The 57,671-nt window shown below is 70.0% G+C and carries 53 protein-coding genes (1 of these 53 running past the window's edge); 42 read left to right on the top strand and 11 right to left on the bottom strand.

The features are described 5' to 3' along the window. Positions 1-658 carry the final stretch of a MinD/ParA family ATP-binding protein gene (locus AC3ENQ_RS09430; protein WP_431803963.1) on the top strand. It extends 668 nt beyond the left edge of the window, so the window shows 658 of its 1,326 coding nt (coding positions 669-1,326); its start codon lies off the left edge, out of view; it ends in the stop codon at positions 656-658. Then, complete coding sequence (gene def / locus AC3ENQ_RS09425; protein ID WP_431803961.1) at positions 658-1,149, top strand: peptide deformylase; 492 nt, start codon at positions 658-660, stop codon at positions 1,147-1,149. Before AC3ENQ_RS09430 ends, def begins: the two co-directional genes overlap by 1 nt. 142 nt (positions 1,150-1,291) lie before the next feature. Here def and AC3ENQ_RS09420 read toward each other — a convergent pair whose 3' ends face one another. Beyond that, on the bottom strand, positions 1,292-3,127 hold the full coding sequence (locus AC3ENQ_RS09420) for an AMP-dependent synthetase/ligase (protein WP_431803959.1): 1,836 nt from the start codon (positions 3,125-3,127) through the stop codon (positions 1,292-1,294). A 222-nt stretch (positions 3,128-3,349) separates the two neighbouring features. On the opposite strand from AC3ENQ_RS09420, the gene AC3ENQ_RS09415 reads away from it, so the two are divergent. From AC3ENQ_RS09415 to AC3ENQ_RS09400, 4 genes are all read left to right on the top strand, one after another. Beyond that, on the top strand, positions 3,350-4,288 hold the full coding sequence (locus tag AC3ENQ_RS09415) for an ROK family glucokinase (protein ID WP_431803958.1): 939 nt from the start codon (positions 3,350-3,352) through the stop codon (positions 4,286-4,288). Positions 4,289-4,297: 9 nt separating this feature from the next. Beyond that, on the top strand, positions 4,298-5,029 hold the full coding sequence (locus tag AC3ENQ_RS09410) for a lysophospholipid acyltransferase family protein (RefSeq protein ID WP_431803956.1): 732 nt from the start codon (positions 4,298-4,300) through the stop codon (positions 5,027-5,029). Between the two features lie 50 nt (positions 5,030-5,079). Beyond that, positions 5,080-6,441: a class II 3-deoxy-7-phosphoheptulonate synthase gene (locus AC3ENQ_RS09405; RefSeq protein WP_431803954.1), complete on the top strand. Its 1,362-nt coding sequence runs from the start codon at positions 5,080-5,082 to the stop codon at positions 6,439-6,441. A gap of 134 nt (positions 6,442-6,575) precedes the next feature. After that, entirely contained in the window at positions 6,576-7,526 is a 951-nt protein-coding gene (locus AC3ENQ_RS09400; RefSeq protein ID WP_431803952.1) for a hypothetical protein, read from the top strand. A 138-nt stretch (positions 7,527-7,664) separates the two neighbouring features. On the opposite strand, the gene pknB is transcribed toward AC3ENQ_RS09400, so the two are convergent. Together pknB and AC3ENQ_RS09390 are read right to left on the bottom strand one after the other, a co-directional pair. Next, complete coding sequence (gene pknB, locus AC3ENQ_RS09395; protein ID WP_431803950.1) at positions 7,665-9,605, bottom strand: Stk1 family PASTA domain-containing Ser/Thr kinase; 1,941 nt, start codon at positions 9,603-9,605, stop codon at positions 7,665-7,667. 71 nt (positions 9,606-9,676) lie between these two features. Continuing rightward, a complete protein-coding gene (locus tag AC3ENQ_RS09390) occupies positions 9,677-10,636 on the bottom strand; it encodes a LysM peptidoglycan-binding domain-containing protein (RefSeq protein WP_431803948.1) in 960 nt (319 codons plus the stop codon). 199 nt (positions 10,637-10,835) lie between these two features. On the opposite strand from AC3ENQ_RS09390, the gene AC3ENQ_RS09385 reads away from it, so the two are divergent. Continuing rightward, complete coding sequence (locus AC3ENQ_RS09385) at positions 10,836-11,186, top strand: Rv2175c family DNA-binding protein (protein WP_431803946.1); 351 nt, start codon at positions 10,836-10,838, stop codon at positions 11,184-11,186. Between the two features lie 69 nt (positions 11,187-11,255). Here the strand turns inward: AC3ENQ_RS09385 and AC3ENQ_RS09380 are convergent, their stop codons facing one another. Beyond that, positions 11,256-12,380 (bottom strand): polyprenyl synthetase family protein, encoded by a 1,125-nt coding sequence (locus AC3ENQ_RS09380; protein ID WP_431803944.1) that lies wholly within the window; start codon positions 12,378-12,380, stop codon positions 11,256-11,258. A gap of 151 nt (positions 12,381-12,531) precedes the next feature. Between AC3ENQ_RS09380 and AC3ENQ_RS09375 the strand changes: the two genes are divergently transcribed. The 26 genes from AC3ENQ_RS09375 (at position 12,532) to AC3ENQ_RS09250 (ending at position 42,016) form a co-directional block, all read left to right on the top strand. Then, the gene (locus AC3ENQ_RS09375) at positions 12,532-12,912 is read left to right on the top strand and encodes a DUF3040 domain-containing protein (RefSeq protein WP_431803942.1); all 381 of its coding nucleotides are present in this window, start codon (positions 12,532-12,534) and stop codon (positions 12,910-12,912) included. 202 nt (positions 12,913-13,114) lie between these two features. Beyond that, on the top strand, positions 13,115-13,546 hold the full coding sequence (mraZ, locus tag AC3ENQ_RS09370; RefSeq protein WP_431803940.1) for a division/cell wall cluster transcriptional repressor MraZ: 432 nt from the start codon (positions 13,115-13,117) through the stop codon (positions 13,544-13,546). Positions 13,547-13,693: 147 nt separating this feature from the next. Further along, positions 13,694-14,653 carry a 16S rRNA (cytosine(1402)-N(4))-methyltransferase RsmH gene (rsmH, locus tag AC3ENQ_RS09365; protein WP_431803938.1) on the top strand — a complete coding sequence of 320 codons (960 nt, stop codon included), beginning with the start codon at positions 13,694-13,696 and terminating at the stop codon, positions 14,651-14,653. Then, positions 14,650-15,258, top strand: a complete 609-nt coding sequence (gene ftsL, locus AC3ENQ_RS09360; RefSeq protein ID WP_431803936.1) for a cell division protein FtsL — start codon at positions 14,650-14,652, stop codon at positions 15,256-15,258. Before rsmH ends, ftsL begins: the two co-directional genes overlap by 4 nt. 4 nt (positions 15,259-15,262) lie before the next feature. Further along, the gene (locus AC3ENQ_RS09355) at positions 15,263-17,080 is read left to right on the top strand and encodes a peptidoglycan D,D-transpeptidase FtsI family protein (protein WP_431803934.1); all 1,818 of its coding nucleotides are present in this window, start codon (positions 15,263-15,265) and stop codon (positions 17,078-17,080) included. 75 nt (positions 17,081-17,155) lie between these two features. Further along, entirely contained in the window at positions 17,156-18,568 is a 1,413-nt protein-coding gene (locus tag AC3ENQ_RS09350; protein WP_431803932.1) for a UDP-N-acetylmuramoyl-tripeptide--D-alanyl-D-alanine ligase, read from the top strand. Continuing rightward, on the top strand, positions 18,565-19,674 hold the full coding sequence (mraY, locus tag AC3ENQ_RS09345; protein ID WP_431803930.1) for a phospho-N-acetylmuramoyl-pentapeptide-transferase: 1,110 nt from the start codon (positions 18,565-18,567) through the stop codon (positions 19,672-19,674). The genes AC3ENQ_RS09350 and mraY overlap by 4 nt, the downstream gene beginning before the upstream one ends. Continuing rightward, positions 19,671-21,200, top strand: a complete 1,530-nt coding sequence (murD, locus tag AC3ENQ_RS09340) for a UDP-N-acetylmuramoyl-L-alanine--D-glutamate ligase (protein WP_431803928.1) — start codon at positions 19,671-19,673, stop codon at positions 21,198-21,200. Before mraY ends, murD begins: the two co-directional genes overlap by 4 nt. A 56-nt stretch (positions 21,201-21,256) precedes the next feature. Then, positions 21,257-22,537, top strand: a complete 1,281-nt coding sequence (ftsW, locus tag AC3ENQ_RS09335; RefSeq protein ID WP_431804293.1) for a putative lipid II flippase FtsW — start codon at positions 21,257-21,259, stop codon at positions 22,535-22,537. Positions 22,538-22,547: 10 nt separating this feature from the next. Continuing rightward, a complete protein-coding gene (locus tag AC3ENQ_RS09330) occupies positions 22,548-23,660 on the top strand; it encodes a UDP-N-acetylglucosamine--N-acetylmuramyl-(pentapeptide) pyrophosphoryl-undecaprenol N-acetylglucosamine transferase (protein WP_431803926.1) in 1,113 nt (370 codons plus the stop codon). 191 nt (positions 23,661-23,851) lie between these two features. Beyond that, a complete protein-coding gene (gene murC, locus AC3ENQ_RS09325) occupies positions 23,852-25,309 on the top strand; it encodes a UDP-N-acetylmuramate--L-alanine ligase (protein ID WP_431803924.1) in 1,458 nt (485 codons plus the stop codon). 3 nt (positions 25,310-25,312) lie between these two features. Further along, positions 25,313-26,308: a cell division protein FtsQ/DivIB gene (locus AC3ENQ_RS09320; RefSeq protein ID WP_431803922.1), complete on the top strand. Its 996-nt coding sequence runs from the start codon at positions 25,313-25,315 to the stop codon at positions 26,306-26,308. 212 nt (positions 26,309-26,520) lie between these two features. Further along, complete coding sequence (ftsZ, locus tag AC3ENQ_RS09315) at positions 26,521-27,672, top strand: cell division protein FtsZ (RefSeq protein WP_431803920.1); 1,152 nt, start codon at positions 26,521-26,523, stop codon at positions 27,670-27,672. Next, positions 27,669-28,358, top strand: coding sequence for a YggS family pyridoxal phosphate-dependent enzyme (locus tag AC3ENQ_RS09310; RefSeq protein WP_431803918.1), 690 nt, complete (start codon positions 27,669-27,671; stop codon positions 28,356-28,358). The genes ftsZ and AC3ENQ_RS09310 overlap by 4 nt, the downstream gene beginning before the upstream one ends. A 32-nt stretch (positions 28,359-28,390) precedes the next feature. Further along, positions 28,391-28,873, top strand: a complete 483-nt coding sequence (locus tag AC3ENQ_RS09305) for a cell division protein SepF (RefSeq protein ID WP_431803916.1) — start codon at positions 28,391-28,393, stop codon at positions 28,871-28,873. Positions 28,874-28,875: 2 nt separating this feature from the next. After that, entirely contained in the window at positions 28,876-29,178 is a 303-nt protein-coding gene (locus AC3ENQ_RS09300; protein WP_431803914.1) for a YggT family protein, read from the top strand. A gap of 108 nt (positions 29,179-29,286) precedes the next feature. After that, positions 29,287-29,907 carry a DivIVA domain-containing protein gene (locus AC3ENQ_RS09295; RefSeq protein WP_431803912.1) on the top strand — a complete coding sequence of 207 codons (621 nt, stop codon included), beginning with the start codon at positions 29,287-29,289 and terminating at the stop codon, positions 29,905-29,907. 8 nt (positions 29,908-29,915) lie between these two features. Next, complete coding sequence (gene lspA / locus AC3ENQ_RS09290) at positions 29,916-30,536, top strand: signal peptidase II (RefSeq protein WP_431803910.1); 621 nt, start codon at positions 29,916-29,918, stop codon at positions 30,534-30,536. Between the two features lies 1 nt (position 30,537). Beyond that, positions 30,538-31,455 (top strand): RluA family pseudouridine synthase, encoded by a 918-nt coding sequence (locus tag AC3ENQ_RS09285; RefSeq protein ID WP_431803908.1) that lies wholly within the window; start codon positions 30,538-30,540, stop codon positions 31,453-31,455. A 72-nt stretch (positions 31,456-31,527) separates the two neighbouring features. After that, positions 31,528-33,228 (top strand): long-chain-fatty-acid--CoA ligase, encoded by a 1,701-nt coding sequence (locus AC3ENQ_RS09280; RefSeq protein WP_431803906.1) that lies wholly within the window; start codon positions 31,528-31,530, stop codon positions 33,226-33,228. A gap of 2 nt (positions 33,229-33,230) precedes the next feature. Continuing rightward, positions 33,231-34,127 (top strand): polysaccharide deacetylase family protein, encoded by an 897-nt coding sequence (locus tag AC3ENQ_RS09275; protein ID WP_431803905.1) that lies wholly within the window; start codon positions 33,231-33,233, stop codon positions 34,125-34,127. A 106-nt stretch (positions 34,128-34,233) separates the two neighbouring features. Further along, complete coding sequence (gene dnaE / locus AC3ENQ_RS09270; RefSeq protein ID WP_431804291.1) at positions 34,234-37,704, top strand: DNA polymerase III subunit alpha; 3,471 nt, start codon at positions 34,234-34,236, stop codon at positions 37,702-37,704. 67 nt (positions 37,705-37,771) lie between these two features. After that, positions 37,772-39,121 (top strand): hypothetical protein, encoded by a 1,350-nt coding sequence (locus AC3ENQ_RS09265; RefSeq protein ID WP_431803903.1) that lies wholly within the window; start codon positions 37,772-37,774, stop codon positions 39,119-39,121. Positions 39,122-39,151: 30 nt separating this feature from the next. Continuing rightward, positions 39,152-40,510: a histidinol dehydrogenase gene (gene hisD, locus AC3ENQ_RS09260; RefSeq protein ID WP_431803901.1), complete on the top strand. Its 1,359-nt coding sequence runs from the start codon at positions 39,152-39,154 to the stop codon at positions 40,508-40,510. A 4-nt stretch (positions 40,511-40,514) separates the two neighbouring features. After that, positions 40,515-40,979, top strand: coding sequence for a transcriptional regulator NrdR (gene nrdR, locus AC3ENQ_RS09255; RefSeq protein ID WP_431803899.1), 465 nt, complete (start codon positions 40,515-40,517; stop codon positions 40,977-40,979). Then, a complete protein-coding gene (locus tag AC3ENQ_RS09250; protein ID WP_431803897.1) occupies positions 40,979-42,016 on the top strand; it encodes a quinone-dependent dihydroorotate dehydrogenase in 1,038 nt (345 codons plus the stop codon). The genes nrdR and AC3ENQ_RS09250 overlap by 1 nt, the downstream gene beginning before the upstream one ends. Before the next feature lie 217 nt (positions 42,017-42,233). Here the strand turns inward: AC3ENQ_RS09250 and AC3ENQ_RS09245 are convergent, their stop codons facing one another. After that, complete coding sequence (locus AC3ENQ_RS09245; protein ID WP_431803895.1) at positions 42,234-42,794, bottom strand: DUF3043 domain-containing protein; 561 nt, start codon at positions 42,792-42,794, stop codon at positions 42,234-42,236. A gap of 86 nt (positions 42,795-42,880) precedes the next feature. Between AC3ENQ_RS09245 and AC3ENQ_RS09240 the strand changes: the two genes are divergently transcribed. The 6 genes from AC3ENQ_RS09240 to AC3ENQ_RS09215 all read left to right on the top strand — a co-directional run bounded on the left by AC3ENQ_RS09240 (position 42,881) and on the right by AC3ENQ_RS09215 (position 48,829). Then, on the top strand, positions 42,881-44,272 hold the full coding sequence (locus AC3ENQ_RS09240) for a dipeptidase (protein WP_431803893.1): 1,392 nt from the start codon (positions 42,881-42,883) through the stop codon (positions 44,270-44,272). Between the two features lie 131 nt (positions 44,273-44,403). Next, entirely contained in the window at positions 44,404-44,781 is a 378-nt protein-coding gene (locus AC3ENQ_RS09235) for a HesB/IscA family protein (protein WP_431803891.1), read from the top strand. 135 nt (positions 44,782-44,916) lie between these two features. Continuing rightward, entirely contained in the window at positions 44,917-45,813 is an 897-nt protein-coding gene (gene ctaC, locus AC3ENQ_RS09230) for an aa3-type cytochrome oxidase subunit II (RefSeq protein WP_431803889.1), read from the top strand. Further along, positions 45,813-47,576 carry an aa3-type cytochrome oxidase subunit I gene (gene ctaD, locus AC3ENQ_RS09225; RefSeq protein WP_431803887.1) on the top strand — a complete coding sequence of 588 codons (1,764 nt, stop codon included), beginning with the start codon at positions 45,813-45,815 and terminating at the stop codon, positions 47,574-47,576. Before ctaC ends, ctaD begins: the two co-directional genes overlap by 1 nt. Continuing rightward, a complete protein-coding gene (locus AC3ENQ_RS09220) occupies positions 47,577-48,014 on the top strand; it encodes a cytochrome c oxidase subunit 4 (protein ID WP_431803885.1) in 438 nt (145 codons plus the stop codon). It begins immediately after the preceding gene. A 23-nt stretch (positions 48,015-48,037) separates the two neighbouring features. Further along, on the top strand, positions 48,038-48,829 hold the full coding sequence (locus AC3ENQ_RS09215) for a PP2C family protein-serine/threonine phosphatase (RefSeq protein WP_431803883.1): 792 nt from the start codon (positions 48,038-48,040) through the stop codon (positions 48,827-48,829). Between the two features lie 41 nt (positions 48,830-48,870). Here AC3ENQ_RS09215 and AC3ENQ_RS09210 read toward each other — a convergent pair whose 3' ends face one another. The 5 genes from AC3ENQ_RS09210 to ctaE form a co-directional block, all read right to left on the bottom strand. After that, the gene (locus tag AC3ENQ_RS09210; RefSeq protein WP_431803881.1) at positions 48,871-49,335 is read right to left on the bottom strand and encodes a rhodanese-like domain-containing protein; all 465 of its coding nucleotides are present in this window, start codon (positions 49,333-49,335) and stop codon (positions 48,871-48,873) included. Positions 49,336-49,413: 78 nt separating this feature from the next. After that, positions 49,414-51,159: a cytochrome bc1 complex cytochrome b subunit gene (gene qcrB / locus AC3ENQ_RS09205; RefSeq protein WP_431803879.1), complete on the bottom strand. Its 1,746-nt coding sequence runs from the start codon at positions 51,157-51,159 to the stop codon at positions 49,414-49,416. After that, positions 51,156-52,235: a cytochrome bc1 complex Rieske iron-sulfur subunit gene (qcrA, locus tag AC3ENQ_RS09200; RefSeq protein WP_431803877.1), complete on the bottom strand. Its 1,080-nt coding sequence runs from the start codon at positions 52,233-52,235 to the stop codon at positions 51,156-51,158. The genes qcrB and qcrA overlap by 4 nt, the downstream gene beginning before the upstream one ends. Positions 52,236-52,287: 52 nt before the next feature. Continuing rightward, positions 52,288-53,088 carry a cytochrome bc1 complex diheme cytochrome c subunit gene (qcrC, locus tag AC3ENQ_RS09195; RefSeq protein ID WP_431803875.1) on the bottom strand — a complete coding sequence of 267 codons (801 nt, stop codon included), beginning with the start codon at positions 53,086-53,088 and terminating at the stop codon, positions 52,288-52,290. A 20-nt stretch (positions 53,089-53,108) separates the two neighbouring features. Further along, positions 53,109-53,753 carry an aa3-type cytochrome oxidase subunit III gene (gene ctaE / locus AC3ENQ_RS09190; protein ID WP_431803873.1) on the bottom strand — a complete coding sequence of 215 codons (645 nt, stop codon included), beginning with the start codon at positions 53,751-53,753 and terminating at the stop codon, positions 53,109-53,111. A gap of 133 nt (positions 53,754-53,886) precedes the next feature. On the opposite strand from ctaE, the gene trpD reads away from it, so the two are divergent. The 3 genes from trpD (at position 53,887) to AC3ENQ_RS09175 (ending at position 56,621) form a co-directional block, all read left to right on the top strand. Beyond that, positions 53,887-54,963: an anthranilate phosphoribosyltransferase gene (gene trpD / locus AC3ENQ_RS09185; protein WP_431803871.1), complete on the top strand. Its 1,077-nt coding sequence runs from the start codon at positions 53,887-53,889 to the stop codon at positions 54,961-54,963. A gap of 119 nt (positions 54,964-55,082) precedes the next feature. Further along, a complete protein-coding gene (locus AC3ENQ_RS09180; protein WP_431803869.1) occupies positions 55,083-55,577 on the top strand; it encodes an aromatic ring-opening dioxygenase LigA in 495 nt (164 codons plus the stop codon). A 51-nt stretch (positions 55,578-55,628) separates the two neighbouring features. After that, the gene (locus tag AC3ENQ_RS09175; RefSeq protein WP_431803867.1) at positions 55,629-56,621 is read left to right on the top strand and encodes a PHP domain-containing protein; all 993 of its coding nucleotides are present in this window, start codon (positions 55,629-55,631) and stop codon (positions 56,619-56,621) included. A 21-nt stretch (positions 56,622-56,642) separates the two neighbouring features. Here AC3ENQ_RS09175 and AC3ENQ_RS09170 read toward each other — a convergent pair whose 3' ends face one another. After that, complete coding sequence (locus AC3ENQ_RS09170; RefSeq protein ID WP_431803865.1) at positions 56,643-57,560, bottom strand: 5'-3' exonuclease; 918 nt, start codon at positions 57,558-57,560, stop codon at positions 56,643-56,645. Positions 57,561-57,671: the final 111 nt, after the last annotated feature.

The following is a 57,671-nucleotide window of genomic DNA, read 5'->3' as shown; positions in this document are numbered from 1 at the left end:
CCGGATCATCGCGGTCGACGCGAACCCCGACCGCGGCACGCTCGCCGAGCGCATCGGACGCCCGAGCGGCAAGACGGTGCGCGACCTCATCCGCGCGCGCGACGACGTGCACGGCTTCAACGACATCTCCCAGATCGTCGCGCGCGACCACACGCGCCTAGACGTGCTCGCCTCCGAGGCCGACCCGCACATCTCCGAGGCCTTCAGCGACGCCGACTACGAGGACGTCGCCGAGATCGCCGCGCACTTCTACTCCGTCGTCCTCACCGACACCGGAACCGGCATCGTCCATTCGGTCATGAGCGCCACGCTCGAGCGTGCCGACACGCTCGTGATCGTGGCCGGCCTCAGCGTCGACGAGGCGCGCCTCGCCTCGGAGACCCTCACCTGGCTGGAGACCAACGGCTACGCCGACCGGGTCCGCAGCGCCGTCGTCGTGCTGAACGCCGCGCGCCCGGGCGCGGCTCTCGTGCGCGCCGAGGAACTCGAGGCGCACTTCCGCAGCCGCGTGCGCGCGGTCGTGCGGATGCCGTACGACCCGCACATCGCCGCGGGGAGCGCCATCGCGTTCCGCGACCTCCAGCCCGAGACACGCGAGGCGGCACGCCAGCTCGCGGCGACCGTGGTCGAGGGTCTTCGCACGCAGGCCGCCGCCTGATGGCCGTCCGCACGATCCGCCTCTTCGGCGACCCCGTGCTCCGGGCCGTCAGCGAGCCGATCGGCGACATCGACGACGGCATCCGCGCCCTCGTGCAGGATCTCGTCGACACCGTCGCCCTTCCCGGGCGTGCGGGCGTCGCGGCGCCCCAGATCGGCGTCGGACTCCGGGCCTTCAGCTACAACATCGACGGCGACATCGGCTACATCCTGAACCCGGTGCTCGTCGAGGTGCGCGGCGAGCCGGAACCGGTGAGCGAGGGATGCCTGTCGGTCCCCGGCCTCTGGCACGACGCGCTGCGGCACCCGTGGGCGCGCGTGGAGGGCATCGACCTCGACGGTGCCGAGATCGTCCTGGAGGGCGACGGGCTGCTCGCCCAGGCGCTGCAGCACGAGACCGATCACCTCGACGGCATGCTGTACCTGTCGCGCCTGAGTCCCGAGGACCGCCGCACCGCGATGCGCGAGGTGCGCGAGAGCGACTGGTTCTGAGCGCCTGACCCGATTCGATTCCTCGCTGCGCTCGTCGCTCAACGACTGGCGAGGGTTCCCCCCAGACGCTCAACGACCGGTGGGGAAGCCCCTCACCGGTCGTTGAGCGAGCGGCGCCAGCCGCAAGTCGAAACGCGCGGCGTCAGCCGAGCGACACGTTGGTGGTGTTGACGGGCACCGTGTAGATGTCCTCGACCGCATCGGCGAAGTCGTCGAGGATGACGTTCCGCTTGATGCTCATCTTCGGGGTCAGGTGGCCGCTGTCCTCTGTCCACTCGGTGTCGAGGATCGTGAACTTGCGGATCGACTCGGCGCGCGAGACGGTCTTGTTCGCGCGGTCGACGGCGGTCTGCACCTCTTCGCGGACCTTGCTGTTCTTCGCGGCATCCGCCAGCGACATGTCGGCGGGCAGACCGTTGTTCGCGAGCCAGGTCGGGAGCATCTCGGTGTCGAGGGTGACGAGCGCCGCGATGAACGGCTTCTGGTCGCCGACGACGACGACCTGGCTGACGATCGGGTTCGCGCGGATCGGGTCCTCGAGCGCGGCCGGCGCGACGTTCTTGCCGCCGGCGGTGACGATGATCTCCTTCTTGCGCCCGGTGATCGTGAGGAACCCCTCACTGTCGAACGAGCCGAGGTCGCCCGTGCGGAACCAGCCGTCGTCGAACGCGGCGTCGGTCGCCTCGGGGTTATTCCAGTACTCGCGGAAGACGTTCACGCCGCGCACCTCGACTTCGCCGTCCTCGGCGAGGCGCACACCGACACCGGGGATGACCGTGCCGACCGTGCCGATCTTCGACTTCTTGACGGTGTTGACGGTCGCCGGGGCGGTCGTCTCGGTGAGACCGTAGCCCTCGAGGATCGTCACACCCAGGCTGTGGAAGAAGTGGCCGAGGCGCGGACCGAGGGGCGCAGAGCCCGACACGGCGTACTTCACGCGCCCGCCCATCGCTTCGCGGAGCTTGGCGTAGACGAGCTTGTCGAAGACGGCGAACTTGATCTTGGTGCCCAGCGGCACCTTCTTGCCCTCCTGCTCGAGCGTCGACTTCTCGATCGCGGTGTGGGCCGCGGCGCGGAAGATCTTGCCCTTGCCGCCGGCCTCGGCCTTCTGCTCGGCCGAGTTGTAGACCTTCTCGAACACGCGCGGGACGGCGAGGAGGAACGAGGGCTGGAACGAGCCGAGCGCCGGGAGGAGCTGCTTCGTGTCGGGCTGGTGACCCGTCTTCACGCCCGCGTGCACGTCGAGGATCGAGATGAAGCGCGCGAAGACGTGCGCGGTCGTGATGAACAGCAGGGTCGAGGCGCCGGGCTCGGAGACGAGCTCTTCGAGGTTCTTCGCGGAGTTGCGGGCGAGCTCGACGAAGTTGCTGTGCGTGAGGACGCAGCCCTTGGGTCGGCCGGTCGAGCCCGAGGTGTAGATGAGGGTTGCGATGTCGGAGCCGACGGCGAGGCTGCGGCGGCGCTCGATCTCGGCGTCGGCCACGTCGACGCCGCCCCGGCGGAGGACGTCGAGGTCACCGGCATCCATGTTCCACACCTCGCGGACGAGCGGGAGCTCGCCGCGGACCTCGGCGATGCGGGCGGCGTGATCGGCCGACTCGCCGAGCACCGCGATGGCGCCGGAGTCGGAGACGATCCAGGAGATCTGCGAGGCGGAGCTGGTCTCGTAGACGGGGACCATGACGGCGCCGGCGAAGAAGAGCGCGAAGTCGACGAGCGTCCATTCATAGGTGGTGCGCGCGATGAAGGCCACCTTGTCGCCGGGCTCGATGCCCGCGGCGACGAAGCCCTTGGCCAGCGCCACGACGTCGCGCTGGAACTCGGCGGCGGTGATGTCGCGCCATCCGTCGCCCTCGGGGACGGCGAACAATGCCAGGGACGGGGTCTCCTTGACGCGGGCGACCAGCAGGTCCGCGACATTCGCGGTCGGGTCTTCGGGGACGACGGCGGGGACTTCGAACTGAACGACGGCGCTCATATGGGCGGCAACTCCTTCGGTACCGGGTGACGTCAGATGACGGTGGGATCGAGTCTAACGGAATGTGGAACTCAGTCCCTCCGCGCCGGGTCGGGACCGGTGCGGGTCGTGCACGGCCCCTGCACCCCGTCGGACCGCGCTCCCCACACTAGACTCTCGGGTGCCGCGCCGCCCGCAGGAGAGACCTTCTGCGCCGGATCCCGTGCGGTGGAAGGATGCGCAGTGCTCAACGTCGGCATCGACATCGGTGGGACCAAGATCGCCGGAGGCGTCGTCGCGGACGACGGGCGCATCCTCGAGCACCTCCGCGTACCCACGCCCGCCGACACCGGCGCACTCGCACGCGCGGTGGCCGATATGGTGGCCGAGCTCGCCGGGCGCCACGACGTGCACGCGGTCGGCGTCGCCGCCGCGGGCTACATCGACGCCGCGCGCTCGGTCATGCTCCACTCCCCGAACATCGCGTGGCACGACGAGCCGCTGCGCGCCGAGTTCGAGGCGCTCATCGGCCGCCCGGTCACCCTCGAGAACGATGCCAACGCCGCGGGGTGGGGCGAGTTCCGCTTCGGCGCGGGCCGCGAATCGACCGACATGGTCATGGTGACCCTCGGCACAGGGGTGGGCGGCGCCGTCGTGAACAACGGCCAGCTCCTCATCGGCGCCAACGGCAGCGCCGCCGAGCTCGGCCACGTCCGCTTCCTCCGGGGCGGGCGCCCCTGCGGATGCGGGCAGAACGGATGCCTCGAGCAGTACGCCTCGGGCCGCGCGCTTCAGCGCGAGCTCGCCGACGTCGCCGAGGACCCCGAGATCGGCACCGCCGTCGCCGCGCACCGCAACAAGAAGGGCAACGTCCCCTCGCGAGAGCTCGCCCTGTTGCTCGCCGACGAAGACCCCGGCGCACTCGAGGCCGTGCGCCGCGTCGCCACGGCCCTCGGCGAGGCGTGCGGCGCCTTCCAGGCCGTCCTCGACCCCGACCTCTTCGTCATCGGCGGGGGAGTGGCCGAGCTCGGCGAGGCGCTGCTCGAGCCCGCGCGGCGCGCGTACGACACGGCGCTTCCCGGGTTCGGCCAGCGGCCGACGGCGCGGTTCGTCACGGCATCCCTCGGCAACGACGCCGGACTCGTCGGCGTCGCCGACCTCGCCGGCATGCGGAGCCGGTAGGAGACCGCGATGTTCTACTGGGTGATGAAGTACATCGTGATCGGACCGATCGTGAAGGCGATCTTCCGGCCATGGATCGTGGGGCGCTCGAACGTCCCGTCGACGGGCGCCGCGATCCTCGCCTCGAACCACCTCTCGGTGAGCGATTCGATCTTCCTGCCGCTCATGATCGACCGGCCGATGAGCTTCCTCGCCAAGAGCGACTACTTCACCGGCAAGGGCATCAAGGGGTGGGCGACCCGCGTCTTCATGAAGGCGACGGGGCAGATCCCGATCGATCGCACGGGCGGCAAGGCCTCCGAGGCATCCCTCAACACGGGCCTGCAGGTGCTCGGACGGGGCGACCTCCTCGGCATCTACCCGGAGGGAACCCGCAGCCCCGATGGCAAGCTGTACCGCGGAAGGACGGGCCTCGCGCGCATGGCGCTCGAAGCGCGCGTTCCCGTCGTCCCGGTCGTCATGGTCGACACCGGCGAGATCATGCCGATCGGGCGCTCCATCCCGCGGATCGGCCGCGTCGGCATGGTGATCGGCGAGCCGCTCGACTTCTCGAGGTTCCACGGGATGGAATCCGACCGGTTCGTGCTCCGCTCGGTCACCGACGAGATCATGGTGGCCCTCCAGCGCCTCGGCGAGCAGCGGTACGAAGACGTCTACGCGTCGACCGTGAAGAACCGCGCCGCGACGGGCTTCGACGGCGTCGCGGCGGTCGGGGATCCCGCCGATTCCGCCGCGGTGTGACTCCCGTCATACGGCATCCTGGCCCTGCGGGCCACGACTAGACTGAACGGATGCCCGTTCTGCACGCGAACTCCGCCGCTGTCGACCCGCGGAGCCTGGACCACTGGCGCACCCTCCCCATCAAGCAGCAGCCCACGTGGGACGACGCCGACGCGGTCGCCGAGGTCTCCGCGGAGATCGCCTCGCTTCCGCCGCTCGTCTTCGCCGGCGAGGTCGACAACCTGCGCGAGCGCCTGGCGCGTGCCGCCGCCGGGAAGGCGTTCCTGCTGCAGGGCGGAGACTGCGCCGAGACCTTCGCGGGAGCGACCGCCGACCAGATCCGCAGCCGCATCAAGACGGTGCTGCAGATGGCGGTCGTCCTCACCTACGGCGCCTCGATGCCCGTCGTCAAGATGGGGCGGATGGCCGGGCAGTTCGCCAAGCCCCGATCGAGCGACACCGAGACCCGCGGCGACGTCACTCTTCCCGCCTACCGCGGCGACATCGTCAACGGGTACGACTTCACCGAAGGATCGCGCACCGCCGACCCGCGCCGGCTGCTGCAGGGCTACCACACCGCGGCATCCACCATCAATCTCATCCGCGCGTTCACGCAGGGCGGGTTCGCCGACCTCCGCGAAGTCCATTCGTGGAACAAGGGCTTCGCCTCGAACCCCGCGAACGCCCGGTACGAGGGGCTCGCGACCGAGATCGACCGCGCCATCAAGTTCATGGAGGCCGCCGGAGCCGACTTCGACGAGCTCAAGCGCGTCGAGTTCTACACGGGTCACGAGGGTCTGCTGATGGACTACGAGCGCCCGATGACCCGCATCGACTCGCGCACGCAGGATGTCTACAACACGTCGGCGCACTTCCTCTGGATCGGCGAGCGCACGCGTGACCTCGACGGCGCGCACGTCGACTACTTCTCCAAGATCCGCAACCCCATCGGGGTCAAGCTCGGTCCGACCACGAGCCCCGAGACGGCCCTGGCCCTCATCGACAAGCTCGATCCCGAACGCGAGCCGGGCCGTCTCACCTTCATCACGCGCATGGGTGCGGGCAAGATCCGCGACGCGCTGCCGCCGCTGCTGGAGGCCGTGAAGGATGCCGGGGCGACGCCGCTGTGGGTCACCGACCCGATGCACGGCAACGGCATCACGACGCCCACCGGGTACAAGACGCGTCGCTTCGACGACGTCGTCGACGAGGTCCGCGGCTTCTTCGAGGCGCACCGCGCCGTGGGGACGCACCCCGGCGGCATCCACGTCGAGCTCACCGGTGACGACGTCACCGAGTGCCTCGGCGGCTCGGAGCAGATCGACGAGGCGACCCTCGCGACCCGCTACGAGAGCCTGTGCGACCCGCGCCTGAACCACATGCAGTCCCTCGAGCTCGCGTTCCTGGTGGCCGAGGAGCTCGAAAAGCGCTGACCCCGCTGGCCTTTTCTGACCGCGAGACCGCGCAAATGTCACGATAAACGCGCCGGAAGCGTGCATATGCGCGGTCTCGCGGCGGGGTGTGGATGGTTCCGCGGAGCGTGAGCGCTTTCGCGGATGATCGAGGGATGCCGAAACGTCATCCTCCGTTGCCCGCTCCGCTCACCGGGGTGCCCTTCACCCCGGGCGATGCGCGGGAATGGGGCCTGACCCGGCGCCGGATGTCGGCATCCGACATCGCGCATCCGCACCACGGCGTGTACTCCTCGGCGGCGTCGGGCGACCTGTTCGGCGCGTGCGAGGCGGCATTGCCGCTCCTGGGCGGATCGCGCTGGTTCAGCCATCTCACCGCCGCGCGACTGTGGGGCGTTCCCGTGCCTCTTCCCTGGCGCGACGGCGAGCCCCTCCACGTTCTGTCGCTGGGCGCGGCGGAGCCGCTGCGGCGCCCCGGCATCGTCGGGTGGGGGAGTGGGGACCACCCCGGCGACGCCTTCGTCGGCCCTCTTCCGATGGTGTCTCCGGCCGGCGTCTGGGCGGAGCTGTCGGTGCCCGGCGCGCTCGGCATCGACCCCGAGACCGGCCGTCGTCGGGCGCTGAGCGTCGACTGGCTCGTCGCGGCCGGGGACTACCTCGTGACCGGCCCGTTCCGCCGCCGCGGCGGTCGCGTGCCGCTGTGCAACCTCGACGACCTCGCCGCGGCCGGCCGCGCGCACCGCGGAAAGCGGGGCGCGAAGGCGCTGGCCGCTGCGCTCCCTCTCGTGCGCGTCGGGCCGCAGTCGCCCCGGGAGAGCCTTCTGCGTTTGGCGCTCGTCGACCAGGGGCTTTCGGAGCCGGTCGTGCAGCCGCCGGTGCAGACGCGTGCCGGCATCCGTCACTCCGACCTGGGCCACCCGGATCGTGGGGTCCTCATCGAATACCACGGCGACCACCATCGCACCGACGCGGCGCAGTGGCGCGAGGACCTCACACGCCAGCAGTTGTTCGAGGATGCCGGCTACCGCGTCCTCGTCGCGACGCTCGACGACCTCGCCGACGGATGCCGCTCCTTCGCCGTCCGCGTCCGCCGCGCACTCGCGTGACGCCGCGCCGCGTGCAGGGCGCGTTGCGCCGCGCGTGGCACGAGACCGCGCAAATGTCACGATAAACGCCCGAAAAGCGTACATGTGCGCGGTCTCGCGGGTGTGCGGGCGGAGGGCGCGCACGCGGGCGGAGAGCGGCTAGATGCCCGAGGACTTGATCTTGATATCGGCGCCGGGCAGCTGCAGGGATCCCGCGGCGGGATCGGTGCCCTCGGCGGTGAAGAATCCCCACAGCGGCTGAGGCAGCGAGGTCTGCGGGTTGAACCCGGCCTTCTTCAAGGTGTCGACGGCCTCGCCGAGACTCATCCCCGCGACCTTCGGCACCTCGATCGGCTGAGGACCCTTCGACACGACGAGGGTCACCGATCCACCGGGCTGGAGGCTCGCGCCGTCACGGTCGGCGATGCGGATGACGCGGCCCTTCGCGACGTCGTCGCTGTACTCCTCGGCGGTGTCGGCGTCGAGCCCCACGGCGCTGAGCGCCGATCGGGCGGCGTCGACGGTGTCGCCCGAGACGTCCGGGACCGGACCGGCCGACAGATCGAAGGTCACGACCGACCCCTCGAGCGCGGTGCAGCCGCCCGTGCAGTCCATCGGGTCGCCGCCGCCGGGCGGCGTGATGCGCGCCGCGATGACGGTGTCCGCGGGCGCGTCGGTGAAGTACCGCGCGGGCTCGTCGTCGGATGCCGTGATGTACAGCGGCGCGAGGGTGTCTGTCGCATCCCCGACGGTCATGCCCGCGAGGGCGGCGATGTCGTGCGACGCGGGCCCGAGGGAGATGACGACGGTGACGGATGCGTCGCGGTCGACGCGCGCCCCCGACTCGGGGTCGGTGCGGATCGTGAGGCCCGCGGCGACGTCGCGGCTGTTCTCCTCGCCGCGGACGGCGACGAGCGTGTGCTCGGCGAGGATGCCGGTGGCCTCCTCGATCGTCGCGCCGGTGACGTCGGGCACCGCCACGAGCGATCCGGGGCCCGAGCCGAACCACCAGCCCGCGCCGCCCGCGAGGCCCGCGAGCAGCAGGACGATCAGCACCAGCCAGGCGCCCTTCGTCGCGTTCCGCTGCGTGCGCCGGCGCAGGCGTGTCGCGTTGTCGACCGAGTCGGTGACGCTCGGAGCGGTGAACGCGCCGGGCATGATCTTGGTCACTTCGCCCGAGTCGATCCCGTCGTCGACGGCGATGGCCCGCGTCGCGCCGGTGTCGGGCGCGGTGCGCACGACCTGCGGGTAGACGCCGAGCTCCTTCTCGATCTGGCGGAGGCGCTCGAGCATGACGCGCGCGTCGGTGGGCCGGTCGTCGGGTTCGCGCTCGGTCGCCCAGAGGACGAGTTCGTCGAGCTGTTCCGGCACGCCCGGGTTCTTCGCGCTCGGGCGCGGCACCGAGTCGGTCGCGTGCTGGTAGGCGATCTGCATCGGCTGCTCGCCCTTGTACGGCTGCTCGCCGGCGAGCATCTCGTAGAGCATGATGCCGAGTGCGTAGATGTCGCTGCGGGCATCGGCGGTGCCGCGGGTGACGAGCTCGGGCGCGAGGTACGCGATCGTCCCGAGCAGCATCTGGCCGGTCGCGGTGTTCGCGCTCGTCGCGCGAGCGAGGCCGAAGTCACCGATCTTGATGCGACCGTCTTCGGCGAGCAGGACGTTCTCGGGCTTCACGTCGCGGTGCACGATCCCGGCGCGGTGCGCGGCAGCGAGACCCGACAGCACGGCATCCATGATCGTGATCGTCTGCGGGATCGACAGGCGCCGCTGCTCGCGGACGAGATCGCGCAGGGTGATGCCGGGCAGGTACTCCATGACGAGGTAGGCCATCTCGCCGTCCTGGCCCTGGTCGAACACGTTCACGACGTGCGGGTCGGCGAGCCGGGCGGCCGCGCGCGCCTCTTGGATGAAGCGGCTCTGGAACACGGTGTCGTCGGAAAGGTGCCCGTGCATCACCTTGAGGGCGACGCGGCGTTCCAGGCGGAGGTCGGTCGCGACGTACACCGTCGCCATGCCGCCGCGGGCGATACGGGCGCGCACCCGGTACCGACTGTCGACCAGACGGCCGATCAGCGGGTCGGTCTGCTGGCTCGTGCTCACGCGAAGAGTCTACGGAGCGGATGCCGTGAGCCCGGGGAACGCCTCACCCTGCGGTCGACGCGGGTGAGGGGTCAGCCGAGGATCGCGAGCCACGCGGAGGCTTGCTCCTCCCACGGGGCGTAGCGGTCGGGGTGCGCGGAGACCTGCACCGCCTGTGCCGCGGCGCCGAACTCCATCGCCTCCCATCCGGGGATGTCGAGGAGACCGCGGGTGCGCGGGCCGTTGGGGTCGGACGGGCCGCCGAAGAAGGCCGCGGCGGCGCGGTGGGGGTCGCGCACCTCGTCCGCGGTGCCCCATCCGGTGCTGGGACGTTGCTGGAAGAGGCCGCGCGAGTCGCGGTCTCCGCTGTCGAGGTTCCGGATCCAGGACTCGACCATCGCGGTGGCGAGCGCGATCGCGATGCCGCGGTCGCTCACGCCGCGCGAGCGGCCGACCTCGATAATGATGCGCGCGTTCGCGATCTGCTCGTCGTCGAGCCCCGCCGCGCGGGCCGCGGCCGTCGCGGCGTCGACGGATGCCGGAAGGACGAGGCTCTGGCCGGGATAGATGATCGCGTCGCGCCCCAGCCCGTTCGCCGACAGCAGCGCGTCGAGCGAGACGCCCGCGCCCTGGGCCACGGCCCAGAGCGTGTCGCCGGAGACGACGACGTGGGTCCCGGCCGCCGAGGCGGGCGCGGAAGCGGCGGGCGCAGGCGATGCAGGGGTCGAGGGCGCCGCGGCGGCGGGTACCGCCGGTGCGACGAGCGAGATGACCTGCCCGGGGTGGATGACGCTCGACCAGCCGAGTCCGTTCCAGGTGAGGACGTCGAGCGTGCGCAGGCCGAAGCGCGTGGCGACCCCGCTGATGGTGTCGCCCGCGCGGATCGTGTATTCCGCCGGCGGCGGGGTGACGGCGACGAACCGGAGGCCTGAGCTCTCGGAGGGCCGCTCTTGAGCGGACGCGGGGGCTGCGGTGAGCACGAGCGAGACGGTGCCGACGACGGCGGTCGTCGCGGCGAGGCGCGTGCGCGCATACGGAGATGTGGGTCGCAAGAATTTCCCCCTTCTTCGACCCGGTCACCGTGTCACGGATGTGGGCCGGAGTCAACAGGAGTGACAGAAGTGATCTGTGTGACCAGTGATGCCTGCGTCCGGTGCGGCAGGTGACAGTGCGGCAGGTGACCAGCGATGCGGGCAACCACGAGGCGGAGGGGACGCGTCGCCGGGGCCCGTGGGGTGCGATAGTGGAGGGGTGACCGATGAATCCGCCACGACCGTCTCCACCGAATGGCTCACCATGCCCGAGCTCGTCGAGGTGCTCGGCGAACCGCTCGGGCGCGTCCGCCGCCTGCTCGATGACCGTCACCTCGTCGGCAGCAAGAGGGCGGGGGCGTTCGCTGTGCCCGCCGTCTTCCTCGTCGACGGTGCACCGCTCGCGTCGCTGCGCGGCACGGTGATCGTGCTGCAGGATGCCGGTTTCACCGACGACGAACTCATCGACTGGCTTCTCAGCGCGGAGGACTCCATCGGAGTCGCCCCCATCGAGGCGCTCCGCAGCGGGCGCAAGAGCGAAGTCCGGCGCGTCGCCCAGTCGCTCGCCTGAGCGTCCGAAAGCGTCACAGCCCCAGCGCGCACAGACCTCAGCGCGCACAGGCCTCAGCGCGCGAGCGCCTCAGGCGACGCGTGCGGTCGCGTCGCGGGCCAGCGAGCGTAGCGACGCGACGGCGGCGTCGCCGAGCGGGGCTCCCACGAGCGCGTCGTCCGACTCTCGCGCGTACTCCGCGATGAGGTCTTCGACGCGGTCGAGAGCGCCGGTGGCACGGATCGTGTCCTGCAGGGCGGCGATCTGCGCCGCGTCGAGCGCCGGGTCGCCGATGAGCGCGTCGAACGCGTGGCGCTCGTCCTCCGGCATCCGCTCGCGGGCGAACGCGATGAGCACGGTGCGCTTGCCCTCTCGCAGGTCGTCGCCGGACGGCTTCCCCGTGACGGCACTGTCGCCGAAGACGCCGAGCACGTCGTCGCGCAGCTGGAACGCGAGCCCGAGGGGGTGGCCGAAGGCGGAGAGTGCGGCGGTCTGCGCGGCGTCTGCACCGGCGAGGGCGGCGCCCAGGAGCAGCGGGCGCTCGATCGAATACCGCGCCGACTTGAGTGAGGCGACCCGGAGGGCGCGCTCGGCGTGCTCGGCGTCGGGGGCACGGACGAACGCGGCCTCTTCGGCGATGTCGAGGAACTGGCCGATCGTCACCTCGCGGCGCATGTATCCGTAGATCTCGCGCGCCTCGGCGGCGTGCACCGCCGACCGCAGACCCTCTTCAAGCAGGTCGTCGCTCCATGCCACCAGAAGGTCTCCGAGGAGCACGGCACCCGATCGACCGAAAGACTCGGCCGACCCGGTCCACCCTGCGGCGACGTGGTCGGCTTCCAGCGCGCGGTGGGCCGCGGGGCGGCCGCGGCGGGTGTCGGAGTTGTCGATGAGGTCGTCGTGCACGAGCGCCGCGGCGTGGAAGATCTCGAGGGCTGCCGCAGCGGCGATCACGTCGTCGCCGGGCTCGGCGCCACTGTGTGCGCCGGGGAGTGCATCAGGGTGTGCCCCGGGGTCTGCGGCCTGCGCGACGGCCTCCCAGCCGGTCACCGCGAAGCGGGCGCGCAGGCGCTTTCCGCCGACGAGTGTGGCGCGGCCCGACCGGATCATGAGGAGCGCTTCGTCGCCGGCATCCGCCCATGCGGTGCTCTGATCGTCGAGGAACCTCTCCAGTCGCTGGGAAACTGCCGCGATCGCGTCGGAAGGAGGAGCCACGGGCCTAGCCTAGTTGTGAGATCCACGCGTAGAATCGTGGGCACGAGCGGCGCACCACGCCGATCGAAACAACGTCACACAGACCGCACCGTCGTCACGGACGAGGTCAACAGATGTCCGGGCCTCGGACATCCGGCTACAAGGGGGACGCATGCCGCTGTCAGAACAGGAGCAGCGCCTGCTCGACGAGATGGAACGCCATCTCATGAACAAGGACGCCGACGTCGTCAGCGCGGGCCGCGAGGGCCAGACCCTGAGCTACCGCAACATCGTCTACGGCGTCATCCTCGTCCTGATCGGCATCGGCGGCCTCATCTTCGGCGTCTCGAGCAACATCATCGCCATCGGCGTCGTGGCCTTCGTCCTCATGGTCGCCGGTGTCGTCCTCGCCGTCACGCCCGCAAAGGGGCCCGCGGTGGGCGCTGCGCCGCGCTCGGCAGGCGAGAAGAAGGCGGGCGCGAAGGCGACCTCGTCGTCGTCGTTCATGGACAAGATGAACGACCGATGGGACCGCCGCCAGGGCGACAAGTGATCCTCGTCTGACCCGTCGCCGCCGGCGACACCTCCAAAAGCACCGACCTCCGGGTCGGTGCTTTTTTCGTATGCCCGCACGGTCGCGGAGGCATTCGGCGCCCCGGGGGAGGAAACGTCGCCAAAACGATAGTGAAGTGGAGGGAAGTGGAGTAAAGTGGTGCCAACCGGAACCGGGGCCGAGCGGAGGGGGGTGGTCGTGGATGCTGTTGGGCACCTACACCCCCAAGCTCGACGACAAGGGACGGGTCATCCTTCCGGCGAAGTTCCGCACCGACCTCGGTGACGGCGTCGTCGTGACCCGGGGGCAGGAGCGCTGCCTGTACGTGTTCAGCACGAAGGAGTTCGAGCGGGTCTACGAGAAGATCCGCGAGGCGCCGCTGACGAACAAGCAGGCCCGTGACTTCCAGCGCATGTTCCTCTCCGGAGCGAGCGACGAGAAGCCCGACAGCCAGAGCCGCATCACGATCCCGCCGCACCTGCGCACGTACGCCAACCTCGGGCGCGAGCTCGTCGTCACCGGTGTCGGCGCGCACGCCGAGATCTGGGACGCCGAGGCCTGGAACGCGTACGCCGACGGCAATGAAGACGCCTACTCGGACATGGAGCAGGAGGTGATCCCGGGACTCTTCTGATGGTGCTCCCTCGATCTGCGAATGCTGATCCGTGGCCGTGACTCCCAGCCGCACGCCCTGACACACTTCCCCGGTGCCAGGTCAGGCGGATGGGGATCTCGGCCCCGGATCACCCACACGGATCACCGCACCGCAGCCCGACACATCATGGCTCTCTCCGGCATCCACACCCCGGTCCTCCTCGAACGCTGCGTCGAGCTTCTCGGCCCCGCGCTCGCAGCTCCCGGCGCTGTACTCGTCGATGCCACGGAGGGCATGGGCGGCCACTCCGAGGCGCTCCTCGACCGGTTCCCCGACATCCGGCTCATCGGCCTCGACCGCGACACCGACGCGCTGCGGATCGCGGGGGAGCGGCTCGCCCGCTTCGGCGACCGCGTCACACTCGTCCACGTCGTCTACGACGACATCGCGGCCACGGTCGCCTCCGCCGGTGCCGACCGCATCGACGGCGTGCTGTTCGACCTCGGCGTGTCGTCGCTGCAGCTCGACGAGGCCGATCGCGGCTTCGCCTACGCGCAGGATGCGCCGCTCGACATGCGCATGGACCAGACCTCCGGGACGACCGCCGCCGACATCGTCGCGACCTACGGCGAGGGCGACCTCCGGCGCATCTTCGAGCGCTACGGCGAAGAGAAGCTGGCCGGGCGCTACGCCCGCGCGATCATCGCCGCGCGCGCCGACGCCCCGATCGAGCGCTCCGGACAGCTCGTCGACATCCTCGTCGCCGCGACCCCCGTCGCCGTCCAGCGCGAGGGGCGCGGTCACCCCGCCAAGCGCGTGTTCCAGGCGCTGCGCATCGAGGTGAACACCGAGCTCGCCGTGCTCGAACGTGCGCTCCCGTCCGCGATGGACCTTCTGCGGGTGGGCGGCCGGATCGTCGTCATGAGCTACCAGTCGCTCGAGGACCGCATCGTCAAGAGGCTGTTCGCGGATGCCTCGGCATCCACCGCGCCGGCGGGCCTTCCCGTGGAGCTCCCCGAGCACGCCCCGCGGTTCCGACTGCTGACCAAGGGGGCCGAACTCGCCTCCGATGAGGAGAAGGCGCGGAACCCCCGCGCCGCACCCGTGCGCCTGCGCGCGGCCGAGCGCGTGGCGGAGGCGGTATGAGCGTTCCAGCGGAGAGCATCCTGGGTCTTGGACGGCCGGCCGAGCTTCCGATCCGATGGCCGGCGGAACGCCCCGAGCGGCGCCTGCACGCCCTCGAGACGCCCGCCCCGCGGCGGCGCCCGCGTCTGGTCTACGGGATCGTCGCGGTTGCCGGAGCCGTCCTCATCGGTGCAGCGCAGATGGGTCTGTCGATCCTCACGACGCAGGGCTCGTACGAGATCGCCGACCTCACCGCGCAGCAGCGTTCGCTCGACTACGAGAAGCAGATGCTCACCGACTCGATCGCGGGGCTCAGCTCGCCCCAGTACCTCGCGGCAAATGCCGCCGCCCTCGGCATGGTCACCGGCCAGGCGCCGACGTATCTCCGCCTCAGCGACAACGCCGTGATCGGAACGGCCGCCGGCAACAACGGTCTGAGCGCGGTCGACGCGCTCACCCATGCGGCCGTGGCGAACGCCCTCGTCGCCGGGAAGCCCCTCGTCAGCGACCCCGACGCGACGCTCGACGCGGGTGTCAGCGCGACCGACGAGGCGATCGCCGCCGCCGCCGAAACGTCGACACCCCCCGCGATCGCCGACGGTCTGCCGACGCCCGCCACACACTGAGAACATGACGACTCGCGCTACCCGCTCCCCGCGTCGCCGGACGGTCGTCGCCCTCGGCGTCGTGCTCGCCGTGCTCGCCGCGTTCGTCGTGCGCCTCGTCGACATCCAGGTCGTCAACGCGAACGAGCACATCGACGCGTCGCAGAAGCTCGCCACCGGCGCGAGGCAGACCCTGTACGGGGCGCGAGGAGAGATCGTCGACGCGAACGGCTCGATCCTCGCCACCAGCACGTTGCTGTACGACGTGCAGATCTCGCCCATGCTCGCCGTCGAGGGCATCGACAAGCGTGACGCCGACGGCAAGGTCGTGAAGAACGCGGACGGCGACCCCGAGAAGGTCGCGTGGCCCGAGCTGGCGGCGCGGATCGCGGCCGTCACCGGGCAGAGCGCGGAGGACATCGAGAAGATCGTCGCCGACGCCCTCGCCGAGAACCCCGATTCGCAGTTCGCGTACGTCAAGCGCTACGTGTCGACGGAGGAGTACCGGGCCCTCGCCGAGCTCCGCCTGCCCTTCCTCTCCTTCCCCCCGCACCCGTCGCGCACCTACCCGGACGGCGCCGTCGCGGGGAACCTCCTCGGCTTCGTCGGGTCGGACGGCACGGCGCTCGAGGGACTCGAGAAGCAGCAGGATGCCTGCCTCGAGCCGACGCCGGGCGAGCGCACCTACCAGCGGGGCGCCGACGGCGTGATCATCCCCGGTACCGAGAAGGACACGCCGGCGGTCGACGGCGGAACCCTGAAGCTCACGATCGACACCGACCTGCAGTGGTTCCTGCAGCAACTCATCTTCGAGGAGACCGCGCACTACCAGGCCGACTGGGGCGGGATCATCGTCATGGAGGCGAAGACCGGCAAGATCCGGGCGATCGCCGAGACGCCGACCGTCGACCCCAACGATCCGGGGGCATCCGCTCCGGAAGACCGCGGGTCGCGTCTGCTCAGCACCTCCTACGAGCCGGGCTCGACATTCAAGCCGGTGACCGCTGCGACCGTCATCGAGCAGGCGGGTCTCTCGCCGACGTCGACGGTCGTGACGCCCGACCGGATGGAGTTCCCCAACGGCGCCGTCATCAACGACTCCGAGAAGCACCCGACGCAGAACCTGACCCTCACCGGCGGCCTCGTCACCTCGTCGAACGTCGCGATGTCGCAGTTCGGCACGCGCGTCCCCGCGGAGGTCCGCCAGCAGTACCTGGAGAAGTTCGGCGTCGGCCAGCCCGACGCGCTGAACTGGTCGGGTGCGCCGCCCCTCATCGGTTTCTCGGCGGATGCGAAGGACTGGGACAACCAGACCTACTACACGACGACCTTCGGCCAGGCCTTCACCGTGACGCCGCTGCAGGTGGTGAGCCTCTTCCAGACGATCGCGAACGGGGGCGTCCGCATCGCGCCGCAGCTCGTCGAGTCGTGCACGAAGGCCGACGGCACCGTCGTCACGCCCACCGTGGCCGAGCCGGTGAAGGTCATCGAGCCGCAGACGGCGGCCGAGGTGTCGCAGATGCTCGAGAACGTCTACGCGCAGGGCACGCTCGCCGCCGACATCAACATCCCCGGGTACCGCCTCGCGGTCAAGACCGGCACCGCGCAGCTCCCGGACGGCGCCGGCGGGTACAAGAACGGCGTGTTCATCACCTCGCTCGCCGGTTTCGTCCCCGCGGACGATCCGCAGTACGTTGTTCTGACGCTGTTCGACGAGCCCAAGACCGTCCGGATGTCCTCCGCGAACCGATCGGTCTTCAAGAAGGCCGTGATGCAGGTGCTCACCCACTACCGTGTCATGCCGTCGAACTCCGAAACGCCCCTGCTCCCCGTGACCCAGTGATCGGTCACCCGATGAGCACTGAGGCAGAACCGATTGACGACATGACGCGCTCCGGCGCGTGAGGATGACGCAGCTATGATCCGGATGACCCTCGCAGAAGTCGCCGACGCCGTCGAGGGAACCCTCCACGCGTTCGGCGCCGACACCGCCGAAACGGTCGTCGACGGCACCGTCGACACCGATTCGCGGCTCATCGGGCCGGGCGACATCTTCGTCGCGAAGCCGGGCGAGACCACCGACGGCCACCTGTTCGTCCCCGCTGTCGCCGAGGCGGGCGCCGCGCTCGCGATCGTCGAGCACCCGGTCGATGCGCCGATCTCGCAGATCGTGGCGGCGGATGCCGTGCAGGCTCTCGCCGACCTCGCCCGGACGGTCGTCGCGCGCGTGCGCGCCGGGGGAGGCCTGACGGTCACCGGCATCACGGGCTCCAACGGCAAGACCACGACGAAGAACCTCCTCGCCCGCATCCTGCAGGACGAGGGTGAGACCGTCGCCCCCCGCGCGTCGTACAACAACGAGGTCGGAGCGCCGCTCACGATGCTCCGCGTCACAGAGGCCACCCGCTACCTCGTGAGCGAGTTCGGCGCGGCCGGCCCCGGGCAGATCGCGCGCCTCGCCGGCCTCGTGACGCCCGATGTGGGCGTCGTCCTCATGGTCGGCCTCGCACACGCGGGCGGCTTCGGCGGTGTCGAAGCGACCCTCAAGGCCAAGACCGAGCTCGTCGAGGCGCTCCGCCCGGGCGGTGTCGCCGTCCTCAACGCCGATGACGCGCGCGTCGCCACGATGGCCGACGTCGCCGAGGCGCGCGGCGTCTCGGTGCGGTGGTTCGGGCGCGGGCCGGGCGCGGACGTCCGCGCCGAAGACGTCGAGGTCACGGCATCCGGCACCACGTGCGTCGTCGTCGCGGGCGGCGAGCGGATGCCGTTGCGCCTGCGCGTCCTGGGCGAGCACCACGTGATGAACGCCCTCGCCGCGCTCACGGCGGCCGAGGTGCTCGGCGTGCCGATCTCCCAGGGCATCGCGCGCCTGGAGACGGTCGAGATCGCCGAGCGCTGGCGCATGCAGCCGCTCGGATCGGAGCGCGTGCGCATCATCAACGACGCGTACAACGCCAGCCCCGACTCGATGTCCGCCGCCCTCCGCACCCTTGCGCAGATCACGGGGCCGGGGCAGCGCAAGGTCGCCGTCCTCGGCGCGATGAGCGAACTGGGCGAGTACGCCGGCGACGAGCACGACCGGGTCGGCCTGCAGGCCGTGCGCCTGCGCATCGAGCGGATCGTCGTCGTCGGCCGCGACGCGCGTCGCCTCTACCTCGCCGCGATCGGCGAGGGATCATGGGACGGCGAGGCGGTCTTCTTCGAGACCGCCGACGAGGCGTACGACTATCTCATGACCGAACTCCGCGACGGCGACCGGGTCCTCGTGAAATCGTCCAACGTCGCGGGACTGCGGCACCTCGGCGATCGTCTGGGAGAATCGTTCTCGTGAGATCCCTGCTGACCGCCGCGACGATCTCGCTCGCCTTCACCCTCTTCCTCACGCCGCTGTTCATCCGGCTGTTCGAAAAGCTCGGGTGGGGTCAGGTCATCCGCACCCCCGAGAACGAGCACAACCCGTCGCACCAGACCAAGCGCGGCACGCCCACGATGGGCGGCGTCATCTTCATCCTCGGCGCGATCGTCGGGTACGTCGTCGGCACGTTCACCGGGGGCGCGCCCCCCACGATCTCGGGGCTGCTCGTCATCTGGATGATGGTGGGCCTGGGCATCGTCGGCTTCATCGACGACTACATGAAGGTGCGCCAGCAGCGCAGCCTCGGGCTCTCGGGCTGGCGGAAGATCGTGGGTCAGGTGGCCGTCGCGGTGCCCTTCGGCATCCTCGCCCTGAACTTCCCCAACCGCTCGGGCCAGACGCCCGCATCGCCGTACATCTCGTTCTTCCGCGACATCCCGATGCTCTCGTTCCTCGCTCTCGGGGTCGTGGTCGGCTGGATCGCCTACCTCGTGTGGGTGTCGTTCCTCTCGGTGGCGTGGTCGAACGCGACGAACCTGACCGACGGGCTCGACGGCCTCGCGACCGGCGCGGGGATCTTCACCATCTCGGCCTACAGCCTCGTGACGTTCTGGCAGTTCCAGCAGCGGTGCTCGTCGAGCGCGCTCGTCACCGCCTATCAGGCAGCGTGTTACGACACCCGCGACCCGATGGACCTGACGATCATCGCGGCCTCATTCGTGGGCGCCCTCGTCGGGTTCCTCTGGTGGAACGCGCCCAAGGCGAAGGTCTTCATGGGCGACGTCGGATCGATGTCGATCGGCGGGGTGATCGTCGCGATGTCGATCCTCTCCCGCACCGAGATCCTCGCCGTCATCATCGCGGGCGTCTTCATCATCGGCCCAGGCTCAGTGATCCTGCAGCGGTACTACTTCAAGGCGACCGGCGGCAAACGCCTGTTCCTCATGAGTCCGTTCCACCACCACCTCGAGATGCGCGGCTGGCCGGAGATCACGATCGTCGTGCGCATGTGGATCATCGCCGGCATGCTCGCCGTCACCGGCGTCGGGCTCTTCTACGTCGCCTGGTTGGCGGCCGTATGAGCCGCGGAGCGGACGGCGAGCGCGACCTCGATGCGCTGGGCAGCTGGCACGCCGACTGGACGGGTCTGCGCGTCGCCGTCCTCGGGCTCTCGATGACCGGCTTCTCGGCCGCCGACACGCTCGCCGAGCTCGGCGCCGAGGTGCTCGTGGTCACCGAGCGCGCCGCCGAGGAGTACGCGCGCCTCGTCCCCGTCATCGGCGCGCGGCTCTGGGAGGGACCGCTCTACACGGTCCCCGCCGAGCTCGTCGACTTCGCCCCCGAGGTGATCGTCGCCTCGCCCGGGTTCGCTCCGCACCACCCCCTGATCGTGTGGGCGCAGGAGCAGGGCGTCGCACTATGGGGCGACATCGAGCTCGCGTGGCGCGTGCGCGACAAGGTGCTCCGCCCGGACGGCACGCCCGCGGAGTGGCTCCTCATCACCGGGACCAACGGCAAGACGACGACGACGCAGCTCACGGCATCCATGCTCGTCGCGGGAGGGCTCCGGGCGGCGCCGGTCGGGAACATCGGCGTCCCGGTGCTCGATGCGATCCGCGACCCGGCCGGCTTCGACGCGCTGGTCGTCGAGCTCTCCAGCCACCAGCTCTGGTACCTGGCGCGGGCGACCGGCGTCGGCGCGCTCGTCCCCTGGGCGAGCGTGTGCCTGAACCTGGCCGATGACCACCTCGAATGGCACGGGTCCTTCCGCGCCTACCGCGACGCGAAGGCCGCCGTCTACCAGGGCACCCGCATCGCGTGCGTCTACAACAAGGCCGACATCGCGACGCGCGAGATGGTCGAAGAGGCCGACGTGGTCGAAGGATGCCGGGCCATCGGCTTCGACCTCGGAGTGCCGGGGCCGAGCGACGTCGGCGTCGTCGACGGGATCGTCGTCGACCGTGCGTTCCTCGACGACCGGCACACCTCGGCGCTCGAACTCACCACCGTCGCCGACCTCGCCCGGAACGGGCTCGCGGCGCCGCACATCGTGCAGAACATCCTCGCCGCTGCGGCGCTCGCGCGATCCCTCGACGTGGCGCCCGCGGCGATCGCCGAATCGCTCGAGACCTTCCGCCTCGACCCGCACCGCATCGAGATCGTCGCGATCGCGGACGGCGTCACCTGGGTCGACGACTCGAAGGCGACGAACCCGCACGCCGCGGCATCCTCGCTCGCGGCCTTCCCGGGCGCCGTCTGGATCGTGGGTGGGCTGCTGAAGGGCGTCGACATCTCCGACCTCGTCGCGGCGCGCGGCGCCGGAGTGAAGGCCGCGATCGTCATCGGCGTGGAGCGAGAGACCATCGCGGGCGCGTTCGCACGACACGCGCCCGCCATTCCGCTGTTCGAGGTCGACGACGCACAGACTGAAGACGTCATGGCGCAGGTCGTGGAACTCGCGGCCGAGATCGCCCGTGACGGAGACGTGGTCCTCCTCGCTCCGGCCGCGGCGTCGTTCGATCAGTTCACGTCCTACGCTGACCGCGGTACCCGGTTCGCCGAGGCCGTGCAACGCAGGTTCGGCCCGGAGACGCGGCCCGCACAGTAAGTCGGCCCGGAGAATGAGCCGGCCCGGAGAGTGAATCGGAAGGGGAGCCGGTGACGATCACGACCTCCCGTCCCGTCGCCCGCGACGACGAGCCCGGCGGAGCCACGTCCCGTGATGCCCGGCCCACGGGGTTCGCCGCGCGCGTCTCGCTCGGGCGGGCCTTCGCGCCGGTGCCGAGCGAGTTCCTCCTCATCCTCTCCACGGCGCTCCTGCTCACGGGGTTCGGGCTCGTGATGGTGCTCTCGGCGACCATGGCCGATTCCGTCGCGAAGGGCGAGAGCCCGTTCGAAGTCGTGATGAAGCAGGCGGCGTTCGCGCTCATCGGCATCCCGCTCATGCTCATCGCGAGCCGGCTGCCGGTGACGTTCTGGAAGCGGATCGCCTGGCCCGCGCTCATCGTCACGACGGCGTTCCAGCTGCTCGTCTTCGTTCCCGGCCTGGGCGTGGTCAACGACGGCAACCGCAACTGGATCCAGGTCGCCGGCTTCCAGATGCAGCCGTCGGAGTTCCTGAAGCTGAGCCTCGCGCTCTGGCTCGGCTACGTGCTCTACCGCAAGCGGTCGCTCCTCACCTCGTGGTCGCACGTGTTCATCCCGGTCGTCCCGGTCGGCGGCCTCGTCATCGGACTCGTCGCGGTCGGCAGCCACGACCTCGGCACGGGCCTGATCCTCATGGCGATTCTCCTCGGGTGCCTCTTCTTCTCGGGCGTGAAGCTCCGGATGTTCCTGGTCCCGCTCATCCTCGTCGTCGTCGCCGCGGCGTACTTCGCCATCACGAGCCCCAACCGCATGGCGCGCATCATGAGCTCGCTCACGCACTTCGACTCGACCGCCTGCTACAACGCGCCCGTCGGCGACTGCTACCAGGCGGTGCACGGCGTGTTCGGCCTTGCCGGCGGCGGGATCTTCGGCCTCGGCCTCGGCAACTCGCGGGAGAAGTACGGGTGGCTCCCCGCGAAGGCGAACGACTACATCTTCGCGATCCTCGGCGAAGAGCTCGGGCTCATCGGATGCCTCGTCGTCCTCGCCCTGTTCGCCCTGTTCGCGGTCGGCGCGTTCCACATCATCCGGAAGACCGACGACCCGTTCATCCGCATCGTCTCGGGCGGCATCGTGGTGTGGGTCGTCGGCCAGGCGATCGTCAACATCGGCGTCGTGCTGCGCCTGTTCCCGGTGCTCGGCGTGCCGCTGCCGTTCATGTCGCAGGGCGGCACCTCGCTCCTCTCCGTACTCCTCGCGTGTGGCGCGCTGCTGTCGTTCGCCCGCACACTGCCGATGCGCACGCCGGTGCCCGCCGCGGCGCCGATCCCACGCGGCGCGCGGCCCGCTCGCCGGTAGGCTCGATCGGGTGAGTGATCACCCGGCATCCGTCACCTACCTCCTCGCCGGAGGGGGCACCGCGGGGCACGTCAACCCGCTGCTCGCCGTCGCCGACGCGCTTCGGGCGCGGGATGCCGACGCGCAGGTCCTCGTGCTCGGCACGAAGGAGGGGCTCGAGTCGCGGCTCGTGCCCGAGCGCGGCTACGAGCTGCTGATCGTCGACAAGGTGCCGTTCCCGCGCCGCCCGGACCTCGCCGCCGCGCGGTTCCCCCTCGCGTGGCGGCGTGCGCTGGCGCAGGTGCGCGGGCATCTCCGCGAGCGCGGTGTGGACGTCGTCGCGGGGTTCGGCGGCTACGCGTCGGCGCCGGCGTACGTCGCCGCACGGCGGGCGCGCGTGCCGTACGTCGTCCACGAGGCGAACGCCCGGCCGGGCCTGGCGAACGTCCTCGGGGCCCGCGGCGCGGCCGCGGTCGGCATCACGTTCCCCGGCACGCCGCTGCCACGGGCGGAGGTCGTCGGCATGCCGCTGCGTCCCGAGCTCCTGAATCCCGAACTGCTGGGCCTCGACCGGTCCGCGACGCGCGCCGAGGCGGCGGCGTTCTTCGGGCTCGACCCCGATCGACCCGTGCTCCTCGTCTTCGGCGGATCGCTCGGCGCGCGCCGGCTCAACGAGGCGTTCGGCGGGGCGTGGCACGACGTCCTGGATGCCGGATGGCAGCTCCTCCACGCGGCGGGCGAGCGCGACGAGATCATCGATCCGGGGGTCGCGGGCTACCGCATCGTGCCGTACCTCGACCGTATGGATCTGGCCCTCGCCCTCGCCGACCTCGTCGTCTCGCGAGCGGGCGCGGCGACCGTCAGCGAGCTGTCGGCGCTCGGCATCCCCGCCGTGTACGTGCCCTACGCCGTCGGCAACGGCGAGCAGGCCCTCAACGCGGCGTCCGCCGTCGCGTCGGGAGCGGCCCGCCTCATCCCCGACGCCGAGTTCACGTCGGAACGCGTCCGCGCCGAGATCGTGCCGCTGCTGTCGGATGCCGGCGCCCTGGCGGCCCTGGGTGCCGCCGCCCAGGCATCCGCTCCCTCCGCGCGTTCGGGCACCGAGAACGTCGTCGCCCAACTCGACCGCGCGCTCGCGCGCTGAGGGTCCTCCCGCCGTTTCGTCGTCGCACATCGCTGTCTGCGCGTGGATCGTCGGCGTGATCCGTCCTCATCGGCGCGTATGACGACGATCTGCGCCGACACTTTCCTGGCGCGTGCCACGTCCGCCTGTCGCGTGCCGCGCCCGCGCGGCGGAGCGCTCCGGGGGAAGCGCCGATTTAGACTTGTCGGGCCATGATTCGACCCGACCTCACGCTTCCCCTCCCCGAGGACATCGCCGCCGCCCACTTCATCGGGATCGGCGGCTCCGGTATGTCCGGCCTCGCCGGGATGTTCCTCGACCGCGGCATCCGCGTGTCGGGTTCGGATCGCGCCGACAGTGCCGCGCTCCAGGCGCTCGCGGCCCGCGGCGCCGAGGTGCACGTCGGACATGACGCCGCGAACCTGCCGGACGACGTCGACACCGTGATCCACACGGGTGCGATCTGGCCCGAGAACCCCGAGTTCCTCCTCGCGAAGGAGCGCGGCCTGCACGTCATCCACCGCTCGCAGGCTCTGCACTGGCTCATCGGCGGACGCCGCCTCGTGAGCGTCGCGGGCGCGCACGGCAAGACGACCTCGACCGGTATGCTCGTGACGGCCCTGCACACCCTCGACGCCGACCCCACGTTCGTCAGCGGGGGAGTGATCGCCGACCTCGGCGTCTCCAGCGGCACCGGCGGCGACGACCTCTTCGTCATCGAGGCCGACGAGTCCGACGGCACGTTCCTCCTCTACGACACCTCCGTCGCTCTCATCACGAATGTCGACCCCGACCACCTCGACCACTGGGGCACGCGCGACGCGTTCTACGACGCGTTCGCCCGCTTCGCGAACGAGGCGCGCGAGGCCGTCGTGATCAGCGCCGACGACCCGGGGGCGCGGCGCGTCCGCGCGGCGATCACGCACTCGACGGTGGTGACCTTCGGTGAGGATGCCGCCGCCGACGTGCGCGTCGCCGACATCGTCACCGAGGGCCCCGTCTCCTTCACGCTCACGCACGACGGTGTCACCGTCGCGGGCCGGCTCGCCGTTCCCGGTGCCCACAACGCGGTCAACGCGGCGGGCGCGGTCGCCGTGCTCCTGACGCTCGGATACGACCTCGAGCCCGCCCTCCGCGCCGTCGAAGGCTTCGGCGGCACCGTGCGCCGATTCGAGCTGCACGGCGTCGAGCGGGGCGTCAGCGTCTACGACGACTACGCCCATCACCCCACCGAGGTCGCCGCGGCACTGGCTGCCGCGCGGACCGTCGTGGGCGACGGGCGCATCATCGCGATCCAGCAGCCGCACACCTACTCGCGCACGCAGGAGATGTACCGCGAGTTCGCCGAGGTGCTCGAGCAGTACGCCGACCACACCGTCATGCTCGACGTCTACGGCGCGCGCGAAGACCCCGTGCCGGGCGTCACCGGCGAACTCGTCAGCGGCGCGTTCGAGGACCCCGCGCACGTCCACTTCGTCGCCGACTGGCAGCAGGCCGCCGACTACACGGCATCCATCGCCCGCGACGGCGACTACGTCGTGACCCTCGGCTGCGGCAACGTGTACCTCATCATCCCGCAGGTGCTCGACGCGCTCGCGGCGACGTCTGTGCCTGCGACGTCTGCGTCGACGTCTGCATCTCAGGGCGCTCCGCTCGAGACCGGGGTCTAGCGGGTGCGCCGCCCGTCCCCGCTGCCGGTAGACCGGGCCGCGCCCGCGTCGCCCGACGCCCGGAGCGACGCGGAGATCGAGGCGGACACGGCAACGCCGGTCCGCAGCGTGCTGCCGCCGCGGCGCGACGGCCGGCCCGCGGAGGTCGCCGACGTGCCCGCCCCGGATGAGGCGGACGGCGAGCCCGACCCGAGCGGTGTGGATGCCGCGGGTGCGGACGCCGCCGTCGACGAGGAGATCGGCGTCCGGCAGGTGTGGGCTGCCGCGCGTGCACGACGGAAGGCGCTTCGCACCGAGGTGCGCCGCTTCACCGTCCGCCAGCGACGCCGCCGCGCGTTGTGGATCGGCGTCCTCGGCGCGCTCGCTCTGCTCGTGCTCGGATCGCTCGGTGCCGCCTACAGCCCCCTGTTCGCGGTGCAGCAGGTGACGGTCATCGGTACCAGCTCGCTCGATGCGGCCGCTGTCGAAGAGGCCCTCGCCGGGCAGATCGGCACGCCGCTGCCGCGGGTGAGCTCGTCGGAGGTCAAGGCGGCGCTCGTGCAGTTCCCGCTCGTCGAGTCGTACACGCTCGAGGCGCGGCCGCCGCACGAACTCGTGGTGCGCATCGTCGAGCGCACCCCGATCGGGTCGGTCCAGTCCGCGGCGGGGTACACGCTGGTGGATGCCGCGGGGGTCGCGCTCGCGACGACGCCCGAGCCCGCGCCCGGACACCCCGTCATCACGGTCGAGGGTGGTACCGGCTCCGACGCGTTCACCGCGGTCGGGACCGTCTTCCGATCGCTTCCGGAGGACATCCGCACGCAGGTCACCGCGATGTCGGCGACGACCGCCAACGACGTCACCCTGACCCTCGGGGCGACGGGCACCGAGGTCGTGTGGGGGAACGCCGACGACTCGGCGAAGAAGGCCGTGCTGCTCGCGTCTTCGATGGCCGCCCGCCCGCCGGACGGCGTCTCGAGCTACGACGTGTCGTCGGTCGACGTCATCGTCATCCGCTGACGTCGCACGCCGCGCCGGTCGCACGCCGCGCCGGTCGCACGCGTCGCAGCGGAATGGTCGCGTGTTTTCGCGCGACACGCCCAGCGCCTCGGCATCCGCGCGCCCGCTCCCGCTTACCTTCAATCAAGGAATTGCATACTCGGCAATTCTTTAAACCTCAACTTGAGGTTCAAGGTTTAGACGTTTCGGGTTCGGGACAGATGGAGGCCGGCATGAGCCAGAACCAGAACTACCTCGCGGTGATCAAGGTCGTCGGAGTGGGTGGCGGCGGCGTGAACGCCGTCAATCGCATGATCGAACTCGGCCTGCGGGGCGTCGAGTTCATCGCCGTCAACACCGACGCCCAGGCGCTGCTGATGAGCGACGCCGACGTCAAGCTCGACGTGGGCCGCGAGCTCACGCGCGGGCTCGGTGCCGGCGCCGATCCCGAGGTCGGCCGTCGCGCCGCCGAGGACCACGCCGAGGAGATCGAGGAGGCGCTCGCGGGCGCCGACATGGTCTTCGTGACGGCGGGCGAGGGCGGCGGCACCGGTACGGGCGGCGCACCCGTCGTCGCGCGGATCGCCAAGTCGATCGGCGCCCTCACCATCGGTGTCGTCACGCGCCCCTTCTCCTTCGAGGGCCGCCGCCGACAGAGCCAGGCCGAGGCGGGCGTCAACAAGCTGAAGGAAGAGGTCGACACCCTCATCGTCGTCCCCAACGACCGCCTGCTCGAGATCAGCGACCGCGGCATCTCGATGATCGAGGCGTTCGCGACGGCCGACCAGGTGCTCCTCGCCGGTGTTCAGGGCATCACCGACCTCATCACGACCCCCGGTCTCATCAACCTCGACTTCGCCGACGTCAAGTCGGTCATGCAGGGGGCGGGATCGGCGCTCATGGGCATCGGCTCGGCGCGCGGCGCCGACCGCGCGATCAAGGCCGCAGAGCTCGCCGTCGAATCGCCCCTGCTGGAGGCATCCATCGAAGGCGCCCACGGCGTGCTGCTGTCGATCCAGGGCGGATCGAACCTCGGCATCTTCGAGATCAACGACGCCGCGCAGCTGGTCAAAGAGGCGGCGCACCCCGAGGCGAACATCATCTTCGGAACCGTCATCGACGATACGCTCGGCGACGAGGTGCGGGTCACCGTCATCGCGGCCGGATTCGACGGCGGTGAGCCGCAGGCGCGCATCGAGCCGATGACCGCGCAGCGCCCCGTCGCGACCCCCGTCGTGCCGGCGGTCTCCGCCGATGAGGCCGCACGCGAGATCGCGGATGCCGAAGAGCGCGAGTCGGTCTCGGTCACCGCCGCGGCGTCGACCGACGCGTACGACTCGGTGTACGGCTCGGACGACCTGGACATCCCCGACTTCCTGAAGTGACGACCGACCTCACGGCGCGACTCGCCGACGTCGACGCGCGCATCGCCGATGCCGCGCGGTCGGCGGGTCGCGACCCGGCGGAGATCACCCGCATCGTGGTGACGAAGTTCCATGCGGCGCCCCTCATCGCGGACCTGTACGAGCTCGGCGTTCGCGACGTGGGGGAGAGTCGGCAGCAGGAGCTCAGCGCGAAGCGCGATGAGCTGAGCGAGCTCGCCGACCTCACGTGGCACTTCGTGGGCCAGGTGCAGACGAAGAAGGCGCGGGCGGTGCGCGCGTCCGCCGATGTCGTCCACTCCCTCGACCGCGAACGCCTCGCCGACGCCCTCCACCTGGCCGACCCCGGGGGCGCCGCTCTCGACGTGTTCCTTCAGGTCAACCTCACGGACGATCCGGGGCGCGGGGGAGCGGCGCCGGATGACGTCGAACCCCTCGCGACCCACGTCGCGGCGAACTGCCCCTCGCTGCGCGTGCGGGGTGTCATGGCGGTCGCCCCGCTCACCGCCGCACCCGCCGAGGCGTTCGCCCGCCTCGCCGCGGCCGCGGACGCGGTGCGCCGCGTGATCCCGGATGCCACGTGGATGTCGGCGGGGATGTCGGGAGATTTCGCCGAGGCGATCGCCGCGGGTGCGACACACCTGCGGATCGGCACGGCAATCACGGGCCCGCGGCCCGTGCACGGTTAGCCTGCAACAAGACGAGCAAACGGAGGAATGCGATGTCGAACCCGCTGAAGAAGACCATGGTGTACCTGGGCCTCGCCGACGAAGAAGAGATCTACGACGAGCCGGCCGCCGAGACCCCCGCGCGCCGCGAGCGCGCGAGTGAGCGCACCGCCGACCGCACGATCGAGAAGGCCGCACCCGTGACTCCGCTCCACCGCCCCGCCGTCGTCCGTCAGCCCACGGCCACCGGCACCGTCAGCGAGATCCTCACGGTGCACCCGAAGCAATACCGCGACGCGCAGCTGATCGCCGAGAACTTCCGTGACGGCATCCCCGTCATTATCAACCTGTCGCAGATGAGCGACGCCGACGCGCGGCGTCTCATCGACTTCGCGAGCGGCCTCTCGCTGGGCCTCTACGGGCGTATCGAGCGGGTCACCAGCAAGGTGTTCCTGCTCTCGCCCGAGAACGTCGCGATCTCGGGTGACGGCACGCTCGCGCCGGCCGACCCCGAGGCGGCGCCCTTCACGCAGTAATCGTGGAGGTCCTGCGGTGGGTGGCGGCGATCGTCAACACCCTGCTGTTCATCTACCTGCTCGTCATGCTCGCGCGGCTCGTGCTCGAGTACATCCCGATCTTCAACCGCGAGTGGCGCCCGAAGGGTTTCGGTCTCGTGGTCGCCGAAGTGGTGTACACGATCACCGATCCGCCGCTGCGGCTGTTTCGGCGCCTGATTCCTCCGTTGCGCCTGGGACCTGTCGCTCTCGACCTGGGCTTTCCGCTGACGATGCTCATCGTCGTGTTCCTCATGTCCATCACGGGAGCCATCGCGCGCTCGTGAGTTCGTCTCGCACGCCTCAGGTGTGCGGACTATGCTGTGTCAGACCGACCCGCCTTCGGCGAGTCGCCCTGACCGCCCCGTGTCGTCAGCCCCGAAAGAGGAAACACCATGGCTCTGACCCCCGAAGACGTCGTCACCAAGCAGTTCCAGCACGTCCGTTTCAAGGAGGGCTTCGACCCCGATGAGGTCGACGACTTCCTCGACGAGATCGTCGTGGAGTGGCGCAAGACGATCGCCGAGAACGAAGAGCTGAAGGCGCGCGTCGCGCAGCTCGAGGCCGAGGCGCAGTCCGCGCCCGAGGCCGTGGCCGTCCCCGAGCCCGTCGCCGCTGTCGAGACGCCCGTCGTCGAGGCCGCGGTCGTCGAAGAGGTTCCGGTTCCGGTTCCCGCACCCGCTCCCGCCGCGAACGGCGCCGCGCAGTCGGCCGGCATCATCGAGCTCGCCCAGCGCCTGCACGACGAGCACGTCGCCGAGGGTCAGGCCCAGCGCGACAAGCTTATCTCCGACGCGCAGGCGCAGGCGGCCTCGATCCTCGCCGACGCCGAAGCCAAGAGCCGCGACGAGATCGCCCGCCTCGACGCCGAGCGCGCGACGCTCGAGGGTCGCATCAGCGAGCTGCGTCAGTTCGAGCGTGACTACCGCTCGCAGCTGCGTGGCTTCATCGAGGAGAAGCTGCGCGACCTCGACGTCGCCGGCTCCACCTCGGGCTCGCCCGTCTCGGCCTCCTGAGCGGGCCGGTGCAGGGCCGAAAGCAACTGCGTTCTTCGACGGCCGGCACCTTCATCGCGATTCTCGCGGTGCTGGTGCTGGCCGTCGACCAGTTCACCAAGTATCTCGCGCTGCAGAATCTGCCGTACCAGCAGACCGTCGAGGTCTGGGGACGTTTCCTGCAGTTCTACCTCACCCGCAACCCCGGAGCCGCGTTCTCGCTCGGCGAGGAGGTGACGTGGATCTTCACGATCGTGCTGGGCATCGCCGCCCTCGCGATCGTCGTCATTGCCGTCCGCGGCGTCCGCGCCCGCACGTGGGCGGTCGTGCTCGGCCTCCTCCTGGGCGGCATCCTCGGCAACCTCACCGACCGGCTGACCCGGGAACCCGGTTTCGGCATCGGCCACGTCATCGACTTCATCTACACGCCGTGGATGATGCCCGCCATCTACAACGTCGCCGACATGTTCATCGTGACGATGATGATCTGCGTCGCTCTCCTCGTGCTCGTCGGCATCCGGCTCGACGGCACACGCGTGCCCCGCGAGAAGGATGCCGTAACGGCAGACGACGACGAGCCGAGCGACGGAACGGCGGATGCCGACGTGGCGGCGACCGACGAGGCGTCCCCCTCCGGCTCGGAGCGCTGACGTGGAGTCGCGCAGTCTTCCCGTCCCCGACGGTCTCGACGGCGTCCGCGTCGACGCGGCGCTCGCCAAGATGCTCGGCTTCTCACGGACCTTCGCCGCAGAGGTCGCCGAGGCGGGCGGCGTGAGCCTCGACGGCCGGACCCTCGGCAAGAGCGACAAGCTGCGCGGCGGCGGGTGGCTCGAGGTCTCGTGGGACGACCGGCGGGCACCCGAGATCGTCCCTCTCGCCGTCCCCGACCTCGGGATCGTCTACGACGACGACGACATCGTGGTGGTCGACAAGCCCGCCGGCGTCGCGGCGCACCCCTCGGTCGGGTGGGAAGGGCCGACGGTGCTCGGCGCCCTCGCAGCCGGCGGCTACCGGATCGCGACGACGGGAGCCGCCGAGCGGCAGGGCGTCGTCCATCGCCTCGACGTCGGGACGAGCGGACTCATGGTCGTCGCGAAGTCCGAGCGCGCCTACACGTCCCTCAAGCGCGCGTTCAAGGAGCGCGAGGTCGACAAGATCTACCACGCCGTCGTCCAAGGCCACCCCGATCCTCTCGCCGGCACCATCGACGCGCCGATCGGGCGGCATCCCTCGCACTCGTGGAAGTTCGCCGTCACCCCCGACGGCAAGGACTCGGTCACGCACTACGAGACCCTCGAGGCGTTCCCCGCGGCATCCCTCCTCGAGATCCACCTCGAGACCGGGCGGACGCATCAGATCCGCGTGCACATGGCGGCGCACCGGCATCCGTGCGTCGGCGACCCGCTCTACGGCTCCGACCCGACGCTGTCGGCGCGTCTCGGCCTCACGCGACAGTGGCTGCACGCGAAGGAACTGTCGTTCGCGCACCCCGTCACGACCGATTGGGTGACGTTCTCATCGGAGTACCCGGCCGACCTCGCGCACGCGCTCGAGGTTCTCTCGGGCTGAGCGGGCCGGAGGCGCTGTTCGCCGGAGGACGGCATACGCTCCGGGGCATGGCGCGGGCTCTACGCTGGGGGAGTGAACTCCCTCGAGACCCGCCCCTGGCTCGCCGCCTATGCCGACGGTGTCCCGCACGAGATCGAGCCGGTCACCCAGACCCTCGTCGACATGCTCGACGACGCGGTCGCGCGCTATCCGCGCCGGCCCGCCCTCGAGTTCTTCGGCGCCGAGACGAGCTATCGCGAGCTCGGCGAGCAGGTGGCCCGCGCGGCGGGCGGCCTGCGTCGCATGGGGGTGCGGCCCGGCGACCGGGTCGCCCTCATCATGCCCAATGCTCCCCAGCACGTCGTCGCCTTCTACGCCGCGCAGCGTCTCGGCGCGGTCGTCGTCGAGCACAACCCCCGGTACACCCCGCCGGAGCTGCGGCACCTGTTCGAGGTCCACCACGCCAAGGTTGCGATCGTGTGGGATGCCGTCGCCGACACCGTCGCGGAGTTCCCCTCCGACATCCGACCCGCCCACATCGTGTCGGTGACGCTTCCCGACGCGATGCCGTGGCGCATGCGGGCGCTTCTGCGCCTTCCGGTGAAGGCCGCGCGGGAGAAGCGTGCCGCGCTCACGCAGCGACCCCGCGCGAAGGGGATCGTCGAGTGGAAGCGCTTCGTCGGCGGCCGCCGCGTCGCGAAGGCGGCGCCCCGGCCCACGCTCGACGAGACCGCCGTCCTGCAGTTCACGAGTGGGACGACGGGCCGGCCGAAGGCGGCGATCCTGAGCCACCGGAACCTGCGGTCGAACGCGGCCCAGTCGGTCGCGTGGGTGCCCGACCTCGCCCTCGGCCGCGAGGTCTTCTACGGCGTGCTCCCGCTCTTCCACGCCTACGGCCTCACCCTCTGCACGACGACGGCACTGTCGATCGGAGCGCGCATCGTGCTCTTTCCGACCTTCGACGTCTCCCTGACGATCACTGCGATCAAGCGCACGCCGCCGACCTTCCTCCCCGCCGTCCCGCCGATCTACGACGCCCTCGCCCGCGCCACGAAGCGCGCCGGCGTCGATCTCTCGAGCCTCCGCAACGCGATCTCCGGGGCGATGGCGCTGCCGGCATCCACCGTCATCCGCTGGGAGGAGGCGACCGGCGGCATCCTCGTCGAGGGGTACGGCATGACCGAGTCGTCACCGATCAGCGTCGGTAACCCCATGGGCCCGCGCCGGCGCACCGGGACGGTCGGTGTACCCTTCCCGAGCACCGAGATCCGCGTCGTCGACCCCGACGACCCGAGCGTCGACGTGCCGATCGGCGAGCCCGGCGAGCTTCTGGTCCGCGGTCCCCAGGTCTTCCAGGGCTACTGGAACCAGCCCGACGAGACGGCACGGACCCTCATCGACGGCGGCTGGCTGCGCACGGGTGACATCGTCACCGCGGATGCCGAGGGCTTCGTCACCGTCGTCGACCGGCTGAAGGAACTCATCATCACCGGCGGGTTCAACATCAGCCCGAGTGAGGTCGAGGACGTTCTGCTCCTGCATCCCGATATCGTCGACGCGGCCGTCGTCGGCCTTCCGCGACCCGACGGGGGAGAGGTTGTCGCGGCGGAGGTCGTCCTCCGCGACGGCTCCGAGCTCGACGCCGACGCGATCCGCGAGTGGGCACGCGGGCGTCTCACCGCGTACAAGGTGCCGAAGACGATCGTCGCAGTCGACGAGCTTCCCCGATCGCTCATCGGCAAGGTGCAGCGGCGCGAAGTCCGCGAGGACCTCCTGCGCCGTCGCGACGCCTGACGGTGGGTCTCTCCCGCCGCGCCGCCCTCGGCGCGCTCGCCCTCGCGTCCCTCGGCATGGTCACCGCGTGCGCCACCGAGGCGGCACGCGCCGCACCGTCGTCGGCGCCGCGGCCGACGCGCACGCCGCCGCCGTCACCGACGCCTTCCCCGACACCGACGCCTTCACCGACACCGACACCGACGCCCACGCCCACGATCGATCCCGGCGCCATCGCCGCGCGCTTCGCCGACAGCGTCCCCACGGCGTGGGGACTCGATCTCCCGGGGGTGCGCGGGACGCTCCGGACACAGCCGGCCGCACCGGCGGTCGCCCTCACGTTCGACGGGTGCGGCGGGCGCGGCGGGTCGGGCGTCGACCAGCGCCTGCTCGACATCCTCCGTGCGGAGCAGGCGCCGGCGACCCTCTTCCTCAACGCCCGCTGGGTCGAGGCCAACTCGCAGCTCGCCGCCGAGCTCGCCGCCGACCCGCTCTTCGTCATCGGGAATCACGGGACGCGGCACGTGCCGCTGTCGGTCACGGGCCGTGACGCGTACGGCATTCCCGGCACGGCGTCCGCCGCCGAAGCCGTCGACGAGGTGTGGGGCAATCAGACGGTCCTGACCGGGCTCGTCGGCGCGCCACCCCGCTTCTTCCGCCCCGGCACGGCGTTCTACGACGACGTCGGCGTCCAGATCGCGCTCGCGCTCGGCGCTGAGCCCATCGGCTTCGCGGTCAACGGGGACGGCGGTGCGACTTTCTCCGCGGCGACCGTGCGCCGCGAGGTCGGATCGGCCGCCCCCGGCTCGATCGTCATCGCGCATCTCAACCAGCCGGGGAGCGGAACCGCGGACGGCATCGCGGGCGCGATCGCCGACCTCCGCGCCCGCGGCATCGGGTTCGTGCACGTCGACGCCTGACCGCGCGTCACCCGGCCCGCCACGCCGCCGTGTCGGAAGCCTCTCGTAGACTCGTGGGGTGGCATCCGACTCCTTCGTTCACCTGCATGTGCACAGCGAGTACTCGATGCTCGACGGTGCCGCCAAGATCGGCGCGATGACGCAGGCGGCCGCCGAGTACGGGATGCCGGCGATCGCGGTCACCGACCACGGCAACACGTTCGCGGCGTTCGAGTTCTACAACGCGGCGAAGGCCGCCGGGGTCAAGCCGATCATCGGGCTCGAGGCCTACGTCACCCCCGGCACGCACCGGAGCGACAAGTCCCGTGTCGCATGGGGCTCGCCCGAGCAGAAGAGCGACGACGTGTCCGGCTCGGGCGCCTACACCCACATGACGATGTGGAGCGAGACGACACCAGGCATGCACAACCTCTTCCGGTTGAGCTCGCTCTCCAGCATGGAGGGGTACTACTTCAAGCCCCGCATGGACCGCGAGCTCCTGCAGACCTACGGCAAGGGGCTGATCGCCACGACCGGATGCCCCTCCGGCGAGGTCCAGACCCGCTTGCGCCTCGGCCAGTACGACGCCGCGCGCGCCGCCGCGGCCGAGTTCCAGGACATCTTCGGCAAGGACAACTACTTCGCCGAGATCATGGACCACGGGCTCTCGATCGAGCGCCGCGTGATGACCGACCTCATCCGGATCGCGAAGGACCTCGGCATCCCGCTCGTCGCCACGAACGACTCGCACTACACCCATCAGCATGAGGCCGACGCGCACGAGGCGCTGCTGTGCGTGCAGTCCGGGTCCACCCTTGACGACCCGAACCGCTTCAAGTTCGACGGCGACGGGTACTACATCAAGACCGCCGCCGAGATGCGCCAGCTCTTCCGCGAACACCCCGACGCGTGCGACAACACGCTCCTGATCGCCGAGCGTTGCGCGGTCGAGTTCGACACCGCCGCGAACTACATGCCCCGCTTCCCCGTGCCCGACGGCGAGACCGAGGACAGCTGGCTCATCAAGGAGGTCGAGAAGGGCCTCCACTACCGCTACCCGGGCGGCATCCCCGACAAGGTGCGCGCGCAGGCGGAGTACGAGACCGGCATCATCTTGCAGATGGGCTTCCCCGGCTACTTCCTCGTCGTCGCCGACTTCATCAACTGGGCGAAGGACAACGGCATCCGCGTCGGCCCCGGTCGCGGCTCCGGCGCCGGCTCCATGGTCGCCTACGCGATGAAGATCACCGACCTCGACCCGCTCGAGCACGGACTCATCTTCGAGCGGTTCCTGAACCCCGACCGTGTCTCGATGCCCGACTTCGACGTCGACTTCGACGACCGACGTCGCGGCGAGGTCATCGACTACGTCACGGAGAAGTACGGGTCCGAGCGGGTTGCGCAGATCGTGACCTACGGCACGATCAAGTCCAAGCAGGCGCTGAAGGATGCCGGGCGCGTGCTCGGGTTCCCGTTCAGCATGGGGGAGCGGCTCACCAAGGCCATGCCGCCCGCCGTCATGGGCAAGGACATGGAGCTCGGGGGCATGTTCGACCCCGAGCACAAGCGCTACAAGGAGGCGAGCGAGTTCCGCGCGGTCGTCGAGAGCGATCCCGACGCGAAGACCGTCTTCGACCGCGCGCTCGGCCTCGAGGGCCTGAAGCGCCAGTGGGGCGTGCACGCGGCGGGCGTCATCATGTCGAGCGAGCCGCTGCTCGACATCATCCCGATCATGCGCCGCGAGCAGGACGGCCAGATCGTCACGCAGTTCGACTACCCGTCGTGCGAGGCGCTCGGCCTCATCAAGATGGACTTCCTGGGGCTGCGGAACCTCACGATCATCTCCGACGCGCTCGAGAACATCCGCATGAACAGGGGCGAGGAGCTCGACCTCGAGCACCTCGCGCTCGACGACCGCGGCGCCTACGACCTGCTGACCCGGGGCGACACGCTCGGGGTCTTCCAGCTCGACGGCGGCCCGATGCGGTCGCTCCTGCGTCTCATGAAGCCCGACAACTTCGAGGACATCTCCGCCGTCATCGCGCTGTACCGCCCCGGCCCGATGGGTGCGAATTCGCACACCAACTACGCGCTGCGCAAGAACGGGCTCCAGCCGATCACCCCGATCCACCCCGAGCTCGAAGAGCCGCTGCGCGACATCCTCGACACGACCTACGGCCTGATCATCTACCAGGAGCAGGTCATGGCGATCGCGCAGAAGGTCGCCGGGTTCTCGCTCGGTCAGGCCGACATCCTGCGCCGCGCAATGGGCAAGAAGAAGAAGTCCGAGCTCGACAAGCAGTACGAGGGGTTCTCGGGCGGCATGGCCGAGCGCGGGTTCGGCCCGGGTGCCATCCAGGCGCTCTGGGACATCCTGCTGCCCTTCTCGGACTACGCGTTCAACAAGGCGCACTCGGCCGCCTACGGGCTCGTCTCGTACTGGACGGCGTATCTCAAGGCGCACTACCCGGCCGAGTACATGGCCGCCCTCCTCACGAGTGTCGGCGACTCGAAGGACAAGATGGCGGTCTACCTCAACGAGTGCCGCCGGATGGGCATCCGCGTGCTGCCGCCCGACGTCAGCGAGTCGATCCGCTACTTCGCGGCCGTCGGCGAGGACATCCGCTTCGGTCTGGGCGCCGTCCGCAACGTCGGCGCGAACGTCGTCGACGGCATCGTGCAGGCGCGTTCCGAGGGTCCGTACACCTCTTTCCACCACTTCCTCGACACCGTGCCGATTCACGTCGCGAACAAGCGCACCGTCGAGTCGCTCATCAAGGCGGGCGCGTTCGACGGTATGGGCGACACGCGGCGGGCGCTGCTGGAGATCCACGAGGATGCCGTCGAAGCCGCGACGAGCCGCAAGCGCAACGAGGCGCAGGGGGCGATCGGATTCGACTTCGACAGCCTCTACGACGCCGTCGAGGAGGCCGTTCCGGCGAAGGTCCCGCCGCGGCCGGAGTGGACGAAGAAGGACAAGCTCGCCTTCGAGCGCGAGATGCTCGGCCTGTACGTCTCGGACCACCCGCTCGCCGGCCTCGAGATCCCGCTCGCCAAGCACGCGTCGACCTCGATCCACGACCTTCTCGCCGACGAGAACGTCTCCGACGGCGACGTCGTCACGGTCGCCGGTCTCGTCACCAGCGTGCAGCATCGCGTCGCGAAGCAGAGCGGGAACCCCTACGGCATGATCACCGTCGAGGACTTCGACGGCGAGGTGACCGTCATGTTCATGGGCAAGACCTACACCGAATTCCAGTCGATGCTGGTCGCCGACTCGATCCTCGTCGTCCGCGGTCGTGTGTCGCGGCGTGACGACGGGCTGAACCTGCACGGACAGTCCGCCTTCGCGCCCGATCTCGGGGCCGCGCTCGCCTCCGGGCCGCTCGTGCTGCTCATGCCCGAGCATCGCGCGACCGAGTCGACCGTCGGCGAGCTGGCGCGGGTGTTCGACAGGCATCCGGGCAGCACCGAGGTCACTCTGAAACTCCACAAGGGGGGCACGGCGAAGGTGTTCGAGGTGCCGGCGCGCGTCGACATCTCCGTCGACCTCTACGGCGAACTCAAAGGTCTGCTCGGGCCGCAGTGCTTGGGGTGACCAGGCGGTGACCGGGCGCCGTGTGGGTAAGCTCGGAGGCGACACCCCCGTCGTGGAAGGATCCATCGTGACCGACGAGAAGAACGCTCCCCAGCCCTCCGACACCGGGGCGGAGGCACCGGTGGACGACACGATCGTCTCGGTCGAGGAGACGCACGTGCGCACCGAAGACGCCGGTGTTCCGCCCGTCGCCGACCCGATCGGGCAGGTCGGTCCGGCGGTCATGGTCGACGCCGCGCCCGACCCCGATGTCCGGTACGGCACGTTCGCCGAGGCGTTCGAGGCGATCACGGACGGACCGGATGCCGTCGACGAGGCCGCCCCGCCGCAGTACGGCATCGGCCCGTTCTCCGTCCGCGAGGTCGCCCTCGGCGGCGTCTGGCTCGTCGCGTTCGTCGTCTCGTTCTTCCCCGTCTACACCTCCATCGGCGGGTCGGTGTGGGGGACCGGCATCGACTGGGTCCTGACGATCGGTGTGCCGACCATCGCCGTCTTCCTTCTCGCGCTCCGGAGGCTCTCCCCGCAGGGCATCCGCCGTGTCGGTTCGCTCGGTGTCGACCAGTTCGCCTCGGTCGCCTTCTCGGTCGCGGCGCTCATCTGGCTGGGCATCCTGTGGACCTCGTTCGTCTCGCTCATCGAGATGAGGGTGTTCGTGGCCTCCTGGGTGGTCTGGGTCGAGTTCATCGCGATGCTCGCCGGCGTGCTGCTCACCGTCTTCGCGCCGCTGTTCCCCGTGATCGGCGAAGACTTCCGGCACCGCACTCCCGTCCCCGCGCACCGCGTCGCGAGCCCCGCCCGGCCCGTCGTCGCCAAGCCGCGGGCACCGCGCCCGGCGCCGAATCAGGCCGCGCCGCAGGGATACGCTCCCCACGGGCAGGCGCCGCAGGGCTACGCTCCCGAGGGGTACGCCCCGCAGGGGTATGCCGGACCGGGTTACCCGCCGCAAGGCCCCGCGACGCAGCCGTACGCACCGCAGGAGTATGCGCCTGAAGGCCAGACGCCGACGGGTCAGCCCACCGAGGCATTCGCCCCGTTCCCGACGCAGGAGTCGGCGTTCGCCCCCGCGCCGGCCGACTCCGAGCAGGTCGTCTTCGTGGATCCCGTCGTCGCCGCGGACCCCTCGGTGAGCGTCGAGACGTACGCGCCCGAGACGGAGGCCGAGGTCGCTCGCGAGGCCGAGATCACTCCCGAAGTCGAGGCGACCGTCGCCTCTGCGACGCCGCCCGCGTCGCAGGCGTTCTGGGCGCTCGCCCCGGAGGAGCGACCCGTCATCGACGCGTCCGGATCGACGATCTTCACGATCGGTCCGACGGCGTGGGCGCTCGTCATCGAAGACCGCGGGGATGTCTTCGTCGTTCGCCACGAGGACGGCCGCATCGGGTTCCTGACCGACGTCTCCGGCGTCATGCGCGGCTGAGGCCGCAACGTGCTCCGATAGCCTGGACGCATGCTCCGCACCATCGATCTGCGCGGTCGTGACCTGTCCACGGCGACACTGCTCGCGACCGTCCCCCGGGCGGGCGCCGAGCGCGCCGAGGCCGTCACGGCAGCCGCCGATCTCGTCGCCGACGTCCGCGACCGCGGTGAAGAGGCCCTGCGCGAGCAGGCCGAGCGTTTCGACCGCGTCACCGGGCACGCCGTGCGGGTGCCGGCCGAACACCTCGACGAGGCGATCGCGAGGCTCGACGCCGCGGTGCGTGCCGCGCTCGACGAGGCGATCCGGCGCGTGCGGCTCGTGTCGGCCGCTCAGGTACCCCCGCGGCTGGTGACCGAGATCGGCCCCGGCGCGACCGTCGAGCAGCGCTGGCAGCCGGTGCGCCGGGCCGGCGTGTACGTACCCGGCGGCAAGGCCGTCTACCCGTCGAGCGTCGTGATGAACGTCGTGCCCGCGCAGGTCGCGGGTGTCGGCGAGGTCGCGATCGCCTCGCCCGCGCAGGCCGAGTTCGACGGCCGCGTGCACCCCGACATCCTCGCCGCGGCGGGGCTCCTCGGCGTCACCGAGGTCTACGCGATGGGCGGTGCCGGAGCCATCGGTGCGTACGCGTATGGGGTCGAGAGCGTCGGCCTCGAGCCGGTCGACGTCGTCACCGGCCCCGGAAACAACTTCGTCGCCGCCGCCAAGCGCGCCGTCGCCGGCGTCGTCGGCACCGACGCGGAGGCGGGGGCGACCGAGATCCTCATCGTCGCCGACGACGACGCCGACCCGGCGCTCATCGCCGTCGACCTCATCAGCCAGGCCGAGCACGACGAACAGGCATCCGCCGTGCTCGTCACCTGGTCGGAGAGGCTCGCCGACGAGGTGCGCGCTGCGGTCGATGCCCGTGTCGACGCGACCCGCAACGGCGTTCGCGCCCGCACCGCGCTCAGCGGCCCGCAGTCGGCGATCGTCCTCGTCGACGATCGCTCCGTCGCGACGGACGTCAGCAACGCCTACGCCCCCGAGCACCTCGAGCTGCACCTTGCCGACCCGCGGCCTGAGGAGTTCGTCAACGCCGGCGCCGTCTTCGTCGGGCCGTACGCTCCCGTGAGCCTCGGCGACTATCTCGCCGGGAGCAACCACGTCCTCCCCACGGGCGGCCAGGCGCGTTACGCGTCGGGCCTGTCCGCCTCGACGTTCCTCCGCCCCCAGCAGGTGATCACGTACGACCGCGCCGCGCTCCGCGACGCGATGGATGACATCGTCGCTCTCGCGGATGCCGAGTTCCTCCCCGCCCACGGCGAAGCGGTCGCCGCGCGCTTCGCCGACGCGTCCTCCGCTGTGACACCCTCCGCTGATTCACCCTCCGCCGATCCACTCGAGGCCTGAGCACATGCACTGCCCGTTCTGCCGTCACCCCGATTCCCGCGTCATCGACTCGCGTACGAGCGACGACGGGCTGAGCATCCGCCGCCGGCGGCAGTGCCCCGAATGCGGCGGTCGATTCTCGACGATCGAGACGGCGAGCCTCAACGTCATCAAGCGCTCCGGCGTGATCGAGCCGTTCAGCCGCGAGAAGGTCATGTCGGGCGTCCGCAAGGCCTGCCAGGGCCGACCCGTCACCGAAGCCGACCTCGCCGTCCTGGCGCAGGCGGTCGAGGAGGCGGTGCGGCAGACCGGAGCCTCGCAGATCGACACGAACGAGATCGGCCTCGCGATCCTCGGGCCGCTCCGCGAGCTCGACGAGGTCGCCTACCTCCGGTTCGCGAGCGTGTACCAAGCCTTCGATTCGCTCGAGGACTTCGAGGCATCCATCTCTCAGCTGCGCGCCGACCACGCCGTCCGCGGAGCCGAGTGATGTATCCCTTCATCTTCCGCACCTTCTTCGCGCGGATGGATCCTGAGCGGGCACACCATCTCGTCGTCCCGGTCATCCGGGCTTTCGGGATCTGGCCGCTCGCCCCGATCATGCGTGCGTTCACGAAGCCCGACACGTCACTGCGGACCACGGCGCTCGGTCTCGAGTTCGATTCGCCGTTCGGTGTCGCGGCGGGCTTCGACAAGAACGCCGTGATGAGCGAGGGCCTCCACTCCCTCGGGTTCGGACACGTCGAGGTCGGCACGGTCACCGCGATCCCGCAGGACGGCAACCCGAAGCCGCGGCTCTTCCGCCTGATCGAAGACCGCGCGCTCATCAACCGGATGGGCTTCAACAACGCCGGCGCCGCCGCCGCCGCGCGCCGACTCGTGCGGTCGCGCCGCCGTCCGCGTCGCGCGGTTCTGGGTGCGAACATCGGCAAGAGCCGGGTCGTCGACGTCGACGACGCCACCGCGGACTACGTCACGAGCACGCGCCAGGTCGCCCCCGCCGCCGACTACCTCGTCGTGAACGTGTCGTCGCCGAACACGCCCGGGCTCCGCGGCCTCCAGGCCGTCGAGACGCTCCGGCCGCTGCTCGAAGCGGTGCGGGATGCCGCGGTGCGGACGCCTCTGCTGGTGAAGATCGCGCCCGACCTCCCCGACGACGAGATCGAGGCGATCGCCCGCCTCGCTGTCGACATGGGGCTTGCGGGGCTCATCGCGACGAACACGACGATCTCGCGCGAGGGGCTCCGCACCGATCCCGCGCGCGTGGAGGCGACGGGCGCCGGGGGATTGTCCGGCGCACCGCTCGCCGCTCGGGCGCTCGACGTCCTGCGCGTGGTCCGTGCGGTCGTTCCGGAGGAGTTCTGCGTGATCTCCGCCGGGGGAGTGGAGACCGCCGCCGACGTGCAGGAGCGGCTGGATGCCGGGGCCACCCTCGTCCAGGGCTATACCGGGTTCATCTATCTCGGCCCGCTGTGGGCGCGTCAGATCAACCGCGGCCTCGTGCGGCTGCGTCGCGCGGCGCGCTGATCGGCGCGCGCTCCGCGCCGGCGGGCAGTCGCGGATCCCCGGAGCCGCCGCGCATCTGCGGAGATCCACGGTTTTTCGGAGATGTGACGCAGAAAACGTCCGGAGAACGCGCGATCTCCGAAGATCGGGCGCGGCTCGCCGGGGGTCAGGCGCGGCTCGCGGGGGTCGGGCGCGGCTCGCCGGGGGTCAGGCGCGGCTCGCGGGGGTCGGGCGCGGCTCAGGCGGGGTGCTGCCCGCGCTTGACCTGCGGCTTGGGCAGACGCATGAAGCGCATCTGCACCGAACGCATCGCCGCGTACCATCCGAGGCCCTTCTCGGTGCGGTCGCCCCACTTCTCCTTCGCCGCCTTCTTCACGCGGTGGCTCGTGATGATCATGTCGCCGATGACGAAGAGGATGTAGATCCACAGGCCGACGAAGGCGTAGAACTGGATCGCCGCGTTCTGCACGAGCGTCACGAGGATGACGAGCAGCATGAGCGGCATGAGCAGCTCGCCCGCGTGCCATCCGGCATCCACGAAGTCACGCGCGAACTTGCGCTGGGGGCCCTTGTCGCGCACCGGCAGGTATTTCTCTTCGCCGTTCGCCATGCCGATGCGGGCCTTCTCGCGCTGCGAGGCGAGGTCGGCCTTCGCGCGCTGGCGTGCTTCCTTCGTGTCCGCAACGAGGGGTCGCTTGCGCGCCGCCTCCTGCTCGGCGCGCGACGGCGTCGGGCGGTGCTTGCCCGGCCCGGAGGGCGCGTCGGGGGCGGTTTCGGGGGCGGGAGGGGTCTTGGCCACGATGGTCCTCGATGCTGGATGACGGATCGGCTGCGGTATCGACGGCGGCGTCGGCCGCGCGGAGCGCTCCTCCTAAGATTACCCGCATGACCTCCGTCCCGTCCCGTCCCGCCTCCGTCCGCGAAGCCGCCCTGGCTGCCGTCCCCGCCGCCCTGGCCGATCTGGGACGCCTGGTGCGCATCCCGTCCATCGCATTCCCCGGGTTCGACCGGTCGGAGGTCGAGCGTTCCGCGACGGCCGTTCAGGGACTCCTCGACGACCTCGGCATCTTCGATCGCGTCGAGGTGAAGACGGCGGTCATTCCCGAGACGGGCGTCGAGGGGATGCCGGCGGTGCTCGCGACCCGTGCCGCCCGCGGCGGCAAGCCGACGATCCTTCTCTACGCCCACCACGATGTGCAGCCGGTCGGCGACGAGTCGCTGTGGGAGTCGGCGCCCTTCGAGCCTACGGTGCGCGACGGGCGTCTGTATGGGCGGGGAGCCGCGGACGACAAGGCGGGGGTCATGGCGCACGTCGGCGCGCTCCGCGCCCTGGTCGAGGCGCTGGGCCCCGACTTCGATCTCGGCGTGAACCTCTTCATCGAGGGGGAGGAGGAAGCGGGCTCCGCCTCGTTCGCGGCCTTCCTGCACGAGAACGCCGACGCGCTGCGCGCCGACGTCATCGTCGTCGCCGACTCGGGCAACTGGGACGCGGCGACTCCTGCGCTGACCGTCTCCCTCCGCGGCAACGCGCGATTCACCCTGCGCGTGAAGACGCTCGAGCACGCGTCGCACTCGGGCATGTTCGGAGGAGCGGTGCCCGATGCCATGCTCGCCACGGTGAAGCTCTTGTCGACGCTCTGGGACGACGACGGCGCCGTGGCGGTCGCGGGGCTCACCGAGCGGGATGCCGCGACCCCCGAGTACTCGGAGGACACCCTGCGCGACGAGGCGGGGCTCCCCGCCGGCGTCAGCCCGATCGGGCGAGGCACGATCCTCAGTCGTATCTGGAACAAGCCGTCGATCACGATCACCGGCATCGACGCGCCGAGCGTTCGGAACGCCTCCAACACGCTCTCGCCGGAGGTGTCCGTCGTGATCAGCATGCGCGTCGCGCCCGGTCAGGACGCGCGGGAGGCGTACGAGGCCATCGAGACCCACCTGCGCGCTCACGCGCCCTTCGGCGCCGAGCTGACCTTCACGGACGTCGACTGCGGCAATCCCTTCCTCGTCGACACGAGCGGCAGCGCCGTGGCCCACGCGCGCACCGCGCTCGCGGAGGGTTACGGCGTCGAGCCGATCGACATCGGCGTCGGCGGGTCGATCCCCTTCATCGCCGACCTCGTGCGCGAGTTCCCCGGTGCCGAGATCCTCGTGACCGGTGTCGAAGACCCGCACGCGCGCGCCCACAGCCCGAACGAGTCGCTGCACCTCGAGACCTTCCGCCACGCCCTCGTCTCCGAGGCGCTGCTGCTGGAGCGCCTCGACCGCGGCGAGTGAAGCGACCACGGCACGTGACGCGACCGCGGCGAGAGAGCGGCGCCGGCGGCATCCGGCCCCCGTGCGAGTCGAGCGCGTAGAATCGAGGCATCCAGCCGGCTCATACCGGCCCGAGCTTCGGGGAGAGTGCCATGACCGACACCACCATCACGACCGCCACCACCGACGACACCGCGGACAAGGCGCACGGCGTGGGCCTCACCGGCGCCGCCGCCGCCAAGGTGAAGAGCCTCCTCGAGCAGGAGGGCCGCGACGACCTGCGCCTACGCGTCGCCGTGCAGCCCGGTGGCTGCTCGGGGCTCATCTACCAGCTCTACTTCGACGAGCGTTTCCTCGACGGCGACCAGGCCGTCGCCTTCGACGGCGTCGAGGTCATCGTCGACGATATGTCGGTGCCGTACCTCGACGGCGCGATGATCGACTTCAAGGACACGATCTCCGAGCAGGGTTTCACGATCGACAACCCGAACGCCGCCGGCAGCTGCGCCTGTGGCGACAGCTTCCACTGAGGGTTTCCTTCCCGCTGATCACGCCGCAAAAAGTGCCGTGCTGACCCCGGACATCCTGGGCGCATGGCCTGAATCGCGTGGGAGGTTGCCCTAGACTGAACGGTGTTCGACCTTCATGACCCCGAAAGGTGCACCGTGCGCGTCACACGCCGCCTCCGCTGGGCCGTCATCCCGCTCGGGATCGCCACGGCGATCGCCCTCGCGGGCTGCACGCCCAGCCAGCTGAACGGCTTCCTCCCGGGCTTCACCGAAGACGGTACCCAGGCCACGAACCACACCCAGATGATTTCGGGGCTGTGGGTCAACTCGTGGATCGTGTTGCTCGTCGTCGGTGTCATCACCTGGGCCCTCATGGGTTGGGCCGCCATCGCGTATCGTCGCCGCAAGGGCCAGACGGGCCTGCCGGTGCAGCTGCGCTACAACATGCCGGTCGAGATCTTCTACACGATCGTCCCGCTCATCCTCGTCATCGGCTTCTTCGCCTTCACGGCGCGCGACCAGGCGATCATTGAGACGCAGTACGAAGAGCCGGATGTCTGCATCACGGCGATCGGCAAGCAGTGGGCCTGGGACTTCCAGTACGCCGAGCAGGACTGCGAGGACTCGGACGACGCGGTCTGGACCATGGGCGTCCAGGCGCAGGCCGATGACCGCGGTGACATCACGAGCGAGCTGCCGACGCTGTACCTGCCCGTGAACGAGAAGGTGAAAATCAAGCTCACCTCGCGTGACGTCATCCACTCGTTCTGGATCATCGACTTCCTGTACAAGAAGGACATGTACATCGGGCGCGACAACTACATGTCGTTCGAGCCCACCCGAGTCGGAGAGTACGACGGCAAGTGCGCCGAGCTCTGCGGCGAGTACCACTCGATGATGCTCTTCAAGGTGAAGGTCGTCGAGCGGGAGGAATACGACGCCTACCTCGAGAGTCTGCGCGAGGCCGGCCAGGCCGGTGACATCAACGACGCCTACGACCGCCTGCAGAACCTGCCGGGCACGGGCGCCTCCGAGTCCGAGGGAGACAACTGATGGCCACGACGCTCGAGCTCCAGAGCGGCGCTCCCCACCGTCCCACCACCCTTCCGCCGCGCCAGGCAGCTCTCATGAGCTCGTCGCGCGTCGACCAGAAGGGCAACATCATCGTCAAGTGGATCACCTCCACCGACCACAAGACGATCGGGTACATGTACCTCATCGCCTCGGTGCTGTTCTTCCTGCTGGGCGGCGTGATGGCCCTCATCATCCGTGCCGAGCTCTTCGAGCCCGGAATGCAGATCCTTCCCACGAAGGAGCAGTACAACCAGCTGTTCACGATGCACGGCACGATCATGCTGCTGATGTTCGCGACGCCGCTGTTCGCCGGGTTCGCCAACGCGATCCTCCCGCTGCAGATCGGCGCTCCCGACGTCGCGTTCCCGCGGCTGAACGCTTTCGCGCTGTGGCTGTTCATCTTCGGCTCGCTCATCGCCGTCGCCGGCTTCCTCACCCCGCAGGGTGCGGCCGCGTTCGGATGGTTCGCCTATCAGCCGCTGGCCGGTGCGAGCTTCTCGCCCGGTGCGGGTGGAAACCTCTGGATGCTCGGCCTGGGCATGAGCGGTTTCGGAACGATCCTCGGCGCCGTGAACTTCATCACGACGATCCTCACGATGCGCGCGCCCGGCATGACGATGTGGCGCATGCCGATCTTCTCGTGGAACACGCTCGTCACGAGCATCCTGATCCTGATGGCGTTCCCCGTGCTCGCCGCCGCGATCCTCGCCGCCGCCGCCGACCGCGTGCTCGGCGCCCACATCTACGACCCGGCCAACGGCGGAGTGCTCCTCTGGCAGCACCTCTTCTGGTTCTTCGGGCACCCCGAGGTGTACATCATCGCGCTGCCGTTCTTCGGCATCGTCTCGGAGATCTTCCCGGTCTTCAGCCGCAAGCCGATCTTCGGATACAAGACGCTCGTCTACGCGACGATCGCGATCGCGGCCCTGTCCGTCTCGGTCTGGGCGCACCACATGTACGTGACGGGAGCGGTGCTCCTGCCGTTCTTCGCCCTGATGACGATGCTGATCGCGGTGCCGACGGGTGTGAAGATCTTCAACTGGATCGGCACGATGTGGCGAGGGTCGATCACCTTCGAGACGCCGATGGTGTTCTCGCTCGGCTTCCTCGTCTCGTTCGTCTTCGGTGGCCTCACCGGCGTCATCCTCGCCTCGCCGCCGCTCGACTTCCACCTCTCCGACTCGTACTTCGTCGTCGCACACTTCCACTACGTCGTCTTCGGCACGGTCGTGTTCGCGATGTTCGCCGGCTTCTACTTCTGGTGGCCGAAGTGGACGGGGCGCATGCTCAACGAGCGTCTCGGTATGGTGCACTTCTGGTTGCTGTTCATCGGCTTCCACATGACCTTCCTCGTCCAGCACTGGCTCGGCGTCGAGGGCATGGTCCGCCGCTACGCCGACTACTCGGCGGCCGACGGCTTCACGTGGCAGAACCAGCTCTCCACGGTCGGTGCCATGATCCTCGGCGCCTCGATGATCCCGTTCTTCCTGAACGTCTGGATCACCGCGCGCAAGGCGCCCAAGGTCACCGTCAACGACCCGTGGGGCTACGGCGGCTCGCTCGAGTGGGCGACCAGCTGCCCGCCGCCCCGCCACAACTTCACGTCGATCCCGCGCATCCGCAGCGAGCGCCCGGCGTTCGACCTCAACCACCCCGAGGCCGCCGTGCCCGTCGGTGTGGGGCCGGCGAAGGACGCGCCCGATGCTCCTGTCGTCGATGTCGCGGACGGAGAGGTCAAGTAAGTGAAGACCAACATCAACCTCTGGTGGATTCTCGCCGGGTTCTTCTTCCTGTGCTTCGCCCTCTATACGGGGTGGAACATCATCGAGCACTCGAACCTCCCGTGGTACAACGCCATCGAGTGGGTCGGCAGCGTCGTACTGCTGTTCACGGTTTTCATGGCCGCCATGATCGGGTTCTACGTCGACCGTGTGTACCGCTCCCAGAAGGGTGTGGATCTGCCGGAGGACTCGCTGACCGCCGACATCGACGACGGCGACCCCGAGATCGGTGAGTTCAGCCCCTGGTCCTGGTGGCCGCTCGTGCTCGCGTTCTCCGCTGCGCTCGGCATCCTCGGCCTTGCCGTCGGGCAGTTCCTCCTTCCCATCGGTCTGGGCGTCTTCGCCGTCGCGATCGTGGGCTGGGTCTACGAGTACTACCGCGGGTACTTCGCGCGCTGACCGGGTGGCTTCCGCTCGTGCCGATGTCGCTGCGAGCCGGTGTCTGCAGTGACATCGGCGGCTATCGCGAAGTGAACCAGGATGCCGCATTCACGGCATCCTGGGGAGCAGGCGTCGCCGACGGCGTCGGCGGCGGCCCAGCGGGTGACCTCGCGTCCGCAGCACTCGTCCACCGCCTCATCTCCGGCGGTCCGCGCGTCGCCGATGCGACCGCGCTCCGAGACCGCGTCCGCGAGGCGAACTGGGACATCGGAGCGCACGTGCGGCGCGATCCCGCGCTGTCGGGTATGGCGACGACCTTCACCGCGATCTGGATCACCGTCGACGGTCGACTGCTCGTCGCCCACACGGGCGACTCGCGTGCGTATGTGCGGCGTGGGGCGGCGCTGCTGCGTCAGACCCGCGACGACTCGTACGTGCAACTCCTCGTGGAGCGGGGCATGGTGCGCGCCGAAGACGCGATGACCCACCCGCGACGGAACATCATCACCGCATCGCTCCGGGGTGACGAGACCGACGCCGCCGGCGTCACCGAGCGCGAGTTGACGCTCGGCGATCGGTGGCTCGTCTGCAGCGACGGCGTGAGCGACTATCTGCCCGACGACGAGATCGCCGCTCTCCTCGATGCCGAGCTCGACCCGCACGCCGCCGCCGCGCTCGTCGTCGACGCGGCTCTCGAGGCGGGCTCCCGCGACAACGTGACCGCGGTGGTCGCCGATGTCGTCCCCGGAGCTCCCGGCGCCGAGCGCCCGGTGCTGGCGGGAGCTGCGGCGCTGAGGTTCACCGAAGAGCTCGACGACCTCGTCGCAGGCTGATCGCTGTCGTTGCGCGGGCGGTCTCCGGAGCGCGGCGGGTCTCAGGCGCGTAGGCGGCTTCGGTCCCGGACGGGCATGACGAGCGGGTCGAAGACGCGGGGGAGAGTGCCGGACGCGCTGTCCACCGGCATCCCCTCGCGCGCCCAGTACTCGTAGCCGCCGATCATCTCGCGGACCTCGTAGCCCAGCCGGGCGAAAGCCAGGGCGCCGCGCGCTCCGCCGTTGCAACCCGGGCTCCAGCAATAGACGACGACGGGGAGTGATGGGTCGATCTCGGCCGCGCCGCGCTCGGCGATCTCGCGGTGCGGCAGGTGGATCGCACCCGGGATGTGGCCCTGATCCCAGGCATCCTGCGCGCGGACGTCCACCAGGGTGAATCTCGCGCCCTCCTGGAGCGCCGCGTACACGTCGGAGGGGTCGGTCTCACAGGCGAGCTTCGCAACGAAGAAGGCAGCGCGCTTCTCGGGGGAGACGGGCTGCGGGGGAGCGGGGGCTCGGTCGTTCATGAGATCGACCGTACGGGAACGACGAAGCGGCGGGGACGTCCTTTCGGACAGTCCCCGCCGCTTTCCGGACAGGCTGCGTCAGTGCGCGTCGTCCTCGTTCCGTGAGCTGCGCTCGGTGCGACCCTCGATCTCCGCGGCCTCGCCGGCGGCGATCTCCTCGTGCTCGTGGTGCGAGTGCGCAAGCGCCGCGTCGACCTCGGTCTGCGTGACAGGGGCGAGGCGATCCTCGAAGAACCAGCGCGACAGCGATGCGCGGAAGTTCTCGTGCCACGGGATGCGCCCCTTGTCGTTCGGGCGCACGACGAGCGGCTCGTAGGTCTCGTAATCGACGAGCTTCACTCGCTCGTAGGCGTCGACGGGCTGGTGGACCTCGATGAACTCGCCGCCCGGGAGGCGGACGATGCGACCCGACTCGAATCCGTGGAGCGCGATCTCGCGGTCCTTCTTCTGCAGCGCGATCGCGATGCGCTTGGCGACGAAGTAGCCCAGGATCGGTCCGATGATCAGCAGCGCCTGCAGCGCGTGGATCACGCCTTCCATCGTCAGGTGGAAGTGCGTGGCGATGATGTCCGAGGAGGCGGCTGCCCACAGCACGGCGTAGAAGATCACGCCGGCCACGCCGATCGCGGTGCGGGTCGGAGCCTGGCGCGGGCGCTGGGCGAGGTGGTGCTCACGCTTGTCGCCGGTGACCCAGGCCTCGATGAAGGGGTAGATCAGCACCAGCACGATGAAGATGCCGATGACGATGAGCGGGATCAGGATGTTGAACGACCACGTGCGGTCCCACAGCACGAACTCCAGGTGCGGCGGCACGAGGCGCAGCGCACCGTCGGCGAAGCCGATGTACCAGTCGGGCTGGGTACCGGCGGAGACGGGGGAGGGGTCGTACGGACCGTAGTTCCAGATCGGGTTGATCGTGAACAGCGAGGCGATGAGGACGATCACGCCGAAGGTGATGAAGAAGAAGCCGCCCATCTTCGACATGTAGACCGGCATCATCGGGTAGCCCACGACGTTGTCGTTCGAGCGGCCGGGACCGGCGAACTGCGTGTGCTTGTTGACGATCATCAGCATGAGGTGCACGACGAGCAGCGCCACGAGGATCGCCGGCAGCAGCAGGATGTGCAGCGTGTACAGGCGCCCCACGATCTGGGTGCCGGGGAACTCGCCGCCGAAGAGGAGGAACGACGTCCAGGTTCCGATCAGGGGGATGCCCTTGATCATGCCGTCGATGATGCGCAGGCCGTTGCCCGACAGCAGGTCGTCGGGAAGCGAGTATCCCGTGAAGCCCTCGGCCATCGCGAGGATGAAGAGGATGAAGCCGATGACCCAGTTGAGCTCGCGCGGCTTGCGGAAGGCGCCGGTGAAGAAGACGCGCAGCATGTGCACGCCGATACCGGCGACGAACACGAGCGCAGCCCAGTGGTGGATCTGGCGGACCAGTAGCCCGCCTCGGATGTCGAACGAGATGCGGAGGGCCGAGTCGAGCGCTGCCGACATCTCCACGCCGCGCAGCGGCAGGAACGAGCCGGCGTAGTGCGTCTCGACCATGGATGCCTGGAAGAAGAACGTCAGGAACGTACCCGAGAGCAGGACGACGACGAGGCTCCACATGGCGATCTCGCCGAGCATGAACGACCAGTGGTCGGGGAAGATCTTGCGTCCGAGCTCCTTGACGAGGCCCGAGATGCTCGTGCGCTCGTCGAGGTAGTTCGCCGCTCCCGCGACGAACCGGCCGCCGAGCGGCTTCTCGGTGCCGGCCTTCTCATCGGTGGTGGATGCGCTGGTCCCCGTGGGGGTCTCAGTGGCGGTCGCGGTGCTCAATGGCGCTCCCAGAAGCTCGGGCCGACGGGTTCGTGGAAGTCGCTCTGCGCGATGAGGTAGCCCTCGTCGTCCACGGTGATGGGCAGCTGCGGCAGCGGGCGCGCAGCGGGGCCGAAGATGACGGCCGCGGAGCGCGACACGTCGAACTGCGACTGGTGGCAGGGGCACAGTAGGTGGTGCGTCTGCTGCTCGTACAGGGCCACGGGGCATCCGACATGGGTGCAGACCTTGGAGTACGCGACGATGCCGTTGTACGCCCAGTCGAGGTTGTTGGACTCCGCGGGCAGCTGCTCGGGGAGCAGACGCATGAGCAGGACGATGGCCTTCGCCTTCTCCTCGAGGTAGCCGTCGTGGTGGCTGAGCGAGGCGAGCTCCTCAGGGATCACGTGCACGGCCGAGCCGAGGGTGAGGTCGGCGGCGCGGATCGGCTCGCCGCTCGGGTCGTGCGCGAGGCGCATGCCCTTCTTCCACATGGTGTGGCTGAGGAGCGCGACAGGGTCACCCGCGATCGGGTTCGCCTTGCTGTTGTGCGGAGCGAGGCCGCGGAACAGCGTGATCCCGGGGAGGATTGAGGCGACGAGGGCGGCGATGAGCGACCCGCGGATCGCGGTGCGGCGCCCGAACCCCGACTCCTCGTTGGCGTCGCGGAAGGCCTGCACGGTTGCGGCGCGGGTGCTCTCGCTACCGCGCGTCGAGTGGCGGGGCTCGGTGAACTCCTTGTCGCTCATGACGGCCTTGGACCAGTGAATGGCGCCGATGCCGATGGCGAGCATCGCGAGGGCGATGCCGAGACCGATGAAGAGGTTGTTGTGGCGGATGTCGATGACCCGGCCGCTCTCGATCGGGAACAGCATGTAGGCAGCTACCGCCCAGATGCTCCCCGCGACGGAGAGGTAGAAGAGGGTGTAGACCGTCCGGACCGCGCGGCGCATGGCGGCGGGATCCTTGTCGGTGATGCGCTCCCGGTGCGGGGGAAGCCCGGGGTTCCGCACCGGGTCGCTGACGGCGACCGCGAGCCCGGAGGAGGGCTCGTGTGCGGCCCTCTCGTGCTCGAGCGCGTCTTCCTCGTGTGCCATTGTGCGTCCGTTCCGTACGTCTGTCAGTGCGTGATGTCTGCGGGGTGCTCGGTCAGTTCGACTTCGCCGTGATCCACACCGTGAGGCCGATCAGGCTGCCGATGCCGAAGATCCAGATGAAGAGGCCCTCCGAGACCGGGCCGAGCGAGCCGAGCGAGAATCCGCCGGGCGACTCGTTCTCCTGGAGGTAGACGAGCGCGGAGATGATGTCGCGCTTCTCATCCTCGGTGAGGGTCATGTTGTTGAAGACCGGCATGTTCTGCGGGCCCGTGACCATCGCTGCGTACATGTGCAGCGGGCTCGTGCTGGTGAGCGCCGGGGCGTACTTGCCCTCGGTGAGCGCGCCACCGGCGGCGGCGACGTTGTGGCACATGGCGCAGTTGATGCGGAACAGCTCGGCGCCGTTGGCGACGTCGCCCTGGCCGTCGAGGATGTGCTCGTCGGGATACGTCGGCCCCGGCGACGTCGACTGCACCCACGCGGCGATCGCCTTGATCTGGTCCTCGGTGAACTGCACGGGCTTCTGCGGCGCCTGCGGTCCCTGCATCTGCAGCGGCATGCGGCCGGTCGACATCTGGAACTCGACCGCGAGCTCGCCAACGCCGTAGAGCGACGGGCCTTCCGCCGTGCCCTCCATGTTCAGGCCGTGGCAGGTCGCGCAGTTCGCCTGGAACAGCTTCTTGCCGTCGTCGACGGTGAGAGTGGATGCCGTCGATTCGGGCTCGGAGGCGGCCATCGCGGCGGAGGCTCCGGCGTAGATGCCGCCGGTGACGAGCAGGCCGATGCCGATCAGGGCGGCGGCGGCCCACTTGCTGCGGCGACCGGTCTTCTGGCGCGGGGTCTTCGAGGACATAAGGGGAGTCGGCTCCGCTCTCACTTGACGACGTAGATGACGAAGAACAGGGCGACCCAGACGACGTCGACGAAGTGCCAGTAGTACGACACGACGATCGCGGACGTCATCTCCTTTCGGCCGAAGTTCTTGACCGCGAAAGCGCGGCCGATGACGAGGAGGAAGGCGATCAGGCCGCCGGTCACGTGCAGGGCGTGGAAACCGGTGGTGAGGTAGAACGCCGAGGCGTAGGAGTTGGCGCTGATCGGGAGGCCCTCGGCGACGAGCGTGGCGTACTCCCACACCTGACCGGAGACGAACACCGCGCCCATGATGAACGACAGGAAGAACCACTCGACCATGCCCCATTTGCGGAGGTTCCAGAACGATCCGGTGCGGTATGGCTGGAAGCGCTCGGCGGCGAGCACGCCGAACTGGGCGGTGAACGACGAGAGCACGAGGATGACGGTGTTGACCGCGGCGAAGGGCACGTTCAGCAGCTCGGTGCTCTCGGCCCACAGTCCCGGCGATGCGTTGCGCAGGGTGAAGTAGATCGCGAACAGGCCGGCGAAGAACATGACCTCGCTGCCGAGCCACACGATGGTGCCGACGGCGACCGGATCCGGTCGCTTCACGGATCGCAAGGCCTCGGAATAGTTGGCAGGAGTGGTCGTCACGTTCCCCATTATGGCTGATTCGGCGACGGGTTTTCGCATCCCTGAAGGTCTATCTCGTGCGAACCGGAGTTTCGGGACCCCTCGGAAGGCGCTTCGAGCGGCCCGCGAGTGTTCTGACAGTCTGCCGATAGGATCGGACGTCATGGCGGAGCTCTATTCCTGGCCCGAGATCCTCACGGCCGTTCTCGATCGTCGCGACCTCAGCGTGTCGGAATCGACCTGGGCGATGCGTCAGGTGATGGAGGGTCGGGCGACGCCCTCGCAGCTCGGCGGGTTCCTGCTGGCCCTGCGCGCGAAGGGCGAGACGGTCGATGAGATCGTCGGGTTCCGTGACGCGATCCTCGAGGCCGCGCTGCCCCTCCCTGTGCCGGCTGACGTGCTCGACATCGTCGGCACCGGGGGCGATCGGTTCGGCACCGTCAACGTCTCGACGATGTCGGCGATCGTGGCGGCGGCGACCGGCGTGCCGGTCGTGAAGCACGGCAACAGAGCCGCGAGTTCGGCATCCGGATCCTCGGATGTCCTCGGTGCGCTCGGCGTCGATCTGACGCTCCCGCCCGAGCGTGTCGCGGAGGTCCTCGCCGAGGCCGGCATCACGTTCGCGTTCGCCTCCGCCTTCCACCCCGGGTTCCGCCACGCGGGTCCGACGCGGTCGGAGCTGGGCGTTCCCACGGTCTTCAACTTCCTGGGCCCGCTCTGCAACCCCGCGCGCGCCGAGGCGAACGCCGTCGGGGTCGCGAGCCTCGACCGCGTTCCCCTTATCACCGGCGTCTTCCAGACCCGCGGCGCGACCGCCCTCGTCTTCCGCGGCGACGACGGCCTCGACGAACTCACGACCACCGGTCACAGCCGACTCTGGGAGGTCAGCCGCGGTGACGTGCACGAGCACGACCTCGACCCGCGCGACCTCGGCATCCCGCGCGCGGATATCGACGACCTCCTCGGCGGCGACGCCGCGCACAACGCGCAGGTCGTCCACCGCGTGCTCGACGGCGAGAAGGGGGCGGTCCGCGACATCGTGCTGCTGAACGCTGCGGCGGGCATCGTCGCGTACGAACTGTTCCAGGATGCCGCTCAGGTGCAGTTCCCGATCGTCGAGCGACTGGGCGCTGCGCGCGATCGCGCGGCGGAGGCGATCGATTCGGGAGCTGCCGCGGGGGTGCTCGAGCGGTGGGTCGCGGCGACGCGTGCCGGGCGCTCGGCGAACGACGTGGCCTGACCACAGCGGTCGAGTCGGGAGTTTCTCCGGGGCAAGGCCTGGCGGGGCAGTGAGGGCCGGCGATACCGTGAGTCCCAACGACCCGGCATCCCCCGGAGCGCCGAGAGAGGAACGCCCTCATGTCCGAAGAAGTCCTGACCACCGCCGACACGCTCGAGCCGCCGCAGAAGAAGGTCGGCATCGTCAAATTCGCCGCCGTCATCGGCATCCTCGGCGGCATCGTGCTCATCATCGTGGGCATCGTCGTCTGGATCATGGTCTCCACCCAGCTGCGAGCCGAGAACATCACCGTGCCCAACGACGCGATGGCGTTCCAGGGGCAGACGGTCGCGGGGCCCTTCACCGCGTACGTGCAGGCGGACATCATCCAGCACCACGCCCTCGAGGCCTCCGGAGGCAAGACGTACGCCGAGCTCGCGCAGGACGACCCGGTGCGCCAGGTCATGATGAACGCGTCGTTCCTCCGGGCGTCGTTGTTCACCTCCGTCGTCTCGTTCGGCGTCGCCGCGTTCGCGATCGGAGTCGGCATCCTGTCGCTGTTCTTCGGGTTCGCCTTGAACCGGTTGGCGCAGGTGCCGGTGATCGTGCGCCGGTCGGTGATCACGAAGGCGTGAGGTTCCGCGGCGGGCTCGGGGAGGTCCCCGGGTCCGCTCCGCGTTCCGACCATGGACCCCGTCGACGCCCTCACCGAGATCGCGAGCCTGCTCGAGCGCGAGCGGGCGTCGCGCTACCGGTCGAAGGCGTTCCGCACGGCGGCATCCGTCGTCGCGGGTCTCACGCCCGCAGAAGTGGCGGATGCCGCGTCACTCCGACGCCGTCCGGGGATCGGCGACTCCTCCTTCGCCGTCATCCAGCAGGCACTCGATGGGCGTGTCCCCGACTACCTCGCCGAGCTGCGCGCGCGGTACGCGCCATCGCACTCGACCCTGCGTGCGGCGCTGCGCGGTGACCTGCACTGCCACACGGACTGGTCCGACGGCACGACGCCGATCGCGGATATGGTCGCCGCCGCCCGCGCGCTCGGGCACGAGTACCTCGCACTCACCGATCACTCGCCGCGCCTGCGCGTCGCGAAGGGACTGTCGGCCGACCGTCTGCGCGAGCAGATGGCGCTCCTCGCGGCGTTCTCGGACGACGGGTTCACGTTGCTGAGCGGCATCGAGGTCGACATCCTCGACGACGGAGCGCTCGATCAGGACCGCGACCTGCTGGGCGAACTGGGCATCGTGGTGGCCTCGGCGCACTCGAAGCTGCGGATGGAGCGGGGTCCGATGACCCGTCGTCTCGTCGCAGCCGCGTCGGACCCGCTGGTGGACGTGCTCGGGCATGTGACGGGAAGGCTGATCGCGGGGGAGCGCGGCACGCGGCCGCCCTCGCAATTCGATGCGCGCGCTGTGTTCGACGCGTGCGCGGCGCACGGCGTCGCCGTCGAGATCAACTCCCGGCCGGAGCGCGAGGACCCGCCGGATGAGCTGATCGCCGTCGCGCTGGAGGCGGGATGCCTGTTCTCGATCGACTCCGATGCGCACGCGCCGGGCCAGCTGGGTCTGCTGGACGAGGGCGCGGCGCGCGCGGAGCGGGCAGGCGTGCCCGCGGAGCGCGTCGTCAACACCTGGCCGCTGGAGCGACTGCAGGAGTGGACGGCGCGCGAACGGTGAGCGCGCGCGGGCGGCGCGTGCTCAGGCGCGCGCCGTGATCGCGGCGACGGCGCGCTGAAGGGGCGAGCCGAGGTTCCAGGCGGCGTCGACGGCGGCGATCGCCTCGGCATCCGGTTCGCGCAGACGGGCGTCGATGTCCGGGAGATCGAGGGTGCGCACCATCTCGACGACGGTGGGGGCGACGGCGAGGTAGTCGCCCGCGGCGAGGACCTTCGCGCGGACGCCGGCGGTCAGGCCGTCGCCGTTCTCGGCGGCCGCGCGGATGCCGGCGAGGTCGCCGTGCTTCTGGAGGAGCGTGGCCGCGGTCTTCTCGCCGATGCCCGCCACGCCGGGAAGACCGTCAGAGGCGTCACCGCGGAGCACGGCGAAATCGGCGTACTGGCGGGGGAGAACGCCGTACTTCGCGACGACGGCCGCGTCGTCGAGCACGTCGAGGTTGCTCATGCCGCGCCCGGTATAGATGACGCGAACGCCCGAGGCGTCGTCCACGAGTTGGAAGAGGTCGCGGTCGCCCGTCACGACGTCGACGGGGGTGGATGCCTGTGAGGCGAAGCTCGCGATGACGTCGTCGGCTTCGTGCTCCGCCGCTCCGACGATCGGCACGCCGAGGGCCGCGAGTTCGTTGCGGATGACCTCGATCTGCACCTCGAGTGGATCGGGGACGACCTCCACGTCGGGGCCGGCGGCCACCTCCTCAGCGACCCGGTGCGTCTTGTAGCTCGGGATGAGGTCGACGCGCCACTGCGGGCGCCAGTCGTCGTCCCAGCAGGCGATGAGGTGCGTCGGTTCGTAGGCGGTGACGAGCTTCGCAATCATGTCCAGCAGTCCGCGGGCCGCGTTGACCGGCCGCCCGTCGGGCGCCTTGACGGTGTCGGGCACGCCATAGAACGCGCGGAAGTAGAGGCTCGCGGTGTCGAGCAGCATGAGGCGGTCGGTCACGGACTCATCCTGACAGGTCGGCCCCGGTCAGCATCCGGGGGCGCGGGGGTTTTCGGTGCAGGTTTTGTCGACGAGGGCGGTGCGGGCTTCGACGATCTGGATGTTCATGGT

This window comes from Microbacterium sp. bgisy203, from assembly GCF_057706945.1.
The sequence above is the reverse complement of the archived record's forward strand: the minus strand, read 5'-3'. Positions and strand labels throughout refer to the sequence as shown.

What these genes read in the sequence shown, in the direction of transcription:
- trpD (WP_431803871.1), top strand. Translation starts at nt 53,887, where the DNA reads ATGGCGGAGCTCTATTCCTGGCCCGAGATCCTCACGGCCGTTCTCGAT.
- AC3ENQ_RS09355 (WP_431803934.1), top strand. Translation starts at nt 15,263, where the DNA reads ATGACGACTCGCGCTACCCGCTCCCCGCGTCGCCGGACGGTCGTCGCC.
- ftsL (WP_431803936.1), top strand. Translation starts at nt 14,650, where the DNA reads ATGAGCGTTCCAGCGGAGAGCATCCTGGGTCTTGGACGGCCGGCCGAG.
- AC3ENQ_RS09405 (WP_431803954.1), top strand. Translation starts at nt 5,080, where the DNA reads ATGCCCGTTCTGCACGCGAACTCCGCCGCTGTCGACCCGCGGAGCCTG.
- AC3ENQ_RS09180 (WP_431803869.1), top strand. Translation starts at nt 55,083, where the DNA reads ATGTCCGAAGAAGTCCTGACCACCGCCGACACGCTCGAGCCGCCGCAG.
- hisD (WP_431803901.1), top strand. Translation starts at nt 39,152, where the DNA reads ATGCTCCGCACCATCGATCTGCGCGGTCGTGACCTGTCCACGGCGACA.
- AC3ENQ_RS09420 (WP_431803959.1), bottom strand. Translation starts at nt 3,127, where the DNA reads ATGAGCGCCGTCGTTCAGTTCGAAGTCCCCGCCGTCGTCCCCGAAGAC.
- def (WP_431803961.1), top strand. Translation starts at nt 658, where the DNA reads ATGGCCGTCCGCACGATCCGCCTCTTCGGCGACCCCGTGCTCCGGGCC.
- nrdR (WP_431803899.1), top strand. Translation starts at nt 40,515, where the DNA reads ATGCACTGCCCGTTCTGCCGTCACCCCGATTCCCGCGTCATCGACTCG.
- AC3ENQ_RS09210 (WP_431803881.1), bottom strand. Translation starts at nt 49,335, where the DNA reads ATGAACGACCGAGCCCCCGCTCCCCCGCAGCCCGTCTCCCCCGAGAAG.
- AC3ENQ_RS09295 (WP_431803912.1), top strand. Translation starts at nt 29,287, where the DNA reads ATGGCTCTGACCCCCGAAGACGTCGTCACCAAGCAGTTCCAGCACGTC.
- murC (WP_431803924.1), top strand. Translation starts at nt 23,852, where the DNA reads ATGATTCGACCCGACCTCACGCTTCCCCTCCCCGAGGACATCGCCGCC.
- AC3ENQ_RS09215 (WP_431803883.1), top strand. Translation starts at nt 48,038, where the DNA reads ATGTCGCTGCGAGCCGGTGTCTGCAGTGACATCGGCGGCTATCGCGAA.
- rsmH (WP_431803938.1), top strand. Translation starts at nt 13,694, where the DNA reads ATGGCTCTCTCCGGCATCCACACCCCGGTCCTCCTCGAACGCTGCGTC.
- dnaE (WP_431804291.1), top strand. Translation starts at nt 34,234, where the DNA reads ATGCTCGACGGTGCCGCCAAGATCGGCGCGATGACGCAGGCGGCCGCC.
- ftsZ (WP_431803920.1), top strand. Translation starts at nt 26,521, where the DNA reads ATGAGCCAGAACCAGAACTACCTCGCGGTGATCAAGGTCGTCGGAGTG.
- AC3ENQ_RS09175 (WP_431803867.1), top strand. Translation starts at nt 55,629, where the DNA reads ATGGACCCCGTCGACGCCCTCACCGAGATCGCGAGCCTGCTCGAGCGC.
- AC3ENQ_RS09250 (WP_431803897.1), top strand. Translation starts at nt 40,979, where the DNA reads ATGTATCCCTTCATCTTCCGCACCTTCTTCGCGCGGATGGATCCTGAG.
- qcrC (WP_431803875.1), bottom strand. Translation starts at nt 53,088, where the DNA reads ATGTCCTCGAAGACCCCGCGCCAGAAGACCGGTCGCCGCAGCAAGTGG.
- AC3ENQ_RS09350 (WP_431803932.1), top strand. Translation starts at nt 17,156, where the DNA reads ATGATCCGGATGACCCTCGCAGAAGTCGCCGACGCCGTCGAGGGAACC.
- murD (WP_431803928.1), top strand. Translation starts at nt 19,671, where the DNA reads ATGAGCCGCGGAGCGGACGGCGAGCGCGACCTCGATGCGCTGGGCAGC.
- AC3ENQ_RS09240 (WP_431803893.1), top strand. Translation starts at nt 42,881, where the DNA reads ATGACCTCCGTCCCGTCCCGTCCCGCCTCCGTCCGCGAAGCCGCCCTG.
- AC3ENQ_RS09410 (WP_431803956.1), top strand. Translation starts at nt 4,298, where the DNA reads ATGTTCTACTGGGTGATGAAGTACATCGTGATCGGACCGATCGTGAAG.
- AC3ENQ_RS09400 (WP_431803952.1), top strand. Translation starts at nt 6,576, where the DNA reads ATGCCGAAACGTCATCCTCCGTTGCCCGCTCCGCTCACCGGGGTGCCC.
- mraZ (WP_431803940.1), top strand. Translation starts at nt 13,115, where the DNA reads ATGCTGTTGGGCACCTACACCCCCAAGCTCGACGACAAGGGACGGGTC.
- qcrA (WP_431803877.1), bottom strand. Translation starts at nt 52,235, where the DNA reads ATGGCACACGAGGAAGACGCGCTCGAGCACGAGAGGGCCGCACACGAG.
- AC3ENQ_RS09375 (WP_431803942.1), top strand. Translation starts at nt 12,532, where the DNA reads ATGCCGCTGTCAGAACAGGAGCAGCGCCTGCTCGACGAGATGGAACGC.
- ctaD (WP_431803887.1), top strand. Translation starts at nt 45,813, where the DNA reads ATGGCCACGACGCTCGAGCTCCAGAGCGGCGCTCCCCACCGTCCCACC.
- AC3ENQ_RS09235 (WP_431803891.1), top strand. Translation starts at nt 44,404, where the DNA reads ATGACCGACACCACCATCACGACCGCCACCACCGACGACACCGCGGAC.
- ctaE (WP_431803873.1), bottom strand. Translation starts at nt 53,753, where the DNA reads ATGGGGAACGTGACGACCACTCCTGCCAACTATTCCGAGGCCTTGCGA.
- AC3ENQ_RS09305 (WP_431803916.1), top strand. Translation starts at nt 28,391, where the DNA reads ATGTCGAACCCGCTGAAGAAGACCATGGTGTACCTGGGCCTCGCCGAC.